General features: G+C 59.9%; 56 protein-coding genes and 1 pseudogene (2 of these 57 only partly in view). 34 read left to right on the top strand and 23 right to left on the bottom strand.

Annotated elements, in window-relative coordinates; translation table 11 throughout:
* Positions 1–704, top strand: partial view of an adenylosuccinate lyase gene (gene purB, locus FHX15_RS11190; RefSeq protein WP_184396844.1) — the 3' portion only. 604 nt of this gene lie to the left of the window's left edge; the window shows 704 of its 1308 coding nt (coding positions 605–1308); its start codon lies off the left edge, out of view; the stop codon is at positions 702–704.
* A gap of 45 nt (positions 705–749) precedes the next feature.
* Here purB and FHX15_RS11185 read toward each other — a convergent pair whose 3' ends face one another.
* Together FHX15_RS11185 and FHX15_RS11180 are read right to left on the bottom strand one after the other, a co-directional pair.
* Complete coding sequence (locus tag FHX15_RS11185; RefSeq protein ID WP_184396842.1) at positions 750–1220, bottom strand: low affinity iron permease family protein; 471 nt, start codon at positions 1218–1220, stop codon at positions 750–752.
* 116 nt (positions 1221–1336) lie between these two features.
* A complete protein-coding gene (locus FHX15_RS11180) occupies positions 1337–2131 on the bottom strand; it encodes a DUF2189 domain-containing protein (protein ID WP_184396840.1) in 795 nt (264 codons plus the stop codon).
* A 161-nt stretch (positions 2132–2292) separates the two neighbouring features.
* On the opposite strand from FHX15_RS11180, the gene FHX15_RS11175 reads away from it, so the two are divergent.
* The 6 genes from FHX15_RS11175 (at position 2293) to FHX15_RS11150 (ending at position 5978) form a co-directional block, all read left to right on the top strand.
* Positions 2293–2847, top strand: coding sequence for an alpha/beta hydrolase (locus tag FHX15_RS11175; RefSeq protein WP_184396838.1), 555 nt, complete (start codon positions 2293–2295; stop codon positions 2845–2847).
* Positions 2848–3237: 390 nt separating this feature from the next.
* On the top strand, positions 3238–4002 hold the full coding sequence (gene purC, locus FHX15_RS11170) for a phosphoribosylaminoimidazolesuccinocarboxamide synthase (RefSeq protein WP_132651615.1): 765 nt from the start codon (positions 3238–3240) through the stop codon (positions 4000–4002).
* A 15-nt stretch (positions 4003–4017) separates the two neighbouring features.
* The gene (gene purS, locus FHX15_RS11165) at positions 4018–4260 is read left to right on the top strand and encodes a phosphoribosylformylglycinamidine synthase subunit PurS (protein ID WP_184396836.1); all 243 of its coding nucleotides are present in this window, start codon (positions 4018–4020) and stop codon (positions 4258–4260) included.
* A 45-nt stretch (positions 4261–4305) separates the two neighbouring features.
* The gene (locus FHX15_RS11160) at positions 4306–4860 is read left to right on the top strand and encodes an RNA 2'-phosphotransferase (RefSeq protein WP_184396834.1); all 555 of its coding nucleotides are present in this window, start codon (positions 4306–4308) and stop codon (positions 4858–4860) included.
* Complete coding sequence (purQ, locus tag FHX15_RS11155; protein ID WP_184396832.1) at positions 4857–5528, top strand: phosphoribosylformylglycinamidine synthase subunit PurQ; 672 nt, start codon at positions 4857–4859, stop codon at positions 5526–5528. The genes FHX15_RS11160 and purQ overlap by 4 nt, the downstream gene beginning before the upstream one ends.
* A 45-nt stretch (positions 5529–5573) precedes the next feature.
* Positions 5574–5978 carry a hypothetical protein gene (locus FHX15_RS11150; protein WP_184396829.1) on the top strand — a complete coding sequence of 135 codons (405 nt, stop codon included), beginning with the start codon at positions 5574–5576 and terminating at the stop codon, positions 5976–5978.
* Positions 5979–5987: 9 nt separating this feature from the next.
* On the opposite strand, the gene FHX15_RS11145 is transcribed toward FHX15_RS11150, so the two are convergent.
* Positions 5988–6242, bottom strand: a complete 255-nt coding sequence (locus FHX15_RS11145; RefSeq protein ID WP_184396827.1) for a DUF1127 domain-containing protein — start codon at positions 6240–6242, stop codon at positions 5988–5990.
* A gap of 80 nt (positions 6243–6322) precedes the next feature.
* Here FHX15_RS11145 and FHX15_RS11140 point away from each other — a divergent pair, with 80 nt between their 5' ends.
* Positions 6323–7741, top strand: coding sequence for a PLP-dependent aminotransferase family protein (locus FHX15_RS11140; protein ID WP_184396825.1), 1419 nt, complete (start codon positions 6323–6325; stop codon positions 7739–7741).
* A 125-nt stretch (positions 7742–7866) separates the two neighbouring features.
* Positions 7867–8448 (top strand): acyloxyacyl hydrolase, encoded by a 582-nt coding sequence (locus FHX15_RS11135; RefSeq protein ID WP_184396823.1) that lies wholly within the window; start codon positions 7867–7869, stop codon positions 8446–8448.
* A gap of 161 nt (positions 8449–8609) precedes the next feature.
* Here FHX15_RS11135 and FHX15_RS11130 read toward each other — a convergent pair whose 3' ends face one another.
* A complete protein-coding gene (locus FHX15_RS11130; protein ID WP_184396821.1) occupies positions 8610–9689 on the bottom strand; it encodes an alanine racemase in 1080 nt (359 codons plus the stop codon).
* 185 nt (positions 9690–9874) lie between these two features.
* Here FHX15_RS11130 and FHX15_RS11125 point away from each other — a divergent pair, with 185 nt between their 5' ends.
* From FHX15_RS11125 to FHX15_RS11090, 8 genes are all read left to right on the top strand, one after another.
* Positions 9875–10714 carry a transporter substrate-binding domain-containing protein gene (locus tag FHX15_RS11125; protein ID WP_183734945.1) on the top strand — a complete coding sequence of 280 codons (840 nt, stop codon included), beginning with the start codon at positions 9875–9877 and terminating at the stop codon, positions 10712–10714.
* A gap of 53 nt (positions 10715–10767) precedes the next feature.
* Positions 10768–11430: an amino acid ABC transporter permease gene (locus FHX15_RS11120; protein WP_184396819.1), complete on the top strand. Its 663-nt coding sequence runs from the start codon at positions 10768–10770 to the stop codon at positions 11428–11430.
* Positions 11431–11434: 4 nt separating this feature from the next.
* Positions 11435–12094 carry an amino acid ABC transporter permease gene (locus tag FHX15_RS11115; RefSeq protein WP_184396817.1) on the top strand — a complete coding sequence of 220 codons (660 nt, stop codon included), beginning with the start codon at positions 11435–11437 and terminating at the stop codon, positions 12092–12094.
* Positions 12095–12105: 11 nt separating this feature from the next.
* Positions 12106–12876: an amino acid ABC transporter ATP-binding protein gene (locus FHX15_RS11110; RefSeq protein WP_281413812.1), complete on the top strand. Its 771-nt coding sequence runs from the start codon at positions 12106–12108 to the stop codon at positions 12874–12876.
* Positions 12877–12892: 16 nt separating this feature from the next.
* The gene (locus FHX15_RS11105; RefSeq protein ID WP_184396815.1) at positions 12893–13282 is read left to right on the top strand and encodes a RidA family protein; all 390 of its coding nucleotides are present in this window, start codon (positions 12893–12895) and stop codon (positions 13280–13282) included.
* Positions 13283–13295: 13 nt separating this feature from the next.
* On the top strand, positions 13296–14129 hold the full coding sequence (locus FHX15_RS11100; protein WP_184396813.1) for an IclR family transcriptional regulator: 834 nt from the start codon (positions 13296–13298) through the stop codon (positions 14127–14129).
* 150 nt (positions 14130–14279) lie between these two features.
* The gene (purL, locus tag FHX15_RS11095) at positions 14280–16514 is read left to right on the top strand and encodes a phosphoribosylformylglycinamidine synthase subunit PurL (RefSeq protein WP_184396811.1); all 2235 of its coding nucleotides are present in this window, start codon (positions 14280–14282) and stop codon (positions 16512–16514) included.
* A gap of 19 nt (positions 16515–16533) precedes the next feature.
* The gene (locus FHX15_RS11090) at positions 16534–16767 is read left to right on the top strand and encodes a BolA/IbaG family iron-sulfur metabolism protein (protein WP_007826248.1); all 234 of its coding nucleotides are present in this window, start codon (positions 16534–16536) and stop codon (positions 16765–16767) included.
* A gap of 144 nt (positions 16768–16911) precedes the next feature.
* On the opposite strand, the gene FHX15_RS11085 is transcribed toward FHX15_RS11090, so the two are convergent.
* Positions 16912–18057 carry a hypothetical protein gene (locus FHX15_RS11085; RefSeq protein WP_184396809.1) on the bottom strand — a complete coding sequence of 382 codons (1146 nt, stop codon included), beginning with the start codon at positions 18055–18057 and terminating at the stop codon, positions 16912–16914.
* Positions 18058–18400: 343 nt separating this feature from the next.
* Here FHX15_RS11085 and grxD point away from each other — a divergent pair, with 343 nt between their 5' ends.
* The 4 genes from grxD (at position 18401) to hisC (ending at position 22602) form a co-directional block, all read left to right on the top strand.
* Positions 18401–18736 carry a Grx4 family monothiol glutaredoxin gene (gene grxD, locus FHX15_RS11080; RefSeq protein ID WP_184396807.1) on the top strand — a complete coding sequence of 112 codons (336 nt, stop codon included), beginning with the start codon at positions 18401–18403 and terminating at the stop codon, positions 18734–18736.
* 137 nt (positions 18737–18873) lie between these two features.
* On the top strand, positions 18874–20121 hold the full coding sequence (locus tag FHX15_RS11075; protein ID WP_184397179.1) for a multidrug effflux MFS transporter: 1248 nt from the start codon (positions 18874–18876) through the stop codon (positions 20119–20121).
* A gap of 108 nt (positions 20122–20229) precedes the next feature.
* Positions 20230–21510, top strand: coding sequence for a multidrug effflux MFS transporter (locus FHX15_RS11070; protein ID WP_184396805.1), 1281 nt, complete (start codon positions 20230–20232; stop codon positions 21508–21510).
* A 33-nt stretch (positions 21511–21543) separates the two neighbouring features.
* Positions 21544–22602, top strand: coding sequence for a histidinol-phosphate transaminase (gene hisC, locus FHX15_RS11065; protein WP_184396803.1), 1059 nt, complete (start codon positions 21544–21546; stop codon positions 22600–22602).
* Between the two features lie 4 nt (positions 22603–22606).
* Here hisC and FHX15_RS11060 read toward each other — a convergent pair whose 3' ends face one another.
* The 10 genes from FHX15_RS11060 to FHX15_RS11015 all read right to left on the bottom strand — a co-directional run bounded on the left by FHX15_RS11060 (position 22607) and on the right by FHX15_RS11015 (position 33174).
* Positions 22607–23431 carry an inositol monophosphatase family protein gene (locus FHX15_RS11060; RefSeq protein WP_184396801.1) on the bottom strand — a complete coding sequence of 275 codons (825 nt, stop codon included), beginning with the start codon at positions 23429–23431 and terminating at the stop codon, positions 22607–22609.
* A gap of 20 nt (positions 23432–23451) precedes the next feature.
* Positions 23452–24279, bottom strand: coding sequence for an inositol monophosphatase family protein (locus FHX15_RS11055; RefSeq protein WP_184396799.1), 828 nt, complete (start codon positions 24277–24279; stop codon positions 23452–23454).
* Between the two features lie 44 nt (positions 24280–24323).
* On the bottom strand, positions 24324–25190 hold the full coding sequence (gene ttcA, locus FHX15_RS11050; protein ID WP_184396779.1) for a tRNA 2-thiocytidine(32) synthetase TtcA: 867 nt from the start codon (positions 25188–25190) through the stop codon (positions 24324–24326).
* Between the two features lie 59 nt (positions 25191–25249).
* Positions 25250–26179 (bottom strand): glutaminase, encoded by a 930-nt coding sequence (locus tag FHX15_RS11045; RefSeq protein ID WP_184397177.1) that lies wholly within the window; start codon positions 26177–26179, stop codon positions 25250–25252.
* Between the two features lie 167 nt (positions 26180–26346).
* Positions 26347–26964 carry a 30S ribosomal protein S4 gene (gene rpsD / locus FHX15_RS11040; protein WP_184396776.1) on the bottom strand — a complete coding sequence of 206 codons (618 nt, stop codon included), beginning with the start codon at positions 26962–26964 and terminating at the stop codon, positions 26347–26349.
* 226 nt (positions 26965–27190) lie between these two features.
* Positions 27191–28705, bottom strand: coding sequence for an ATP-binding protein (locus FHX15_RS11035; protein WP_184396773.1), 1515 nt, complete (start codon positions 28703–28705; stop codon positions 27191–27193).
* 130 nt (positions 28706–28835) lie between these two features.
* A complete protein-coding gene (murI, locus tag FHX15_RS11030; RefSeq protein ID WP_184396770.1) occupies positions 28836–29636 on the bottom strand; it encodes a glutamate racemase in 801 nt (266 codons plus the stop codon).
* The gene (locus FHX15_RS11025; RefSeq protein WP_184396767.1) at positions 29617–30447 is read right to left on the bottom strand and encodes an RNA methyltransferase; all 831 of its coding nucleotides are present in this window, start codon (positions 30445–30447) and stop codon (positions 29617–29619) included. Before FHX15_RS11025 ends, murI begins: the two co-directional genes overlap by 20 nt.
* A gap of 7 nt (positions 30448–30454) precedes the next feature.
* Positions 30455–32491: an FUSC family protein gene (locus tag FHX15_RS11020; protein WP_184396764.1), complete on the bottom strand. Its 2037-nt coding sequence runs from the start codon at positions 32489–32491 to the stop codon at positions 30455–30457.
* Between the two features lie 140 nt (positions 32492–32631).
* A complete protein-coding gene (locus FHX15_RS11015) occupies positions 32632–33174 on the bottom strand; it encodes a hypothetical protein (protein WP_184396761.1) in 543 nt (180 codons plus the stop codon).
* 192 nt (positions 33175–33366) lie between these two features.
* On the opposite strand from FHX15_RS11015, the gene FHX15_RS11010 reads away from it, so the two are divergent.
* Both FHX15_RS11010 and FHX15_RS11005 read left to right on the top strand, forming a co-directional pair.
* The gene (locus tag FHX15_RS11010) at positions 33367–34578 is read left to right on the top strand and encodes an NADP-dependent isocitrate dehydrogenase (RefSeq protein ID WP_184396758.1); all 1212 of its coding nucleotides are present in this window, start codon (positions 33367–33369) and stop codon (positions 34576–34578) included.
* A 443-nt stretch (positions 34579–35021) separates the two neighbouring features.
* Positions 35022–35651 (top strand): glutathione S-transferase family protein, encoded by a 630-nt coding sequence (locus FHX15_RS11005; protein ID WP_184396755.1) that lies wholly within the window; start codon positions 35022–35024, stop codon positions 35649–35651.
* A 9-nt stretch (positions 35652–35660) separates the two neighbouring features.
* Here FHX15_RS11005 and FHX15_RS11000 read toward each other — a convergent pair whose 3' ends face one another.
* The 4 genes from FHX15_RS11000 to recA form a co-directional block, all read right to left on the bottom strand.
* Positions 35661–36512, bottom strand: coding sequence for a GyrI-like domain-containing protein (locus tag FHX15_RS11000; protein WP_184396752.1), 852 nt, complete (start codon positions 36510–36512; stop codon positions 35661–35663).
* Between the two features lie 394 nt (positions 36513–36906).
* Complete coding sequence (locus FHX15_RS10995; protein WP_184396748.1) at positions 36907–37350, bottom strand: hypothetical protein; 444 nt, start codon at positions 37348–37350, stop codon at positions 36907–36909.
* A gap of 152 nt (positions 37351–37502) precedes the next feature.
* Complete coding sequence (gene alaS / locus FHX15_RS10990; protein ID WP_184396743.1) at positions 37503–40157, bottom strand: alanine--tRNA ligase; 2655 nt, start codon at positions 40155–40157, stop codon at positions 37503–37505.
* A gap of 151 nt (positions 40158–40308) precedes the next feature.
* Entirely contained in the window at positions 40309–41397 is a 1089-nt protein-coding gene (gene recA / locus FHX15_RS10985; protein ID WP_184396740.1) for a recombinase RecA, read from the bottom strand.
* Between the two features lie 229 nt (positions 41398–41626).
* On the opposite strand from recA, the gene FHX15_RS10980 reads away from it, so the two are divergent.
* Both FHX15_RS10980 and FHX15_RS10975 read left to right on the top strand, forming a co-directional pair.
* Positions 41627–42571, top strand: coding sequence for a carbohydrate kinase family protein (locus FHX15_RS10980; RefSeq protein ID WP_184396739.1), 945 nt, complete (start codon positions 41627–41629; stop codon positions 42569–42571).
* Positions 42572–42601: 30 nt separating this feature from the next.
* Complete coding sequence (locus FHX15_RS10975; protein ID WP_184396735.1) at positions 42602–43528, top strand: pseudouridine-5'-phosphate glycosidase; 927 nt, start codon at positions 42602–42604, stop codon at positions 43526–43528.
* Between the two features lie 106 nt (positions 43529–43634).
* On the opposite strand, the gene cckA is transcribed toward FHX15_RS10975, so the two are convergent.
* A complete protein-coding gene (gene cckA / locus FHX15_RS10970; RefSeq protein WP_184396732.1) occupies positions 43635–46238 on the bottom strand; it encodes a cell cycle histidine kinase CckA in 2604 nt (867 codons plus the stop codon).
* Positions 46239–46572: 334 nt separating this feature from the next.
* Here cckA and FHX15_RS10965 point away from each other — a divergent pair, with 334 nt between their 5' ends.
* Positions 46573–47727, top strand: a complete 1155-nt coding sequence (locus FHX15_RS10965; RefSeq protein ID WP_184396729.1) for a flagellar biosynthetic protein FliO — start codon at positions 46573–46575, stop codon at positions 47725–47727.
* 98 nt (positions 47728–47825) lie between these two features.
* Here the strand turns inward: FHX15_RS10965 and dksA are convergent, their stop codons facing one another.
* A complete protein-coding gene (dksA, locus tag FHX15_RS10960) occupies positions 47826–48245 on the bottom strand; it encodes an RNA polymerase-binding protein DksA (protein WP_184396726.1) in 420 nt (139 codons plus the stop codon).
* 277 nt (positions 48246–48522) lie between these two features.
* On the opposite strand from dksA, the gene FHX15_RS10955 reads away from it, so the two are divergent.
* From FHX15_RS10955 to FHX15_RS10940, 4 genes are all read left to right on the top strand, one after another.
* The gene (locus FHX15_RS10955) at positions 48523–49017 is read left to right on the top strand and encodes a SixA phosphatase family protein (RefSeq protein WP_184396723.1); all 495 of its coding nucleotides are present in this window, start codon (positions 48523–48525) and stop codon (positions 49015–49017) included.
* Positions 49018–49115: 98 nt separating this feature from the next.
* The gene (locus FHX15_RS10950; RefSeq protein WP_184396720.1) at positions 49116–50591 is read left to right on the top strand and encodes a YcjX family protein; all 1476 of its coding nucleotides are present in this window, start codon (positions 49116–49118) and stop codon (positions 50589–50591) included.
* The gene (locus tag FHX15_RS10945) at positions 50588–51667 is read left to right on the top strand and encodes a YcjF family protein (protein WP_184396717.1); all 1080 of its coding nucleotides are present in this window, start codon (positions 50588–50590) and stop codon (positions 51665–51667) included. The genes FHX15_RS10950 and FHX15_RS10945 overlap by 4 nt, the downstream gene beginning before the upstream one ends.
* 212 nt (positions 51668–51879) lie before the next feature.
* Positions 51880–52431, top strand: a complete 552-nt coding sequence (locus FHX15_RS10940; protein ID WP_184396714.1) for a hypothetical protein — start codon at positions 51880–51882, stop codon at positions 52429–52431.
* A gap of 192 nt (positions 52432–52623) precedes the next feature.
* Here the strand turns inward: FHX15_RS10940 and FHX15_RS10935 are convergent, their stop codons facing one another.
* On the bottom strand, positions 52624–52803 hold the full coding sequence (locus FHX15_RS10935) for a hypothetical protein (protein ID WP_184396711.1): 180 nt from the start codon (positions 52801–52803) through the stop codon (positions 52624–52626).
* 162 nt (positions 52804–52965) lie between these two features.
* On the opposite strand from FHX15_RS10935, the gene FHX15_RS10930 reads away from it, so the two are divergent.
* The 4 genes and pseudogenes from FHX15_RS10930 to FHX15_RS10915 all read left to right on the top strand — a co-directional run bounded on the left by FHX15_RS10930 (position 52966) and on the right by FHX15_RS10915 (position 55812).
* Positions 52966–54135 carry a zinc-dependent alcohol dehydrogenase gene (locus tag FHX15_RS10930; RefSeq protein ID WP_184396708.1) on the top strand — a complete coding sequence of 390 codons (1170 nt, stop codon included), beginning with the start codon at positions 52966–52968 and terminating at the stop codon, positions 54133–54135.
* 10 nt (positions 54136–54145) lie between these two features.
* Positions 54146–54946, top strand: a complete 801-nt coding sequence (locus FHX15_RS10925; protein ID WP_184396705.1) for an SDR family oxidoreductase — start codon at positions 54146–54148, stop codon at positions 54944–54946.
* 50 nt (positions 54947–54996) lie between these two features.
* Positions 54997–55215 (top strand): annotated as a pseudogene (locus tag FHX15_RS10920) (hypothetical protein); the annotation flags it as partial.
* Between the two features lie 21 nt (positions 55216–55236).
* A complete protein-coding gene (locus FHX15_RS10915; protein WP_184396699.1) occupies positions 55237–55812 on the top strand; it encodes a cysteine hydrolase family protein in 576 nt (191 codons plus the stop codon).
* Positions 55813–55926: 114 nt separating this feature from the next.
* Here the strand turns inward: FHX15_RS10915 and FHX15_RS10910 are convergent, their stop codons facing one another.
* On the bottom strand, positions 55927–55937 hold the 3' end of the coding sequence (locus FHX15_RS10910) for a hypothetical protein (protein ID WP_184396696.1). 334 nt of this gene lie beyond the right edge of the window; only the last 11 of its 345 coding nucleotides appear in the window; its start codon lies off the right edge, out of view; its stop codon occupies positions 55927–55929.

Here is a 55937-nt window from a genome sequence, read left to right as displayed (position 1 = left end):
GCGCAGCCCTAGGCCTCGTTCCCGAGCCCGTTTCCACGCAGGTCATCCCGCGCGACCGCCATGCGATGTTCTTCGCCACCCTCGGTGTCATCGGCTCATCGATCGAAAATGTGGCGATCGAGATCCGCCACATGCAGCGCACGGAAGTGCTCGAGGCGGAAGAGTTCTTCTCGCCGGGCCAGAAAGGCTCTTCGGCCATGCCGCACAAGCGCAACCCGGTTCTGACCGAAAACCTGACCGGCCTTGCCCGTCTCGTACGCATGTCGGTCACCCCTGCCATGGAAAACGTGGCGCTCTGGCATGAGCGCGACATCAGCCATTCGAGCGTCGAGCGCGCTATTGGCCCGGATACGACGATTACCCTGGATTTCGCGCTGAACCGTCTGGCCGGCGTTGTCGAAAAGCTCGTGGTCTATCCCGAGAACATGATGAAGAACCTCGACAAGTTCCGCGGTCTCGTCCACTCGCAACGCGTTCTGCTGGCGCTGACGCAGGCCGGCGTGTCGCGCGAGGATGCCTATCGCCTCGTGCAGCGCAACGCCATGAAGGTCTGGGAACAGGGCAAGGACTTTCTCGAAGAGCTGCTGGCCGACGCCGAAGTGCGGGCCGCGCTCTCAGAGGCGGATCTACGAGAGAAGTTCGATCTCGGCTATCATACGAAGCACGTCGACACGATCTTCCGACGCGTTTTCGGCCTGGCTTGATCGGCATAAAATATGTCATCAGACGGCGCCCACGAGGCGCCGTATTCATTTCCGCTTGCGCGGCGCGTCAGCGGCCGATGTCTTGCGTTTTCTTGATCCGCTTTTTTCAGGCGATGGATCGGCCAGCTCATCCGATATCCTACAGGCCTCTCTTTCGCCCCGGCCTTCCGCTGCTTTGGCCACCAGCCGGTCGAGATGCTTGAGATCTTCTTCATCCAGATTTTCAATGCCGATGAACCGGTTTTCGGCCTGACTCGTCAGAATGATTTCATTGAGCTTTGCCTGGATGGCGCGCGTGTCACGCGTCTGCGCATTCTGCAGCACGAAGACCATCAGGAAGGTGACGATCGTCGTGCCAGTGTTGATCACCAGCTGCCAGGTTTCCGAGTAGTCGAAGAATGGGCCGAGAGCAGCCCAGATAATGACCGCGATAAGCGCCAGGATGAAAGTCACCGGCTTGCCCGCCCACTCCGATGTCTTGGTTGCGAAACGGGCAAACAAATGGCGTAACGTCACCTTGAAATCCTCCTTCGAAGTCAGCGCAAGACAAACTCCAAGGAAGGTTCCGAGGTTCCAGAGTACAGTGAAATTCCGGGGTATCGTGTGAGCTTGCGAGACCCCGGATGCTGCCGTCACGCGGCAATCAGCTTACGGTAAAGATGCCACGTCGAATGGCCCAGTATCGGGATGACGAGCGCTAGGCCGATAAAGAGCGGGATTGTGCCGATGACGAGCAACGCGGCAACGATCAGGCCCCAAAACAGCACCGGCACCGGATTGGCAAAGGTGGCCCGGATCGAGGTGACCATCGCGGCCACCGCTCCGCAATCCCTGTCGAGCAAGATCGGGAAAGTCACGACGGTGATCGCCAGAACGACGAGAGCAAAGCCCAGACCGACCAGATTGCCCCAGAGGATGAGCTGCAGGCCTTCAGGCGTACCGAACACTTGCTGGAGGAAGAGCGACATGGAGCGCGGAAAGACCTCGCCGAGAAGGCTCGTATAAATCGTTTGCGCCGTTACCAGCCAGACGACGAAGATCCCAAACAGCAGGAGGCCAAAGGCGATGATCGACGGCAAAGCCGGCGAATGGCGTACATCGAGTGCATGTGTCCAGGAGGAATCGAGTCCGGCCTCGCGCCGGCGGCTGATTTCGTAGAGGCCGATTGCGGCTATCGGCCCGATCAGCACGAAGCCCGACATCAGCGGGAAGATCATCGGTGCGAGATTGGCGCCCGAACTCAGCATCGTCAGGAAGATACCGGCGATCGGATACATGAGACACAGGAAAACGTAATGTGAAGGCTTCTCCCGGAAATCCTCGAAACCGAGCCTGAGCGCGTCGAAGACGTCGGCTATGCTGATCCTGTTGACCACGGGCCGTGCGAAGCTTTCGCCAGCGCCCGTCATGACATGAAATGTCGTCATGGCTTTCTCCTCCTCAGCCAAGATGAGCCGGAGGCGAGTGTGTCGGCAACGAGGAGCCGACACGAGAACGCAACCGGCATGAAGTCACTCTAGCAAATTTTTTGAGCTAAGTCGCTCTTTCCCTTGACATCGCGGTTAAGCTTTCTCACATCGGCGGCACGATGAAAGCTTCAGACGCAGATATCCTCATTATCCCGGGCTATACCAATTCCGGTCCCGACCATTGGCAGAGCCGCTGGGAAGCAAAACTCAGCACTGCGCGCCGTGTCGAGCAGGCGGAATGGTCCAAGCCGGTGCGCGAGGACTGGACCGCCCGCATCGCTGAAGCGGTGAATGCCTCGACACGCCCCGTAGTGCTCATCGCCCATTCCCTCGGGGTGCCCTCGGTGATCCATGCGATCCCGCTGTTTCAAAAGCGCGTTGCCGGTGCCTTCTTCGTGGCGCCGCCAGATGTCGCCAATCCGGCTATCCGTCCGAAGCATCTGATGACGTTCGGTCCCTACCCGCGCGATCCTCTGCCCTTCCCGTCGATCACGGTCGCCAGCCGCAACGATCCCTTCGGGACCTATGAACATGCCGACGACATCGCCAGCAGCTGGGGTTCCTTCCTGGTGGATGCCGGCGAGTCCGGTCACATCAACTCGGAATCCGGCCACGGCCCCTGGCCAGAGGGCACGATGGTTTTTGCCCAGTTTCTCAGCCGCCTGCCCCGCTGAAAAGGAATACAGAAGCCGGTGATGTCGGTCCGGGCCAAGTGCTCGCGCGGCCAATGCGTGCCATGCAGATCCCCGCCGTTACCGCGGTGCCGCCCGGGCGCTGCAGACTAACCTGCGTTATTCATCGGCCGCACTTCTTCAAGGCACGACCTCCAGATAAAGACCTGTATAACCCATCCGAGATTTTGCCTTCATTTCACCGTAAACAAAAAGGCGGTAGTCTCATCTTGCGAAGACATTCGATTCTCTTTGCGGTATTCCCGCTGTGGCCGGAAACCGGGGAAGGAGTGACAGGCGGATTGTGAAACTCTCTCTTTTCCTTTAAGGGGACGCCACGAGATCGATCCACGCGCGCTATCCCAAGAGCGCCAACAGCAGAGAATAATTACAATGAACCGTCGCCGCCGTATCTACGAGGGCAAGGCAAAGATACTGTATGAGGGGCCCGAACCGGGCACGCTGATCCAGTTCTTCAAGGACGATGCCACTGCTTTCAACAAGAAGAAACACGAAGTCATTGATGGCAAGGGCGTTCTCAACAACCGTATTTCTGAATACATCTTCAGCCATCTGAACAAGATCGGCATTCCCACCCATTTCATCCGTCGGCTCAACATGCGTGAGCAGCTGATCAGAGAAGTGGAGATGATCCCGCTCGAGATCGTGGTGCGAAACGTCGCCGCCGGCTCGCTCGCCAAGCGCCTCGGCATCGAGGAAGGCGTGGTTCTGCCGCGTTCGATCATCGAGTTCTACTACAAGTCCGATACGCTCGAAGACCCGATGGTCTCCGAAGAGCACATCACGGCCTTTGGCTGGGCCAATCCGGCCGAACTTGACGACATCATGGCACTCGCCATCCGCGTCAACGACTTCATGACCGGCCTTTTCCTCGGCGTTGGTATCCAGCTCGTCGATTTCAAGATCGAGTGCGGCCGCCTCTTCGAAGGTGATATGATGCGGATCATTCTGGCTGACGAAATCTCGCCGGATAGCTGCCGCCTCTGGGACATCGAGACTCACAAGAAGATGGACAAGGACCTCTTCCGCCGCGATATGGGCGGGCTGCTGGAAGCCTATTCCGAAGTTGCGCGCCGTCTCGGCATCATCAATGAAAACGAGCCTGTGCGTGGCACCGGCCCGGTTCTCGTCAAGTAAAGCAGGGAAGAACAAGTGATCAAGGCTCGCGTCACCGTCACGCTGAAAAACGGCGTTCTCGATCCTCAGGGCAAGGCCATCGAAGGCGCGCTCGGCGCCCTCGGCTTTGAGGGCGTCGGCCATGTCCGCCAGGGCAAAGTCTTTGACCTGGAACTCGAAGGCACCGACAAGGCCAAAGCCGAGACGGACCTCAAGGCCATGTGCGAAAAGCTGCTCGCAAACACGGTCATCGAGAACTACGCGATCGCGATCGACTAACGATTATCGGCCTGTCCCTTAGACGGGCCTTGAGGACAAAGCGTCATGGTCGAAGCAAAGCTGGAGACGGAAGTCTCGAAATTCATGAGCTATGTTTTGCGCCATGCGCCTGAAGCCGCGGGTCTGACGCTTGATGCTGAGGGCTGGGTATCCTTCGATGATTTCGAAAACGCGGTGACATCGAAATTCGACGTCACTCGCGCTGATGTTATCGGCATTATCGAGAACAGTCCGAAGAAGCGCTTTGCGCTTGTCGACAGCAGAATTCGGGCCAATCAGGGCCACAGTGTCGAAATCGATCTGGCCTTGAAGGCGGTCGAGCCGCCGGCGACCCTCTTCCACGGCACGTCGCTGACCAGCTGGCCCGCGATCGAGCGCGAAGGCCTGAAGAAGATGGAACGACATCACGTCCATCTTTCCGCCGATGTGGAGACGGCGAAGATCGTCGCACGCCGCCGCAAGGGTGATTATGTAGTCCTGCGTGTAGACGCAGCCCGCATGTTTTCAGAAGGCCATTCTTTCTTTGTCTCGTCCAATGGAGTATGGCTCGCCGAAAGCGTTCCAGTTCAATATCTTTCGCCAAACGCGGGGACCTTATGAAATCAGCCGTCGTTCAACTTCCGGGCCTCAACCGCGATCGCGACATGATCGCCGCTCTCACCAAGATTTCCGGTCACCGGCCAGTGACGATCTGGCAGACGGAGACGGAAATCCCTGACGTCGACCTGATCGTCATCCCCGGCGGCTTCTCCTACGGCGACTATCTGCGTTGCGGCGCGATTGCCGCCCGCATGCCGGTCATGCAGGCGATCATCGAAAAGGCGAACAAGGGCGTGAAGGTTCTGGGTGTCTGCAACGGCTTCCAGATCCTCGTCGAGGCTGGCCTGCTGCCGGGCGCATTGATGCGCAACGCTTCGCTGAAATTCGTCTGCCGCGAGATCAAGCTTGAAGTCGTCAATGCCGAGACGGATTTCTCCCGCGCCTATGAAAAGGGCCAGATCATCCGCTGCCCGGTCGCCCATCACGACGGCAACTATTTTGCCGATGCCGAGACGCTGGCTGCGATCGAAGGTAACGGGCAGGTCGTCTTCCGCTATGCCGAAGGGACCAACCCGAACGGCTCGGTCAACGACATTGCCGGCGTCATGAACGCCGCGGGCAATGTTCTCGGTATGATGCCTCATCCGGAAAACTTGATCGAAGCTGCTCACGGCGGTTCGGACGGCCGTGGCCTCTTTGCTTCGGCGCTCGACGTCGTCGCTGCCTGATTAACCATCAGGCCGCTCGTTCGCCGGACCACTGGAGCAATATAGATGCGCCCTCACCTTTTCGCCGCCATTGCGAATGCCGCTGCATTTGCAGGACTTGCCGCAATGGTTGCCGCCTGCCAGTCCCCGACACCTGCGAGGGGGCCGGATCGCAGCGCGCTGTCGACGATGGAACGCGTGGCGCTTGGCGCCAACAGCTGCTGGTTCAAGTCCGGCGATCCGTCATTCGCCGCCTACAGGCTCGCGCCCGAACTCAACTCGTTCTCCGGCCGTCCGCGTATCCTCGTCGTGCACAAGGGAAGCCCGGAAAGCCGGCCGCTGCTCGTCGTGCAGGCCGAAGGCAATCCTGCCAAGATGCAGGCTTTCGGTCCGATGATGTCCGAGCCGGTTTCGGGCCGCATCGCTGCGGACGTCACCCGCTGGTCGGGCGGCAGCAAGTCCTGCAGCTAAGCTTCAGCTTCAATCCCAAAAGAACGACTTGCCGACTTCACGTGCCGCATCGGATTGCGACAGGCCGATATCCTTGAGCTGGTCCGCCGTCAGTTCGCGCAGCGACCGACGGCCTTCCCGCTTCTGCTGCCACAAAAGAATGGCTGCCCACAACCGCCCGAGCCACGTCGCGGCCGGCGCCTGTCCGGGCATGATAATCTCATGCGGGCCTTCGATGGAGACAATCGATACAATCTGACCGTTGCTGTGAGATACAGCGGACATTCCTGACTCCTGTAGTTTCCGCTAACGGAATTGTCTCATAGCCTTGACAGATGTAGGGTGACAATCTAACCATTGTCACCATGACAAATTGGCTCCCCGATCTCTCGCAGGGCTCAGGCCCAGTCTATATGCGGCTTGCGGACAATATCGAATCCGCCATTGCTTCCGGCGCCTTGCCGGCGGGCAGCAAGCTGCCTCCGCAGCGAAATCTCGCCTATGATATCGGGGTAACAATCGGGACAATCGGCCGCGCCTATGCGCTTGTGCATGAGCGTGGTCTTGTCGCCGGCGAAGTCGGCCGCGGCACCTATGTGCTCGACCGTGCCAATACGCCGCCCGGCGAACAGACGGATCCCATTACCCTTTCGTTGAGCGGCACGCGTGTTGCCGAGGTCCCGGCAAACAAGCTCCGTTTCGATACGACGGCAGCCCCAGACCTCGGCCAGGGCAAGGTCATCGCCGGCATCATGGCCGAAATCGGCGAGCAGCATCTGGCCGAGATCTCCTCCTATTCCCGCAGCTTTCCGCCTAACTGGTTCGACGCCGGCCGTCTGTGGCTCGCGCGCAATGGTTGGTCGCCGGAGGTCGAAAACGTCGTGCCGACACTCGGAGCGCATGCAGCGGCGATCGCTGTCATCGCCGCTGTGTCGGCGCCTGGTGACAAGATCGTCTTTGAAAATCTTACCTATACGCAGGTGAGCCGCAGCGTGCGTCTGCTCGGCCGGCGCACATTGATCGTCGAATCTGATGAATACGGCATCATCCCCGAGGATCTCGAGCGGCTCTGCCAGCAGCAGCATCCGAAGCTCATCTTTACGATGCCGACGGTCCACAATCCGACACTTGCCATCATCCCCTATCAGCGGCGCGTCGCCATTGCCGAGATCGCCAGACGGCATGGTATCTGGATCATCGAGGATGATCTCTATGGCGGCATGGCCAATGACGATACGCCGCTGCTTGCCTCGATCGCGCCCGACCGCACCTTCCTCGTCAACGGCCTGTCGAAATCGGTTGCAGCCGGCGTGCGCGGCGGCTGGGTCGCCTGCCCGCCTCACTTTGCCCAGCGCATCAAGGTAACCCACAGAATGGTGACCGGCGGCCTGCCCTTCATCCTAGCTGAAACCTGCGCACGGCTCGTCTTGAGCGGCAAGGCACATGAGATTCGCAATGCAAGTGTCGTGGAACTGTCTGCCCGCGCTGGCCTTGCCCGCGAGCAGCTACGGGGTTTTGAATTCGAATCTCACCCGCACGCACCTTTTCTGTGGCTGAAACTGCCGGAACCCTGGTTATCAGGCACCTTCAAGAATGCCGCCTTCCGAGATGGTGTGCTTGTGGACGACGAGGATGAGTTCAAGGCAGCGCGTGGCGAGAAAGTCTATCATCGCGTGCGCATCGGTTTCTCCTCGCCAAAGGATAGAAAGGAGCTCGTCGCAGGCTTTATGGTATTGAAACGCCTATTGGAAAACGGCGGCTCCGCTTACGACGGCGAGATCTGAACTGTTGCAGATTGGTGTCAGCACTGTGGAAAAGGCCATAATCGAAACACATGCGCTTTACCGCGAACGTTCGCATGTTACCTCTGTCCCATCCCGCTGTTTAAGCGGGAATCAAAGGACAGCAGATGAAATCCGAATTCCGTTCACTCCTGCTGCGCCTGTCGGGTATCGCGTCGGTCGCAGTCATTGCAAGCAGCCTGGGAATGTCGTCAGCGGCGCAAGCCGGAGATAAGGTTTTCGACGAATTGCGCTTCGGCGCATCCGCTTCCATTCAGGGCGGTCATTCGCATGAAGACGGCGTTTTCCCTGAAATAACGGTCCTTTTCGACCCCTTTGGCTTTGAGCAGGCAACCGGCTGGAAGCAGCAGCTCTTGCATCCGCGCGTTCATTTGGGCACCTCGATTGGGACGGCTGGCGAAGCGACGCAGTTCTTCGCCGGTTTCACCTGGACTGTCGACCTCAGCGACAAGATTTTCGCGGAAGCCGGTTTCGGCGGCGTCATCCATACGGGTGATATCGATGGTAATGACGATGAGCCTGATCTCGGCTGTCGTGTGCTGTTCCACGAATATCTTGGTGCCGGCTACCGCTTCAACAGCAAATGGAATGTCATGGCGCAGCTCGCCCATTCTTCGAACGCCAACCTCTGCGACGGTCCGAACGACGGCATGACCCGCGCTGGACTGATGGTCGGTTATAAATTCTAGTCGGATTTTGCCGAGCCGGTCCTCACGTCACGGGATCGGTTTTTGCAAAACAGCATAGAAGCGGCATTAAACGCATCTTCCCAAGAGTTTTCGCATCGGAACCTGTGCAGTCCAACCCAATTCGCTCATCGGCTTCGCCAATGGAAAACGGAGCCGGCATGTCAGATGATCTTTCCGCGCGCCACGACCGGCCAAGACTCGACTGAGGCCAAGCCGTTTCCTGTGACGAAAACCGAGTCGACCATGTTGGTGACGACGCACGCGTGGTTCGGCACGATCTGCAGTTTATCTCCCACCGACAGTCCGATTGATCCGCTGCTGATCAGGCGGCCATGTTCCTCGGATAGCTGGTCCACGACAATATCGTCGCGCCCCCGCACATGACCGTAACCTGTGAGTCCCAAGAGATCCGATGTCAGGATTTTTGAACCTGCATCAACGATCGCTCGGTTCGCGGCAGGTACGGAGACGACAGTTGTTAAGACGACGAGTGCGCAATCCGCCCAACCGCACGCGCCGCGCGATACGAGAGAGCGGTCGTTGTAGACGTAGGTTCCGGGGCGATATTCAGTCGTAACCGGTGCGCCTGCTGCGTGCATCATCGAAGGTGTCCCGCCTGACGTGATGACCGGCACTGTGATGCCGAGCGCTTCGATGCGAGCCTTGGCCGCCATCATGAAAGTCTCGACAGCAGCCTCCCCGCCCGCAGGAGGATAGGTCATGAGGCCGCCGAAGACGATACCAGGCATTGAGTGGATAAGGGCCGAGAGAGCCTCTGCCGCTTCGGGAGTGAGCACGCCGCAGCGGTTCGCGCCGGTGTCGCATTCCACCAGGACTGTCAGCGGCTGAACTTCGTTTCGAAAGGCCTCCGAGAGACCGTTCACGACAGCCTCACTATCGGCAACGACCGACAATTTCACCTTCTTTGCGAGCGCCTTCAGACGTTCAAGCTTCTCAACGCCGACGATGTTGTAGGTAATCAGCACATCGGTGATTGCACTGCTGGCGGCGACCATCGCTTCGGCCTCCGACACCTTTTGACAGGTGATACCGACCGCGCCGGCCGCAATCTGCAAGTTGGCGATTGCCGGCAGCTTGTGCGTCTTGATGTGCGGGCGAACACGCAAGCCGTGAGCATCCGCGTAACGTTGAAAACGGCCGATATTGGCGGTGGCGATATCGAGATCGATCAGAACGGCAGGAGTTTGAATGGCTGCGATATCCGCAGGCGAAAAAGTCATGGCAAACCTCGTATGGAACGAACCTGCGGTGCGGACAAATGTGCCGCTCTGTCGCGCCGCATCAAATATCAACCATCGCTATTGACAATTCATCAACCAGGGGACTTGATATGTCAATCCGATAACATGGACACATGTCCACTATATTGGATTAGCTAGAAACACTCGTTCTTAGGGGAACAATCATGACCATATCCTTCCGCGCCGGCCTGATTGCGCTGGCTGCAACTGCAGTTCTTTCAAGCCCGGTCTTCGCCGCCGGAAGTAAGCTCGATGAGGTTCTTGCTCGCGGTCATCTCGTTATGGGCACCGGCAGCACCAATGCGCCTTGGCACTTCAAGAGCGCCGACGACAAACTTCAGGGTTTCGATGTGGATATGGGCCACATCATCGCCAAGGCTCTCTTTGGCGATCCTGACAAGATCGAATACGTCAACCAGTCGTCCGACGCTCGTATTCCCAACATCACGACCGACAAGGTCGACATCACCTGCCAGTTCATGACGGTCACCGGTGAGCGCGCCCAGCAGATCGCCTTCACGATCCCCTACTATCGGGAAGGCGTCGGCCTTATGCTGAAGGCCGATGGCAAATACGCAGACTACGCAGCGCTTAAAGCTGCCGGCTCATCGGTGACGATTTCAGTCCTGCAGAACGTCTACGCGGAGTCGATGGTTCACGCCGCGCTCCCGGAAGCTACCGTCGACCAGTACGACTCCGTCGATCTCATCTATCAGGCACTGGAATCCGGTCGCGCGGACGCGGTCGCAACCGACCAGTCGTCGCTCGCCTGGTATATGGCGCAGAACCCGGGGAAATATCGGGACGCGGGCTACGGCTGGAACCCGCAGACTTACGCTTGCGGCGTAAAGCGCGGCGACCAGGATTGGTTGAATTTCGTCAACACCGCTCTCCATGAGGCCATGACCGGCGTTGAATTCGATGCTTATGCCAAGTCGTACAAAACGTGGTTCGGCAAGGAGCTGACGCCTCCGCAAATCGGCTTCCCGGTCGAATACAAGTAACTGGCCCAAGGGAGCGGGTCCGTCCCGCTCCCTCCCTGAAAGGGCGGTCTGCCATGGGTTATACGCTGAATTTTGCTGCTGTCTGGCGCAACTTCGATTTTCTTCTTAGCGGCTTGATGTTGAGCCTCGGTTTGGCGGTCATTTCGATCTTGATCGGGGCTGTCATCGGTCTGTTCGTTGCATTCGCGCTGCTCTCCAAGAGCCGTGCCGCGGTCGCGCCGGCCAGGATCTACGTTACCGTTATCCGAAATCTTCCTATTCTCGTGCTCGTCCTGTTCGCGTTCTTCGCGCTGCCTCAGATGGGCTTCCGGCTGGACAAGATCAAAAGCTTCGTTTTGGTTCTCTCACTCTATTCGGGAGCATACCTGGCGGAAGTTTTCCGCGCCGGACTTCTCTCGATTCCGAAGGGATTGACCGAGGCCGGAATGGCGATTGGCTTGACGTCGATGCAGATACGCACATCGATCATAGCGCCGCTGATGTTCCGCAACGTTCTGCCCTCGCTGTCCTCGACAATCATCTCTCTCTTCAAGGACACATCGCTTGCCGCAACGATTGCCGTGCCTGAGCTGACGTTTGCAGCCCGCAAGATCAACGTCGAGAGCTTCCGTATCGTCGAGACCTGGGTGGTAACATCGGCTCTCTATGTCGTCACCTGTTTCATCATTGCCGCTCTGATGCGTTTTGTCGAACGGCGTTTGGCGTTGCCGAGGTAAACCGATGTCTCAGACTTTTCTCGATCAACTTTGGATCGCCCGTCATGTCATCTTGAATGGCATGGCGATGACCGTCTCGATCTCCCTTCTGGCCATTCTCGCAGGCTCCGTGCTCGGCCTCTTCGTAGGTCTGGCGCTGGTCTATGGAAACAATGTGCTGCGCTTGATCGTGCGGGCTTATACGGATGTGATCCGAGGCACGCCCGTTTTGGTACTCGTCCTCGCGAGCTATTACGTCTCCAGTGCCGTGGGCCTGGAATTGGGGGCATTCGCGGCGGGTGTTCTGGCGCTGGCGGTATTCTGTTCGTCCCACGTCGGTGAGATCGTGCGCGGTGCTCTTCAAGCCATCCCGAAGGGGCAAACCGAAGCCGCAAAAGCGATCGGTCTGACGTTTACGCAGACGTTCACCTCCGTCCTTTGGCCTCAGGCGCTGCGCCAGTGCCTGCCCGCCTGGGTCAATACGGCGGCGGAAATGGTGAAAGCGTCCACGCTGCTGTCGGTGATCGGTGTAGCGGAACTGTTGCTGCGCACGCAGGAGATCATCTCCCGCAACTTCATGAGCCTGCAGTTCTATTTCCTTGCAGGGGCTCTCTATTTCGTCGTCAACTTCGGTATCGAGCGCTTCGGCAGATTTATCGAGCGCAAGACTGCCCTTCCATCCTGAGGAGCCGATCGATGGCCAAAACAATGCTTGAAATCAAGAGCCTGCGCAAAAGCTACGGCCACCACGAAGTGCTCAAAGGCGTCGACTGCTCCGTACAGGAAGGCGAGGTTATTTCGATTATCGGCTCATCCGGTTCGGGCAAGACTACCATGCTGCGCTGCGTGAACATGCTGGAGGAATTCCAGGGCGGCACGATCAGCCTGGACGGTGAAGAGATCGGGTACCACGTCGAGGGAGCGACCCGTCGGCGCAAGAGCGAGAAAGAGATCGCCCGCCAGCGCGCGCTCACCGGCATGGCCTTCCAGCAGTTCAACCTGTTCCCGCACATGACAGCGGCCCAAAATGTCATGCTCGGCCTCGTCAAGGTCAAGAAGATGCCGAAGAGCGAGGCGAGGTCAATCGCGGAGCGTTGGCTCGACCGCGTCGGGTTGTCGGCACGGGCCGATCATTACCCGGGCCAGCTCTCCGGCGGTCAGCAGCAGCGCGTGGCGATCGCCCGTGCGATCGCGATGTCGCCGCGTCTTATGCTGTTTGATGAAGTGACCTCGGCTCTCGATCCCGAACTGGTGGGCGAAGTGCTGCAGGTCATCAAGGGGCTTGCGGCAGATGGAATGACCATGCTGCTGGTCACCCACGAGATGCGCTTTGCCTACGAAGTATCCTCGCGGGTCATCTTCATGAACCAGGGGGTGATCTGCGAGGAAGGCAATCCAAGAGAAATGTTCGTGAACCCCCGGACCGAGCGCCTGACTGAATTCCTGAAGACCTCCAGCTTCAACTAGAAAGGAAAGTGAAAGAATGACTATCAAGCGTTATGGGGCTGGCGAGACGGGCGCAGGCGGACAACCATTGCCCTTCGCCCGAGCCACCGAAGCTGGCGGCTGGCTATATGTTTCCGGCCAAGTGCCCATGGAGAACGGCGAGATCGTTCCTGGTGGAATCGTTGCCCAGAGCCGAAAAGCTATCGAAAACCTGATTGCCATTCTCAATGAGGCGGGCTACAGCCTCGAAAACGTCGTGCGTGTGGGCGTGTGGCTTGACGATCCGCGTGATTTCTGGAGCTTTAACGGCGTGTACGCTGAATATTTCGGAGAGAACCCTCCGGCCCGCGCTTGTGTCCAATCCAGCATGATGGTCGACTGCAAGGTCGAAGTTGATTGCGTGGCCTACCGCGCGGATCGCGCCTAATATCGGAGAAAGCATGGCTGAGACTGGTATCGACACAGTATCACGGCGCACCCGAGGACTGGATCGTGCCTTCGAGATCCTCGAATTCCTTCGGGTGAAGCGACAGCCGATGCGCCCGAACGAGATTGCGGCCGAAATTGGCGCGCCTCGGTCTTCGGTCTACGAGTTGGTCAATCTCCTGCTCAGCCACGGCATGCTTGACTACCATGGAGGAGACGGCCGCGTTAATCTTGGTCGCCGCTTGTACTTCCTTGGAACGGCCTACGCCGAACAGTTCGACCTGATGCGTGAATGCGACCGCATGCTGGTGCGGCTGGCCGAAGAAACCCGCGAGACGGCACAGATGTGTCTGCTCGAGGGACGCAAATACACCGTCGCCATGATGCGCGAGGGGATCCGACCGTTCCGCATCTCCTCCAATGTCGGTGAGCTCGTTTCCATTCCCTGGACGGCGTCCGGACGTTTGCTGGTTTCGCATCTGAGCGATCAGGAGATTATCGATCTGATTCCGCCGGAGGACTTCGTTCTCCCGAACGGCCGGCAAATGAATCCGGCCGAATTCATCGTCCAGGTGCGTCAGGCGGCTCGCGATGGGTTCTTCACCTTCAACAGCGAGGTGGAGAATTTCACGCATTGTTTCGCCGTACCGGTTCATCAGGCCGATGGTGCCTGCATCGCCACCCTGTGTCTCGTAACTCCACGCGAGGACGGCGTACGGAATAGGACGAAGTATCTGGAGAGCTTGCTTGGTGCGGCCAACGAGATTTCGGAGAAGCTCGGATACCAGCGAGTTCAAAGGTCGGTCGACGTCGAGGGGGCAGGCAGGGTCTCAGCCAACGTGCGGTAGCAGAGTCTCTCGATCTGCGACCTCCAAGTCACCTGTAAGGAACCTATGACGCCTGCCCTCTGTTGACGGCAGGCATTTTCCTGTCGCGCGCAGTTCTTACATAGGCTAAAGACACGGCAAACGCGCCTAGGCAGGGATTTTCGAGAGCTCATGACCATTCCCAACACTATCAAGATCACGCCGGAACTCATCGCCTCACACGGCCTCAAGCCGGATGAATACCAGCGCATTCTGGATCTAATCGGCCGTGAACCGTCTTTTACCGAGCTCGGCATCTTCTCGGCCATGTGGAACGAGCATTGCTCCTACAAATCCTCCAAGAAGTGGCTGCGCACCTTGCCGACCAAGGGACCGCGCGTCATCCAGGGGCCGGGTGAAAATGCCGGTGTGGTCGACATCGATGATGGAGACTGCGTCGTTTTCAAAATGGAGAGCCACAACCACCCCTCCTACATCGAGCCCTATCAAGGAGCTGCGACCGGTGTTGGTGGCATCCTGCGCGACGTGTTCACCATGGGGGCGCGTCCGATCGCTGCCATGAACGCGCTGCGCTTCGGCGAACCGGATCATCCGAAAACCCGCCACCTCGTCGCCGGCGTCGTTGCCGGTGTGGGCGGCTACGGCAATTCCTTCGGCGTGCCGACGGTCGGCGGCGAAGTGGAATTCGACGCCCGGTATAACGGCAATATTCTCGTCAACGCCTTTGCAGCCGGCCTTGCCAAATCCAATGCCATCTTCCTGTCGGAAGCAAAGGGTGTCGGCCTGCCCGTCGTTTATCTCGGCGCCAAGACCGGCCGCGACGGTGTCGGAGGCGCGACCATGGCGTCGGCTGAATTTGACGAGTCGATCGAAGAAAAGCGCCCGACGGTTCAGGTTGGCGACCCCTTCACCGAAAAATGCTTGCTGGAAGCCTGCCTGGAACTGATGCAGACCGGCGCCGTCATCGCCATCCAGGATATGGGCGCGGCCGGCCTCACTTGTTCGGCCGTCGAAATGGGCGCCAAGGGCGATCTCGGCATCCTTCTCGAACTCGACAAGGTGCCGGTGCGCGAAGAGCGCATGACCGCTTACGAGATGATGCTGTCGGAGAGCCAGGAGCGCATGCTCATGGTTCTGCAGCCGGAAAAGGAAGAGGAAGCCAAGGCAATCTTCGTCAAGTGGGGCTTAGATTTCGCCATCGTTGGCAAGACCACGGACGACCTGCGCTTCCGCGTTATGCATCAGGGTGAGGAAGTCGCCAATCTGCCGATCAAGGATCTCGGCGACCAGGCTCCGGAATACGACCGCCCCTGGCGCGAATCCGGCAAGCGCGCGCCCCTGCCGGCCAATCTCGTTGCAGCACCGGAAAACTATAACGAAGCACTGCTCAAGCTCGTCGGCTCTCCCAACCAGTCCAGCCGCCGCTGGGTTTACGAACAGTATGACACGCTGATTCAAGGCAACTCCCTGCAGCTGCCGGGCGGCGACGCCGGCGTCGTGCGCGTTGAAGGCCATCCGCTGAAGGCGCTGGCCTTCTCCTCCGACGTCACCCCGCGTTATGTCGAGGCCGATCCCTTCGAAGGTGGCAAGCAGGCGGTTGCCGAATGCTGGCGCAACATCACCGCCACCGGCGCCGAGCCGCTGGCGGCAACCGACAACCTGAATTTCGGCAATCCGGAAAAGCCCGAAATCATGGGCCAGTTCGTCGAAGCTGTGAAAGGCATCGGCGAAGCCTGCCGCGCGCTCGACTTCCCGATCGTTTCCGGCAATGTCTCGCTCTATAACGAGACCAATGGCGTTGCGATCCTGCCGACGCCCACCATTGCCGGCGTCGGCCTGATGCCCGACTGGCGCAAGATGGCCCGCATCGGCAGTGCTGCCGAAGGCGACAGGGTCTTGCTCATCGGCATCGACGGCAGCCATCTCGGCCAGTCCGTCTATCTGCGCGATATCGTCGGCAGCACCGAAGGCCCGGCGCCGGAAGTCGATCTCTTCGCGGAACGCCGTAACGGCGATTTCGTCCGCTCGGTCATCCGCAACGGCCAGGCAACTGCCTGCCACGACATTTCCTCGGGCGGTCTCGTGATCGCGCTTGCCGAAATGGCGATGGCATCGGGCAAGGGCCTCAAGATCAGCCTTAATGAGGGCAAGGGTGCGCCGCATGCCCTGCTCTTCGGCGAGGATCAGGCGCGCTATGTGCTGACGGTTCCTGGCGATGTCGCCGATTTCGTCTGCGCCAATGCGGAAGGCGCCGGTGTACCCTTCCGCCGCCTCGGCACCGTCCAGGGTGATGCGCTCGTCGTCGACGATCTGATTGCGCTGCCGATTCAGCAATTGCGTGATGCCCATGAATCGTGGTTCCCTGATTTCATGGATAACCGCGGCGAACTTGTCGCCGCGGAATGATGCGCAAGGAGTAACGACCATGGCCATGAAACCCGGCGATATCGAAGACATGATCAAGGCCGGTATTCCCGGTGCCAAGGTGACGATCCGCGATCTGGCCGGCGATGGCGACCACTACGCCGCTGAAGTCGTCGCGGAGGCCTTCCGCGGCAAGAGCCGCGTGCAGCAGCACCAGATGGTCTATGAGGCGCTGAAGGGCAATATGGGGGGGATCCTGCATGCGCTCGCGCTGCAGACCTCGGCGCCCGATTGAACTGACATCCCGGCTTCGATCGATCGAAAATTGGAAATGAAAAGGCCCGGCCGGAAGACAGTCTTCCCGCCGGCCTTTATTTTTCGCTGGACGCCGTCGCTCGAAGTGATCGACGCCCCCTCACCGCTTTGTTCGGCCTATTTCTCAGGCCGGCAGCTTGTCTTGCTCGGGATAGGCAAAGACCGACGCCGGCATCGGCCCGGCCGTCAGCAGCGTGAAATCGAAAGAGGATTTCATGTCAGGTCCCAGGACATACTGGCGATGGACACGTAGCTGATCCCCGCGGATTTTCTTGTAATGCTCCGGCGTCAGCATCTGCCGCACCCGGATATGGATCATGCTCGCCTGCGGCGCATCCGGATGGCCGGAAACGCTGACGACCGGCACCTTGTAGAAATTGATCGAGTCCGTCAGGCACTGCACGTCCAGCCAGAAGATATCGGGGCAACGTGCAATTAGGCCGACGCGCGAGCGCAAGAGCGTCGCCGATGACATCAGAGCGCATTGCAGGATGGCGCCACCAAGTGTGGCAAACACCACGCGCTTGCCTTTGAAGATGTCAGGTTCCCGCTCCAGCAGAATGCCCACGACATGGGCCGCGACGCTGGAGCCCATGCTGTGTGAGGAGATGACATATTCATCGGCCTCCTCGTTGAGCGCCTCGCGCACCGAGGTCGCGCATTGCTCGAGCCAGTCGTTGAAAACAAGCCTGTCCATGCGCGCCAACGCCACCGCCATTTCCCAGTCGGCGAAAAGATGCAGCGTATGGAAGCGTTCCGAGAACGGCAGGAAGCCGAAGGTGAAGAAGATGGCCGCCAGCGGCGCACTCCAGCCGAAGTGCCAGGCGGGAAGCCCGAGCCAGTAATGCAGCAGCAGGATCTGCAGCGTGATGACGATTGCGAGCGCCGTCAGCAGGAAGGGAAAGATGAAGAATAGGCCGAAACGCCAGGCGTGCCGGAAATAGCCGGCCATGCCGCCTTCCCGCACCACCTGCCAGAAGCTTCGAAAGCCTGCCGCGATCCGGCGTGCCGTATTGCCTTTGCGCAGCCGCCGCACCAGTTCGTTATGGTCGAAGACATGCACGCGCGTCTGCGTCTGCCAGCCATTGGCGCCTGTGCCGACGTCGAAAGAAGTGTAGTACCCCTCGCCCGCAGCACTTGTTTTGATGTCATAGCCCCAGACGGATGCGCTTTGCCGGGCGGTACGTTCATACCGCGCCCGGTGCGCTGCGCCATCAAGCGGCTCGAAGCCAGGGAAATGCACCACAACCCGCTTGTCGATCAGTTTCATAGTCTTTTTCTTCTTTCCCGGCGGATCGGGACGCCGTTATCAGGATGACGGAGTCGCCTGAATGCCGGCGGAAATCCGATAAAGTATGGAGCCGCCTTGCTAAGCGAACTTGTTGGGAATTCAATAGTGGGAGTGCGTTTCGCTAGGATTCGGGGAATTTTGTGGCTAATCCGCCTCAACTTGCAAATCAGTCGGTAACGCACGGGCAACAACCCGAGTCGAAGAACGTCGGGATTGGTGTTTTTTCGGTTTCGCCGGGTGGAATTCCCGCCCCTACATGCTATCTAAAGGAAACGATTGAAACGGCGGGCCTTTACCCCGCCTGTTGAAAGGATTAGGTCCCATGAGCGGTATCAACGAATTCATCGACAACGAAGTCAAGAACAACGACGTCGTCCTTTTCATGAAGGGCACGCCGCAGTTTCCGCAGTGCGGTTTCTCCGGGCAGGTCGTCCAGATTCTCGATTACCTCGGTGTCGACTACAAGGGCATCAATGTGCTCGCCGATTCGGAAATACGCCAGGGCATCAAGGATTATTCCAACTGGCCGACGATTCCACAGCTCTATGTGAAGGGCGAGTTCATCGGCGGCTGCGACATCGTCCGGGAAATGTTCCAGGCCGGGGAACTCCAGCAGCATCTCCAGGAAAACGGCGTCACGGTTAAGGGCGCCGCCTGATCGGTCATCGGGCGTCCGTCCGGTTTCCAAATCCGTATTTTGAGTTCGAGGCGCTGCGCCAAGCAGCGCCTTGACCTGTTTATGGGAATTTCATTGTGGCAGAATCATCACAAGCCATGTCCGCGGGCCGCTTGCCCATGGGCAAGCTGGAATTCATCGCGCTTGCGGCTCTCCTGATGGCCGTCAACTCGCTGGCGATCGACATCATGCTGCCCGCGCTGCAGCAGATCGGTGCCAGCCTCGGTGTTGAGAACGAAAATCACCGCCAGTACGTCGTTTCCGCCTATCTCTTCGGTTTCGGCATCGCCCAGCTTTTCTATGGACCGCTTTCCGATCGTTTCGGCCGCCGCATCCCTCTGCTGATCGGCCTCGCCATCTACATTGTTTCCGCTTTCGGCATTGCCGTCGTTCCGAGCTTCGCCGGGCTTCTGGCGCTGCGCTTCATTCAGGGTCTCGGTTCGGCCGCTACCCGCGTCATTACCATCTCCGTCGTCCGCGACGTTTATGGCGGGCGGCAGATGGCCGAGGTCATGTCGCTCATCATGATGGTCTTCATGATCGTGCCGGTCATTGCACCCGGAAGCGGTCAGATCATCATGCTGATCAGCACCTGGCACATGATCTTCGTCTTCATCGGCGCCATGGGGACAGCTGTCGGTGCGTGGATGTATCTGCGTCTGCCGGAAACGCTCGATCCGGCCAATGTCCGCCCATTCACGGTGCGGTCGGTCGCGCAGGGCTTTGCGATCTTCTTTTCCAACCGCATCGCCCTCTGTTACACCATTGCCAGCACGATCCTCTTCGGTGCGTTGTTCGGCTTCATCAACTCCGCCCAGCAGATCTATGTCGGCATATACGGGCTCGGCGTTTATATGCCTGTCGCCTTTGCCGCTGTGGCGCTGTTCATGGCCTTCTCGTCCTTCATCAATTCCCAGCTGGTCGGCCGCTTCGGCATGCGTCGCCTGTCGCACGCTTCGATCCTCGGCTTCTGTTGCCTGAGTTTCGTCTGGTTGATAGTGCAGATATCCGGGCCGCAGCCCATGCCCTTCGTGATCTTCATTATCTTCTTCGCGCTGGTCATGTTCCAGTTCGGCTGGATCGGCTCCAACTTCAACTCGCTTGCCATGGAGCCGCTCGGTCATCTTGCCGGCACGGCCTCCTCGGTGATCGGCTTCATGAGCACGATCGGCGGCGCATCGATCGGCGCCATAATCGGACAAGCCTTCGACGGCACGGCGACGCCGATGATCGCGGGTTACTTCATTGTCTCGTTGATCGGCATCGTCTTTGTGCTGGTTGCCGAGAAGGGCCGGCTCTTCAGGGCGCAACACGCGCCGTTGTCGAAGGACGCATCAATCTCCAGCTTCACCGATATCGGACACTGACGCGTCACATCATCCGGCGGCGGGGCATCACGGTAGGGGCTCCGCCGCCCTTCCACATCGAATTCGGCCGCGTCTGCGGCCGCTCTTCCGTCATTCAGGGGGATTCGAATGACTCCGACACACAAACCGCACACGGAAAACCTCGGCTCGGCCCGCATCGGCATGGGCTTCGTGGAGTTCGTGATAACCATCGCCATCATGACCGCCAGCATCGCCATGGCGATCGACAGCATGTTGCCGGCGCTGCCCAATATCGGTCATTCGCTTGGTGTGACCAGCAACAATGACGCGCAGCTGGTTATCGGCGTCTTCTTTCTTGGCTTCGGCGTTTCGCAGATCGTCTTTGGCAGCCTGTCTGATGCCTTCGGTCGACGCAACATCCTGCTCGGTGGCCTGGTTTGCTACATCGTCGGCATGTTTGCAGCAGCCGCCACCGGAAGCTTCGAGATGCTGCTGATCATGCGCTTCGTCCAGGGTATCGGCGGTGCAGCCGTACGCATCACCACCATGGCAATCGTCCGCGATTGCTTCGGCGGCCGCGAGATGGCGCGCGTCATGTCCTATGTCATGATCGTCTTCATGATCGTGCCGATCGTCGCCCCTTCGGTCGGCCAGCTCATCATTACCTATGCCAATTGGCACTGGATATTCATTCTGCTCGGTATCGTCGCGACGATCCTCTTCGTTTGGGCGCTGCTGCGCCTGAAGGAATCGCTGCCGCCTGAAGAGCGCATTCCACTATCCTTCGGCGCTGTTGCCGATGGTTTCAAGACGGTCCTCACCAACCGCATTACCTGCGGCTACATGATCGGCCTCACCATGTTCACCGGCGTCATCAGCGCCTATGTGATCTCGGTACAGCAGGTTTTCGGCGAGGTCTACGGGCTCGGCGACTGGCTGCCGATCGCCTTTGCGGCGACGGCCGGTGGCATCGCCGTCGCCAACTTCGCCAATGGCATGCTGGTGCGAACCTTCGGCATGCGCCGCATCTCGCATGCGGCCATGCTGCTCTTCACCATCATCTCTGCGATCGGCTTTGTAGCGGCGCTCGGCGGCACCCCGTCCTTCGCCTTCTCCTATGCGCTCTTCTCGATCCTGCTGATCATGTTTGCTGTCATCGCCACCAACTTCACGGCGATCAGCCTGGAGCCGATGGGCAATCTTGCCGGCACCGCAACCGCCATCACCGGTTTCGTATCAACGACGTTCGGCGCCCTTCTCGGCGGCGGTGTCGGCCAGCTCTTCAACGGCACGGTCCAGCCGCTTTTCGGCGGCTTCGCGCTCTTCGGTGCCGTTACCGTTGTCATGGTGCTCTGGGCGGAAAAGGGCAAGCTCTTCACCCATCCCGGCGACAGCCCGCAGATCGACCCAGGCGCGGTTCACATGTAATGGTGCCTGAGAGACAATAGCTGGAAGGTCGCGATGAGCCGTTTCTGGAGTCCCGTTGTACAATCCTTGACACCCTACGTGGCGGGCGAACAGCCTGTCATCACCGGCTTGGTCAAGCTGAACACCAATGAGAATCCCTATGGCCCATCGCCGCGCGCACTAGCGGCGATCGCTGAAGCCGTCAACGACACGCTGCGTCTTTATCCTGACCCGACGGGCTTGAAGCTGCGCCAGGCGATCGCCACAAGCCATGATCTCGATCCCGGCGAAGTCTTCGTCGGAAACGGTTCGGACGAAGTTCTGGCGCATACCTTCCAGGCACTGCTGAAGCACGCGCTGCCCCTGCTCTTCCCTGATATCACCTACAGCTTCTACCCGACCTATTGCGGCCTCTACGGCATCGATTTCCGCGAGGTCCCGCTGGACCAGAAGATGCAGGTCGGGATCGAGGACTACCGGCAGCCCTGCGGCGCGATCATCCTGCCCAACCCGAATGCGCCGACCGGCTCTGCGCTGCCGATAGCGGCAATCGAGGCGCTGATATCTGAACATCCGGATCAGGTTGTCGTCATCGATGAAGCTTATGTGGATTTCGGCGGCGAAAGCACCATTCCGCTGGTGCCGAAGTATCCGAACCTGCTGGTCATCCAGACCTTCTCGAAATCGCGCGGCCTTGCTGGCCTGCGTGTCGGTTTCGCCGTCGGCCAGCGGCCGTTGATCGATGCGCTGGAAAGGGTCAAGGACAGCTTCAATTCCTACCCGCTGGACAGGCTGGCTCAGGCCGGCGCCGTTGCTGCCTGGGAGGATCGGGACTGGTTGCGGAAGCATTGCGACCTGATCGTCGCAAGCCGCGAGGGCTTGACGGCCGCTCTCAGGGAACTCGGCTTCGAGGTCCTGCCCTCCTCTGCCAATTTCGTCTTCGCACGGCACGGAGAACGCGGCGCTGCGGAGCTTGCCGCGGAACTGCGCAAACGCGCGGTCCTCGTGCGGCATTTCCGCGGGGAGCGCACCGGGAATTTCCTGCGCATCACCATTGGCACCGATGCCGAATGCGATAAGCTTCTGGACGCGCTGAAGCAGATTCTCGCCTGACGGCTCAGACTGTGACGACCTCACGGCGCAGGATGTCCCAGCTTTCCTTGTCGGGCGTAATCAGCAGTCCGCCGGTAACATGATGCGGCAGATAGGCCGAGCCATCGAAGCGCGCGGCATAGCCGCCGGCTTCCTGGCTGATCAGCGTTCCGGCCAGATGGTCCCATGGCATCAGCTTGTTATACATCAGGTAATGCACATGGCCGCCGGCAAAGGTGCGGTATTCATGGGCCGCGCAGCGGTAGTTGATGAGGAAGCGTACCTTGGCGAGATTGCCGAGGATCTCGGCGCGCTTCTCCTGCGGAAGGTAGCCGGTGGAGGCCATGCCGACCATCTGGTCGAGCGCAACGGGCTCGGCCACCTTCAGCCGCTGCGCGTCGCCGTCCGGCCGGCGCAGCCAGGCGCCGCCGCCTTTTTCTGCCATAACCCAGTCGTCGCCCATTGGATCATAGATGATGCCGGCAACCGTCTCCCCCTTGGAAACGACCGACGCCATGACGCCGAATGCCGGGATGCCGGACGCGAAATTGAAGGTACCATCGACGGGATCGACGATGATGGCAAGATCGGCAGCTGCGAGCTCATCGAGCAGTGCAGCATCGGCAGCGACCGACTCCTCACCGATGAAAAGCGCTTCCGGCCAGAGGCGCTGGGCCTCCGCCTTCATTATTCTCTCGGCCTGTTCGTCCGCTTCGGTAACGAGATCGGTTGCCTCCGTCTTGGCGCGCACATCATCGCTGCCCAGCCGGCGAAAGCGTGGCAGAATCTCAGCTTTCGCTGCCTGCCGCAGGAGATCGGCAAGCTTCGTCACATCTACGGCAGTCGTCATGGCGGCTTCCCCTCGGTTTATCAGTATCCGACAATCTCGTTGCGGATCATTCTCCAGCTTTCCTTGTCGGGAGCCGAGATGATGCCGCCGGAAATCTCGCCCGGCCTGTAAGGCGTTTCGTCGAATTTCGCGGTATGGCCGCCGGCTTCCTGATGCGTCAGCACGCCGGCAAGATGATCCCACGGCATCAGCTTGGGGTGGCCGATGAAATGCAGCTTGCCGGATGAGACCATCCAATATTCATAGGCTGAGCAATTGAATGCGAAGGTCATTTTGATCTTGGCCATATTGGCGGCGACGCGCGACCGGTCCGGCTCTTCCATATGGCTGCAGGCCATGGCACCGATCATGCGGTTGAGTTCGATCGGTTCTGCGACCTTCAGGCGGACAGGCTCGCCATTGCGCTTCTGCTGGAAGGCGCCTGCACCCTTGAGAGACACGACTGTATCGCCGAGCGCCGGATCATGAATGATACCGGCCACCGTCTCACCCTTCACTGTCACTGCGAGGATCGTGCCGAAGACCGGCATGCCAGCGGCGAAATTGAACGTGCCGTCGACTGGATCGATGACAAAGGCAAGGTCCGCATCGGCAAGAGCCGGTACCACGGAACGATCGGCCTCATAGGCCTCTTCGCCCACGATGAGCGCGGTCGGAAAGCGCTCGCGGATCGCTGCCGTAAGGTAAGCCTCTGAGCGCAGGTCGGCCTGCGTGACGAGATCGATGGAAGATGTCTTTTCGGAAACATTGGCCGCGGTCGCATTGCGGAAACGCGGCATGATCTCTTCTTCGGCGACATGCCTGACGCAATCACCGAGGAACTCTATGTCTTTGTCTGAGAAAATCATTTTGGACTCGTTGCATGGAACTGCTGAGGCTCATAGCAAGTCAATTATGATGTTTGGGTGACGGTCAGCTCAGAAAAGTCGAAAAGTTTCGGATCGAGCAGATGCGACGGGTTCACATGGGCGAGAGCACGCAGCATCGTGTCCTTGCGGCCGGGCATGCGGCGCTCGATATCGGCGAGCATATCCTTCATAGCATTGCGCTGCAGGCCGTCCTGCGAGCCGCAGAGATCGCATGGAATGATCGGAAATTGCATGGCGGCAGCAAATTTCGCCATGTCGTCCTCGGCGCAATAGGCGAGTGGCCGCAGCACCATCAGATTGCCTTCGTCATTCAGAAGCTTTGCGGGCATGGCGGCGAGCCTGCCGCCGTGGAAGAAGTTCATGAAGAAGGTTTCGAGGATGTCCTCGCGGTGATGGCCGAGCACCAGCGCGTCACAGCTCTCTTCTTTGGCAATACGATAGAGGTTGCCGCGGCGCAGGCGCGAGCAGAGCGAACAATAGGTCGCGCCCTCGGGCACCTTCTCCTTCACGATAGAATAGGTGTCGCGATATTCGATGCGGTGCTTGGCGCCGATCTTCGTCAGGTACTCCGGCAGCACGTGTTTCGGAAAATTCGGCTGGCCCTGATCGAGATTGCAGGCGATCAGCTCCACGGGCAGCAGCCCGCGCCATTGCAGGTCCAGAAGCAGCGCCAGCAGCCCATAAGAATCCTTGCCGCCGGAAATGCCGATCAGCCAGCGTTTCTGGCCCTTGAGCATGTCGAAATCGTCGAAGGCCTGACGCACCTGCCGCAACAGGCGCTTGCGCAGCTTGTTGAAGGAGACCGAATGCGGCGCATCGGCAAACAGCGCATGGCCAATGCCGGTATCAGCCGTTTCGAGGTCATCGGCAATATTGGCTGCGATATTCATCTTCTTACCCGTCTGATGTGCCTGCCCTGCTTAGCAGAAAGCCGCAGCCCGACACAGCCTCAATCGCCGAAAACGGACCAGCCGGTGCGCGCTGCCAACATCTCCAGCGCGACAGCGCCCAGCTGCGAATTGCCGACCTTATTAAGCCCCGGCGACCATACCGCGATTGACGCAATGCCCGGCGCCACTGCAAAGATGCCGCCGCCGACGCCGCTCTTGCCGGGCAGGCCGACATGATAGGCGAAATCGCCCGACCCGTCGTAATGGCCGCAGGTGAGCATCAGCGCATTGATGCGCCGCGCCCGCTTCGGCGACACGACCGAATGGCCGGTCAGCGGATTGCTGCCGCGTGCCGCCAGAAACAGACCGGCGCGGGCCAGTTGTTCGCAGGTCATGGAGAGCGCGCATTGATGGAAATAGACCCCGAGCACATGATCAACGGGATGATCGAGATTGCGGTAGGAGCGCATGAAATTGGCAAGCGCGAAATTGCGATAGCCCGTCGCCGTTTCCGAACGCGCCACCTTGTCGTCGATGGTGATGGATTCATCGTCCGCGAGGTAACGTACGAAACGCAGCAATTCGCCGATCGCCTCGCGTGGCGCATGGCCGGCCATGACGACATCGCTGACCGCAATCGCGCCGGCATTGATGAAGGGATTGCGCGGGATTCCGTGCTCATGCTCGAGCTGGACGATGGAATTGAAAGCCGAGCCCGAAGGCTCGCGGCCGACGCGCTTCCACAGCCCCTCGCCCACCTTGCCGAGCGCCAGCGTCAGCATGAAGACCTTGGAAATGCTCTGGATGGAGAAAGCGACATCGGCATTGCCGACGCTGTAGACTTTGCCGTCGACAGTGACGATCGACATGCCGAACTGATTCGGGTCGATCTTGGCAAGCTCCGGAATATAATCCGCGACCTTGCCCTCGCCGATACGGGGCGTCAGCTCCTTATAGATGCTGTCGAGGACTGCCTGCAAATCCATGATGGCTTCTCTCCAGGTACGAAAAAGCCGCCCCGAGAGGCGGCTTTTCCAGAATGCGAAAACGCCTCGCGCTCTGCTGCGCCGCACATCGAAGATGTGCAAAGGACGCAGCAGCATCTTAGAGACACATAAGCCTTTCCGACAATCGAATCGATTGTCGGGGTTATGCGTTAACGCGAATAGAATTCGACGACCAGATGCGGTTCCATGACAACCGGATACGGAACGTCGGCAAGCGTCGGAACGCGTGCGAAAGTGGCGACCATCTTGTGGTGGTCGACTTCGACGTAGTCAGGGACGTCGCGCTCTGCGAGCGAAACCGATTCCAGAACCGTAACGAGCTGCTTGGACTTTTCACGAACTTCGATGACGTCGCCGACCTTGCAACGGTAAGAACCGATGTTGACGCGCACACCGTTGACCGTAACGTGGCCATGGTTGACGAACTGACGGGCAGCAAAGACCGTCGGAACGAACTTGGCGCGGTAAACGATCGCATCGAGGCGGGACTCCAGAAGACCGATCAGGTTTTCCGAGGTGTCGCCCTTGCGGCGGTCGGCTTCAGCGAAGATCGCGCGGAACTGCTTCTCGCGCAGGTCACCGTAGTAACCCTTCAGCTTCTGCTTGGCGCGCAGCTGCACACCGAAATCCGAAAGCTTGCCCTTGCGGCGCTGGCCATGCTGGCCCGGGCCGTATTCGCGGCGGTTCACCGGGGACTTCGGACGGCCCCAGATGTTTTCGCCCATACGGCGGTCGATCTTGTACTTGGACGATTCGCGCTTGCTCATCGTATTTCCTTTCAAAGTGTTGTGACGGTTTGTTGCCAAACCGCGCGAAGGAAACACGCCCTCCTTTGATCCCGTTTCCGGGAGCCGACAGGATCTTTCCATTACGCGAACGGATCTGATCCACGGGACATGTCAAATGAAACACCGGACATTGCTGCCCGGTGCTGGCGCGGTCTTTAGTCGGGCGTCATGAAAATGTCAACAGCGACAAGGCGCTGAAAGCCTTTTATTCTGCCGCTTCCTGGCCGTCGCTGTCATCGGGGGCATTGGCATCGCCAGGTGCGGTCTGGCAGCCGAAATCGGGGAAAGCCACGATGCGTTTGCCAGAGAAATCGGTATGCACGACAATGCTACCCTGCTCCTCGAAATAGCCGAGAAGCCGGCGAGCACGTCGGGCCGAATGCGTGCCGTAGGCGCGTGCGATCCGCGCATCCGACGGGCATGGTTCGCCGCAGACTGCGGCCTTGGCAAGCATCAGAAACACGCCTTGCAGATCGTCGGTGACGGAGGCAGAGAGTGACAGCGCCGTCGACCAGTTTTCCGAAGCAGCCGTCTCCGCGTCCACGCCGGACCGGGAAATCGCGACACGCCGCCGGAATTCCGGCAACGACATAGGCGGTCCGGGAACGCGTCGCATCCGCAGCCGAACGAGGAATTCCTGATAGAGAACAGCGTCCGTTCGGAAGCCGGAACCTGGATCGTCGAGGATTTCGGCGAGCACGGCGGCAAGCCGCTCTTCGCGGTCTTCCGCTGACAGCTCTGGCTGTGCCACACGCGGCTCGGCAGCCTGAATGGGACTGGCTGCCGGCGTCGAGCGTGAAAGCTCGGCAAGGATATCGGTTGTTGGGCGCGGCGCCGGCGGCGCGCGGCGTACGAGCGGCCGCTGGAATTCTTGCGGGTCCGGGGTGAAGATCAGGTCTTCTACATCCTGTGGCGAATCCGGCAGCGGCATCAGCTTCGGACTGGACGAGCGCGCCGAGGTTTCGACCGCACCAATCTGGATCGGGAGCGGGCGGCGCGACAGCGCCGGGCCGAGTGCAACGAAATTACCGCGCTTCAGGTCGCGGAACATTTCGGCCTGGCGCCGATCCATGCCGAGCAGGTCGGCCGCACGCGCCATGTCAATATCGAGGAAGGTCCGGCCCATCAGGAAGTTGGAGGCTTCGGCCGCAACGTTCTTGGCAAGCTTTGCGAGGCGCTGCGTGGCGATGACGCCGGCAAGCCCCCGCTTTCGGCCGCGGCACATCAGATTGGTCATGGCGCCGAGCGAGGCCTTGCGCGCATCTTCCGACACGTCACCGCCAACGGAGGGCGCAAACATCTGCGCTTCGTCCACCACGACCAGAACCGGATACCAATATTCGCGATCGGCATCGAACATGCCGTTGAGGAAGGCGGCGGCCGCACGCATCTGCTGCTCGATATCGAGCCCTTCCAGCGTCAGGACGCAGGAGACGCGGTGTTGGCGGATACGGTTGGCAATGCCGACAAGCTCGGCCTCTGTGCGCTCGCCATCGACCACAACATGGCCGAAGCGCTCGGAGAGCGTGACGAAATCGCCTTCGGGATCGATGATGACCTGCTGCACCCATTGAGCAGACTGTTCCAGCAGGCGGCGCAGAAGATGCGATTTGCCGGAGCCGGAATTGCCCTGCACAAGCAGTCGCGTCGCCAGCAACTCCTCGATATCGAGTGTCGCCGGACCTCCGGACGCCAATCCCATATCGATCCCAACCTGCAATGCGAAACCTCTCCAGAGACTCAAATCAGCGACGCGCCATCCTTCCAGAAATGGCTGGCTTTCGTCTATCAAAGAATGCAGCTGATATCAGGGGCTGATTGAGGCAACCCACAGGGATTGTGTCGGCCTGTCAGGCACTCAGCCCGAAACCCTGCATCAGCCGCCGCGTAGCGAAATCGGGATTGCCCGAGGTGAAGACCGCAAAGTCGAAATTATCAGGGTGAACGGCATCCGCCACCTGCGGCACCAGTGCGCGGGCGCGCCGTGCAATGGCTTCTGCCGGGTCCAGCCAGTCCACCGGCCAGGGCGCCAGTCTGCGAAACATGTTGGCCATGAAAGGATAATGGGTGCAGGCAAGCACAACGATGTCGGTCCTGCACCCGTCCTTCTCGACGAAACACTGGTCGATTTCGGTCAGGACGGCATCGTCGGATACAGCGTCTCCGCGGATATAGGCCTCGGCCATGCGCGCGAGGTTCTCAGAACCGACGAGCCGCACATGGCATTGCTGCGCGAAAGACTGGATGAGGTCGCGCGTATAGGCGCGCTTGACGGTGCCGGGGGTCGCCAGCACCGAGACGAGGCCGGAACGCGTCCGCTCGGCGGCCGGCTTGATGGCCGGCACCGTGCCGACGAAGGTCATCTGCGGAAAGGCGACACGCAGATCCGCGCCGACGAGCGTGAAGGCTGTATTGCAGGCGATGATGCAAACTTCGGGATCGTATTCTTGGAGCAGTTTGGCAAAGAGACCGATGATCCGCTCCTTCAGCGTATGCTCTTCCCAGCTGCCATAGGGAAAACCGGCATCGTCGGCAACATAGATGAAGCCGCGTTCGGGCATCAGCACACGCGCTTCGCGCAGCACGGTCAATCCGCCTATGCCTGAATCGAAAACGAGGACGGGTTTCAGCTCATTCGTCGGCGCTGTCATCTGTCGGGGCACCTTTGCCGGATCTGGTAAAGCCGCCTTTGCGCGGGCTGTTGCGCGAAAAGCGGTCGAGGGAGGAGATGACGCCGCGCAGCACGCTTATTTCCTGTTCCGTGAATGCCCGGCGGGAGAGAACAGCACGAAGGTTGTCGACCATTTTCGGCTTTTTCGAGGGCGGATGGAAATAGTTGCGGGAATCGAGCGCCTCTTCGAGCTGCTCGAATAGGCCAAAGAGCTGCTCCTTTGTGGATGGCCGCTGCTCGAGCGCCTGGAACGGCACCGCCTCCAGATCCTCCATGCCCGATTTCATCCATTCATAGGACATCAAGAGCACAGCCTGGGCGATATTGAGAGAGGCAAAGGCCGGGTTGACCGGGAAGGTGACGATCTCGTCGGCAAGCGCCACTTCCTCGTTCGTCAGGCCCCAGCGCTCGCGACCGAAGAGGATGCCGGTCGCCTCCCCTGACCGGAATTTCGTACGCAGCGTTTGCGCGGCAAAGACCGGCGAGCGCACCGGCTTGTAATTGTCGCGACTGCGCGCCGTTGTTGCGTAGACGAAGTTGAGATCAGCAATCGCCTCTTCCAGCGTATCGAAAACCTTGGTGCCTTCGATGACATGATCGGCCTTGGAGGCTGCGGCTTGCGCCTTCTCATTCGGCCATCCGTCGCGCGGATTGACGAGGCGAAGATCGGCAAGGCCGAAATTCGCCATGGCACGCGCCACCATTCCGATATTCTCACCCATCTGCGGCTCGACCAGAATGATGACTGGCCCTTCGGCCAAAAGTTGACGCTCGCTGTTCGTGCCCGCCATGTGCTTCCTATTCCTGATTTACGGGCGCAATAGCTTTGCCCGCCGCAAACGGCAAGTCCTGTGTCTCCTCGGGGTAGAGCCGGTCCAGCGTCGAGCCGATCATTTCCACCGCCAGCCGCGCCCCTTCGCGCCACAGCGGCAGGTGACGGCTGACGTGCCGCATCTGCTTGCGAGTGACGAGGAAACATTCCGATCCGCGCGGCGCAAATCTGTCCAGAAGGCCGATATCTGCGGTGATCCGCCCCTTGAGATCCTCCTCGACGGAATCGGCGGTATTATTGCGGGCCAGAACGCGCGACCAATAGGTAACTGAGAGGAAAATCGCCAGAGTCTGGCGAATTTGTCCCGGCCTGGTGACAATGGACCAGGTCGAGCCGAGCGGGCGCGCCGAAAGCGTGATGTCGCGATAGCAGGCATCGACTTTCTGCGAGATGACGATGAGCTCCGGCTGGCTCCTCTTCTCCGATGCGGCCAGGAGCAGCTCCTTTAGGGCGTCGAACCATTTGGCGACCGCCGTATCGAGTGTTTCGCGCGTGCGTGCCGGCAGGACAAGGAAGGCGACCAGCGTTCCGGCTACCGCCCCGATCAGCGTCTCCTCAAGTCGTAACTTCAGGAGGTCGAAAGTCAGCACACCCATCATGCCATAGACCAGGCAGAGCACGATCGAAATGAAGAAGGTCATCGTCGCATAGGAAATCTGCAGGAAGTAGAAGGCAAGGAAAACGCAGGCGATTGAAGCCGCTAGTGCAACCACCATATGGCCTGTCAGCAATGTCGCCAGCACGAGACCGAAGGCAATGCCGAACAATGTGCCGACCGAGCGCTGCAGCGCCTTGATGGCGGTATCGCCACGCGAATTGGTATTGGTGAAAACGAGGAAGGACGCGAGCACCGCCCAAAACCAGCGTTCGCGAGAGAGCGCCAGGCCGAGCGTCATGGCAATCGCCGAGGCCAGTGTAATTTGCAGCGCTGAGCGCATAAGCGGATTCTTCAGCGAAAAATCGATAGGTGCGGATGTGCTCGTTTCATCGACCGAAGCGATCTCGGCAAAATCCGTCCTGCGTCCGGCATCGATCGTTTCCATCAGCTGCCGGCGCGCCGCACCAAGCCAGAGCACCGCACGCGCTGTCTCGCCCTGCGGCTGGCCTTCGATCTCAGCGACTGCTTTTTCCTCAGCCGACAACGAGGCTGTGTCATCCTCGATCACGGCATGGACCAGCGCAATGGATGGTGGGCTCTGAAAGCTCAGCACGAAGGCGCTTTCCGTTGCCAGATGCGCGTCGAACAGCCGGATCGCCAGTTCTGCGGCGGGCGCCGAAGCACCATCGAAGACGCCGCCCGGCGGGCGCGGGATGAAGCTCTCGGCCATCAGCACCACTTCTTTCAGCCGGTCTTCCAGCTGGCGCAGTTCCTGCCGGTCGGCGTCCTCGACCTTTCCTTTAGCAGCGACGGCGGCGAGCTTAAAGAGAATCTGGTTGATGCGGCCTCGCACGCTCTCGAGCGAGCGCAGCAGATCGCGCCGCCAGTTGTCGGGCAAGAGCATTGCCCTCACCCAGTGGCTGACAAGTGCCGAGACGACGGGGCCGATCAGCACCAGAGGCAGTTCTGCGATCTTCGGCTGAAAATAGGAGCCCATGAAATAAGAGGTGAAGGCGAACATGCCGATGGCAAAGCCGCGCGGGCCATAGACGCGGCCGGCCGAGGCAAGGAAGATCACCACGAGGAAAATGAAATCCGAGAGAACGCGTTGCGACTCAAGCGCAGCCGCAACGCCGACGACGAGCAGGCTCGCAAGACAGCCGAGCAGGCGGGTAATGAGCTGGCGTGTCGAGCCCTTGTCACGCACGGCGACGCCGCCTTCGATCGACAGCACGATGCCGAGACCGTAAGAGGCGGTCGGCAACGACACGATGAGCTTGTCGATCAAAAGCAGGATTGTGAAAGAGAGGATGATCGACAGTGTAACGCGCGAGCCCATGCGCAGGCGCGAAAGTGCTGGGTCGTTGGCGAGCAGCCAGTCTCGAAGCTCAAACCCGAAAATCACCCTTGCCAGTCCCTTTGCGCGCCAGACGCGGAGCAGTGCCGAGAGCGAGATACCGCCACCCTAGCAGAAATCAAATCACACCGGGTGTCACCAAAGAGGTGATCACCCTGTGTCACGTCGTCAGTCAAGGGCGTAGGAAGTCATTCGCCGTTGGCGATCTGAACCATGGTCTCCTTCAGCGAGATCGGCCCCTGCCCCTCTTCGCCCTGAATCATGATGTCGTCGATCACGGGTTTGCCGTTCTCCTCGATCACCTCGAAACGGACGGTCGTGAACTCGTCTTTGTTGGGTGCGCCTTCCATGCAGGTCGCCGCCTTGAATTTCACCGTCACCTCGGTCGCGCCGTTTGCCGGCTGGCCGTTGTCGATGGAAAGATCCTGCAGCGGACAAGCATCCTGACCATTGACGATCACGTCATAGTCGAACGGCGAAATGCCGTCTTCGTCCGCCGCCGGATTCTTGGCGGCTGCCTTGTATTTTTCGCCGAAGTCCTTGCTATAGAGCCGGTCGAGCGTGTTCTCTCCGAAAATATCGATCCAGTCGCTGACGTCGCTCGCCCAGTTCTTCTTCGTATCGTCAATGATCTCCTTGACCGGCGCAGTCGCATCGGCCGCAAGCGCAAGGCCAGGCGCGACAGACATGGCGGCAGCAAGGCCGGCGAACAGAGCGGCGATCTTCTTCATGGCAAAATGTCCAGGACTCGGGGGCTTATGCGGGCGAGACTAGACATTTTCCGGCACTTGGCAATGGCGGCAAAAACGTCAGCGTCCGACCCGTTCCGCTTTGCGTTCCAGGCTCACAATGCTATAGCGCTCCGGACCCACATCACCCACCCGGGATATCAGTCCCTTTCTTAAAGCTTACGAGGCAGATACATGAAGAAGATCAAGGTCGCCAATCCCGTCGCCGATCTCGACGGCGATGAAATGACTCGCATCATTTGGCAGCTCATCAAGGATAAGCTGATCCATCCGTATCTCGACCTCGATATCGACTATTACGACCTCTCGGTCGAAAACCGCGACGCCACCAACGACCAGGTCACGGTCGATGCCGCCAACGCCATCAAGAAGTACGGTGTCGGCATCAAGTGCGCGACGATCACGCCGGACGAAGCCCGCGTGAAGGAATTCAACCTCAAGGAAATGTGGAAGAGCCCGAACGGCACGATCCGTAACATCCTCGGCGGCGTCATCTTCCGCGAGCCGATCATCTGCCGCAACGTTCCCCGCCTCGTTCCCGGCTGGACGCAGCCGATCGTTGTTGGTCGTCACGCCTTCGGTGACCAATATCGCGCAACCGATTTCAAGTTCCCCGGCAAGGGCAAGCTGACGATCAAGTTCGTCGGCGAGGATGGCACGGTCATCGAAAAGGAAGTCTTCAACGCGCCGGGCGCCGGCGTTGCCATGGCCATGTACAACCTCGACGAGTCGATCCGCGAATTCGCCCGCGCTTCGATGATGTACGGCCTGATGCGCAAGTGGCCTGTCTACCTGTCGACCAAGAACACCATCCTTAAGGCCTATGACGGCCGCTTCAAGGACATCTTCCAGGAAGTCTACGAAGCCGAATTCAAGGCACAGTTTGACGAAATCGGCATCACCTACGAGCACCGCCTGATCGATGACATGGTCGCGTCCGCTCTCAAGTGGTCCGGCGGCTACGTCTGGGCCTGCAAGAACTATGACGGCGACGTCCAATCCGATACGGTTGCCCAGGGCTTCGGCTCGCTCGGTTTGATGACCTCGGTTCTCCTGACTCCCGATGGTAAGACGGTCGAAGCCGAAGCCGCTCACGGCACGGTGACCCGCCACTACCGCCAGCATCAGAAGGGCCAGGAAACCTCGACGAACTCGATCGCTTCGATTTTCGCCTGGACCCGCGGCCTCGCACACCGCGCCAAGCTCGACAACAATGCCGAACTGGCCAAGTTCGCCTCGACGCTCGAAAAGGTCTGCGTCGACACGGTCGAGGCTGGTTTCATGACCAAGGACCTGGCGCTGCTGATCGGCCCGGATCAGCCGTGGCTCTCGACCACCGCTTTCCTCGACAAGATCGATCAGAACTTGCAGGCCGCAATGGCCTGAGCCCTATCAGGATAGAGATCGAAAGACCCGGCCATTGTGCCGGGTTTTTTGTTGCCGGTCAGCGCTTCCAGATTCTAAATTAGCAATAGCTTTAGCAAGTAAGCCTCGCGTAAGTTGCAGGACCTATTCAGAAACTCGCCTAGGCATGGAGGTTCTGATGGCCAAGAAGAGTTTCGTCCCCGAATTCCTGCAACTTGTAAGGCTGCTTGCCCGTCGTGAGGGCCAGGATATGATCGTCTTCTATCTCGATCTCGCGTTACTCGAGACCCAGACCCAGCACTATAATCAGCGTTTTCGCTCGCCTCATGGTCAGACGGGTGCTGGCGAATTGCCCCCTTCGACTGAAATCATTCCTCGCGCGGCCGTAAAGGCGCCGCCCGCCCCAAAGGTTGAAATCTCGCGCGCCAATGCTACGAAAAGAGCATGGGATAAAGGAGAGCAGGATGACCGAGGAAATCACCTTCTACACCAATCCGATGTCGCGCGGCCGGATAGCGCGATGGATGCTGGAAGAAACCGGCGTACCATATCATACCGAAATCCTGACCTTCGGCGGGACGATGAAGGAGCCGGACTATCTGTCCGTCAACCCGATGGGCAAGGTGCCGGCGATCCGTCACAGGAAGACGATCGTGACGGAATGCGCAGCGATCTGTGCGTATCTTGCGGACGCGTTTCCGCAAGCAGGCCTCGCGCCGCAGCCCGATGAACGCGCCGATTATTACCGCTGGATGTTCTTCGCCGCCGGGCCACTGGAAGCTGCCGTCACGCTGAAGGCGCTCGGTTTCGAAATCCCGCAGGAACGGCTGCGCATGGCCGGCTGCGGCTCCTTCGGCGATGTGATGGGCACATTGGAGAAGGCGGTTTCGGCCGCCTCCCCCTATATTGCCGGCAAGCGCTTCACGGCAGCCGACGTTTACGTTGGCTCGCATATCGGCTGGGGCCTCGCCTTCGGCAGTATCGAAAAACGACAGGCCTTCGTCGACTATTTCGGCCGACTTTCCGAACGCGATGCCTTTAAACGCGCAACCGCGCTGGATGAAGAGGCGGCGAAGGCCATGCAAGCCGCCTGAAGGTTTCGCTCAGGCAAGGGGCATATAGATATCCGTCCTGAGTTCGGTCGGCGCGACTTCGCGCGGATTGTTGAGATATTCCTCGAACATCACGCGATCCCGGATCTGCCGGCCGGAGGCAGGCAGCCACTGGGCATAGAGCCACTGATAGGCTTTATACATATCGGCATAAGGTCCCTTGTGATGCAGCACGGCATAATCGCCCCCTTCCAGCACGCGCCGTTCCAGCGGCGCATTGGCGGTCGTCTCCTCACCTGCCGCGATACAGGCGACGGAACGCAGGCTCTCGGGCTGCACGAGATCGGGATCGTCGAGATAGACTCCGATCATCCGCATCTCGGCCTTTGCCAGTCCACGGGCAAAGAGCGTGCCGAACAGCGTCTCGAAGGCCTTACCGATCTCCATATAGGAGCCGGTATGGGGAACGCCGACGAGTTCGAGCGGCGGGATGGTTTTCAGGGTGACATCAAACATGGCTTGAGCCTTTTCGGAGATTGAGGGTTCGAAGACTGTGTGGCTTCCCTCTTTCCGGTAGCGTGCCGGCGGCATTCCATAGGCCGTTTTGAAGATGCGGTTGAAGGAATGGAGATTGGGATAGCCTGATCGCTTCGCAATCTCGCTGACCGCAAGATCCGTGCGGACGATATCGCCCGCCGCGCGATGCAGCCGTAGCCGCTTGACGGTTGCCGCGAGCGTCTCGCCGTAAATCGCCCGATAGATCCGGTGCCAGTGATAGCTCGACAGGCAGGCGATTTCAGCCAGCCGCTCCATATCCAGATCCTCATCGAGATGATCGTAGATATAGGCCGAGACTCGTCTCAGACGGTTCTCGTAAAGCGCCCATGCCGTTTCACCCACCATGTCAAACCCTTTGCAAATCGATCGGCTGCAGCAAAGCATAGCCCGATTTGACAAATCCTGCGGACTTCTCATGACACGCAGGAGGTCTGTGCCTCGTCGCGCTCCGAACGAGTCCACGCATAACAAAAGCGACGCTCGCCCAAAAAGAAAAGGCGGGAATACATCCCAGCCCCTAACCTAAATGTGGAATCATTACGACCACATTCAGCAATACCCTCTCTACCGTCGGTTATCGGGGTATTGCTCGTGCCGGAGATTTCTTCAGAAAAAGCCGCATTGTCCAAACTTCGGCTCGCCGCTGATGTGGAAGATCAGTGGTAGGTCGACAGGGAACCAACAGACACCGTATTACGTGACAAGCGCTTCCACGGGATAGAGATGTAGCTGCCGACGACTACAGCCCACTGCCAACCCACAATCGGGACGGGGGTCTCTCGATAAGTGCCGGGTTGCCCACTCGCACTGAGCGGGTTCTTCGAAGCAGTCCCTTCTTCGCCGTAGTATATCGCTGACAGAATAGCACGCCCAATTCGGCTTGAGCCTCGCCAGCTTCCACGCAAATAGCATCCCATTTGCGTCCCTCAAGTGTGATGAAGCCGTCCCAAGCTATTGCGTACATCGCAACCGCTCCAGTCGACGCGACACTATTCTTGGCAGCTTGAACACCATCTTCGAGCTTGCCCATGGCAAAGCGAGTGAGCTTTCTTTGACCCGCCGTGTCCACAAGGACTGTGAAAGGAATAAGCGGCCCCCCACCATCTTCAACACTCGCGAAGCCGTGGTCGATGGCAAAAAAGAAAAAATCAGCAAAGGCTTGGGATGGACTGAAATTGCTCATGCTTTGCGTTCCGGGCTTTCTGTCTAACGATAGGATTTTAAGTCTTTTTCGCTGACGGACAGCAACGCGAAACCGTAAAACTTTACCGATTCCACATTTAGGTGAGTGGCTGGGGAACACATCCCGCCTTTGCAATCAGTCCATGTGCGAGTTCAGCTTGCGAGTGCCGCCGCAACGGCCTCAAGCGCCTCGTCAGCTTTGGCGCCATCGGGGCCGCCGGCCTGGGCCATGTCGGGACGACCACCGCCGCCCTTGCCGCCAAGGGCTGCAGAGGCAACGCGCACCAGATCGACGGCGCTGAAACGGCTGACGAGATCGGGCGTCACGGCCACGACCGCGCTTGCCTTGCCATCTTCGGATACGCCGATCAGCGTCACGACGCCGGAGCCGATGCTGGCCTTGCCGTCATCGGCAAGCCCCTTGAGGTCCTTCGGGTCGACGCCGGCCACGGCCTTGCCAAGGAACTTGATGCCGGCTACGTCGCGCACGGCATCGGCAGAGCCGCCCTGCCCGCCGCCCATGGCGAGCTTGCGCTTGGCATCAGCCAGTTCCTTTTCGAGCTTGCGGCGTTCATCCATCAACGCCTCGACACGGCCAAGAACTTCCGACGGCTGCACCTTCAGCGAAGCAGCGAGCGTCTTCACCCGATCGTCCTGTTCGGCGAGATATTCGCGCGCGGATTCACCGGTGACCGCTTCGATACGGCGAACGCCCGCACCGACAGCGCTTTCGCCCAGGATGCGCACTAGGCCGATCTGGCCGGTAGCCGAAACATGCGTGCCGCCACAGAGCTCGACCGAATAAGGCTTGTCCTTCTTCGCGCCATGAAGGCCCGTGCCCATCGAAACGACACGGACTTCATCGCCGTACTTTTCACCGAAGAGCGCCATTGCGCCTTCCCCGATGGCATCATCGACGCTCATCAGGCGGGTGGTGACCGGCGCATTCTGCAGCACGATCTCATTGGCCATCTCTTCGACGACTTTGAGCTCTTCTGCAGTCATCGGCTTCGGATGCGAAACGTCGAAGCGCAGGCGCTCGGGCGCGACCAGCGAACCCTTCTGCGCAACGTGAGTACCGAGCACTTCGCGCAGCGCCTCATGCAGCAGATGGGTGGCCGAGTGGTTGGCGCGCAGGCGCGAGCGGCGGGCATGATCCACCGTCAACGCGACAGCTTCGCCGGCCTTGATCACGCCTTCGATCACAGCGCCCAGATGCACGAACAGGCCCTCGCCCTTCTTCTGCGTATCCGAGATCTCGATCTTGCCGTGGTCGGAAGAGATCACGCCGGTATCGCCCATCTGGCCGCCGGACTCGCCATAGAACGGCGTCTGGTTGACGACGATCTGGACCTTGTCGCCGGCCTTGGCTTCGGTTGCGACGGCGCCTTCCTTGACGATCGCCTGCACCACGCCTTCGGCAGTCTCGGTGTCGTAGCCGAGGAACTCAGTCGCGCCGTGCTTTTCCTTGAGCTCGAACCAGACGGTTTCGGTGGCCTTCTCGCCGGAGCCGGCCCAGTGCGAGCGGGCCTCGGCCTTCTGGCGTTCCATCGCATCGGTGAAGCCGGAGATGTCGACGCCGATTTCGCGGGCGCGCAGCGCGTCCTGCGTCAGGTCGAGCGGGAAACCATAGGTGTCGTAGAGCTTGAAGGCGGTCTCGCCGTCCAGCATGTCGCCCTTGGAAAGGTCGGCCGTTGCGTCAGACAGAAGCGACAGGCCGCGCTCCAGCGTCTTGCGGAAACGGTTTTCCTCAAGCTTCAGCGTCTCGGAGATCAGCGCTTCTGCGCGCACCAGTTCCGGATAGGCGCGGCCCATCTCCTGTACCAGCGTCGGCAACAACCTGTACATCAGCGGCTCTTTGGCGCCGAGAAGCTGGGCGTGGCGCATGGCGCGGCGCATGATACGGCGCAGCACGTAGCCGCGGCCCTCATTTGAGGGCAGCACGCCGTCGGCGATCAGGAAGGCGGACGAACGCAGATGGTCGGCAATGACGCGGTGGCTGGCACTGCCCTCGGCCTTGACGCCAACAGCATCTTCAATCGTGCCGGTCAGCGTGCGGAACAGGTCGGTGTCGAAGACGCTCTGGACGCCCTGCAGGATGCAGGCCATGCGTTCCAGGCCCATGCCGGTATCGATCGACGGACGCGGCAGCGGGTTGCGCACGCCGGGCTCGGTCTGTTCGAACTGCATGAAGACCAGATTCCAGAATTCCAGGAACCGGTCGCCATCCTCTTCCGGCGAACCGGGAGGGCCGCCCCAGACATTCTCGCCCTGGTCGATGAAGATTTCAGAGCACGGACCGCAGGGGCCGGTATCGCCCATCTGCCAGAAATTGTCCGAGGTAGGGATGCGGATGATCTTGTCGTCGGAGAAACCGGCGATCTTCTTCCAAAGCGTCGCCGCTTCCTCGTCTTCGGAATAGACCGTGACCAGCAGGCGGTTCTTGGGCAAGTCGAAACCTTCGGTGACGAGCTTCCAGGCAAGCTCGATCGCATTCTCCTTGAAATAGTCGCCGAACGAGAAGTTGCCGAGCATTTCGAAGAAGGTCAGGTGACGTGCGGTATAGCCGACATTGTCGAGGTCATTATGCTTGCCACCGGCGCGCACGCACTTCTGCGAGGTTGTCGCCGTCGAATAGGGGCGCTTTTCCAGGCCGGTGAAAACGTTCTTGAACTGCACCATGCCGGCATTGGTGAACATCAGTGTCGGGTCATTGCGCGGCACGAGCGGGCTCGATGGAACGATCTCGTGGCCGTTCTTCTTGAAGTAGTCGAGGAAGGTCGACCGGATATCGTTTACACCGCTCATTTCATGCCCTTCGATGCTGCCAACAGGCAGGTAAAATTAAATCCATCGGCTTTTATCGTCCGACCTTGCCACTGTCCAGCAACAAACAAAACCGGCCGCATTCTCGTGAGGGAATGCGGCCGGTTCGAATTCGTTATGTGCTCAGGCTGGATTACATGTCGCCATCGCCAGCATCATCGCCAGCATCGGGGCCGCCATTCTGCAGGAAGCGGTCGGCGATCAGGCCGGCATTCTGGCGCAGCGCCGTTTCAATCTCGCGGGCGAGATCCGGATTGTCGCGCAGGAAAATCTTGGCATTTTCACGGCCCTGGCCGAGACGCTGGCTGTTATAGGAGAACCAGGCACCGGATTTCTCGACGATGCCGGCTTTGACGCCGAGGTCGATGAGTTCGCCGGTCTTGGAGACGCCCTCGCCATACATGATGTCGAATTCGACCTGCTTGAAGGGAGGCGCCATCTTGTTCTTGACGACCTTGACGCGCGTCTGGTTGCCGATCACTTCTTCGCGCTCCTTCACCTGGCCGATACGGCGGATATCGAGGCGGACGGAGGCGTAGAATTTCAGAGCGTTACCGCCCGTCGTTGTCTCGGGCGAACCGAACATGACGCCGATCTTCATGCGGATCTGGTTGATGAAGATCACCATCGTATTCGACTTGGAGATCGACGCCGTCAGCTTGCGCAGCGCCTGGCTCATCAGGCGGGCCTGCATGCCAGGCAGATTGTCTCCCATTTCGCCCTCGATTTCGGCGCGCGGCGTCAATGCTGCGACCGAGTCGACGACGAGAACGTCGATCGCGCCGGAGCGCACCAGCGTATCGGTGATTTCGAGCGCCTGTTCGCCGGTATCGGGCTGGGAGATCAGCAGGTTCTGCAGATCGACGCCAAGCTTGCGGGCATAGACCGGATCGAGCGCATGTTCGGCGTCGACGAAGGCGCAGATGCCGCCCTTCTTCTGAGACTCCGCAATGGTCTGCAGAGCGAGCGTCGTCTTACCGGAGCTTTCCGGACCGTAGATCTCGATGATACGACCCTTCGGCAGACCGCCGATGCCGAGGGCGATATCGAGGCTGAGCGAACCTGTGGAAACCGTTTCGATCTCGACGATGTTCTCGTTCGAGCCGAGTTTCATGATCGAGCCCTTGCCGAACGACCGCTCGATCTGTGAGAGTGCCGCTTCGAGCGCCTTGCTTTTGTCCACCGATTTGTCCTCTACGAGCCGCAATGAATTCTGAGACATTCGATCCACCTTTAGGTTATTGACGCTGCTCTAGCAATGTCGCCGCTGATGCGAAGTTTGTACCTGATTTGTTCTTATTTCGCAATGGGGTTGCAAATAATTGAAAGAAAAAGGTAAAAAGGCCTGTGTTCTATTTTTGTTTTATCGATGCAAAGCAACGGCTTAATGTTCTGCAGGCACTGAATCCTGCCGCTTCGCGCCGCATTCGATTCGCTTTCGAGGTGCAGAAATGAACGGCAAGATTCTTGTCCTCGGCGGCGCCCATATCGATCGCCGCGGCCGCATTTCCGGCGAGACGGCCCCTGGCGCCAGCAATCCTGGAACCTGGTTCGAGGAACCAGGTGGCGGCGGCTTCAACGCGGCCCGCAATCTCGCCCGCCTCGGCTTCGACGTGACGATGATTTCCCCGCGCGGCGGCGATCCGATCGGCGAGATGGTGAGCGAGGCGGCCGATTTTGCAGGGATCAACGACCGTCCTTTCGTCTTCCTCGACCGCAAGACGCCAAGCTATACCGCGATCATTGAGAAGGATGGCAATCTGGTAATCGCACTGGCCGACATGGAGCTCTACCGCTTCTTCGTGCCGCGCCGCCTGTCGATCCGCTGGGTGCGCGAGGCCTTCGCCGCCACCGATTTCATCCTCTTCGATGCCAACCTGCCGGAGGAAACGGCAGCCGCGATCGTCGCAAGAGCCAAGGCGCTCGGCAAGCGGGTCGCGGCAATTGCCATTTCACCGGCCAAGGTCGTGCGCCTCCTGCCCTGCCTCGGAGGCATCGACTATCTCTTCATGAATGAGGCCGAGGCTGCAGCCCTTGTCGGCCACCGGCCGGAGGATGCGTCCGCGTGGCCTTCCCTACTCGGTGACGTTGGCGTTGGCGGAGCGGTCGTCACCCGCGGCCAGCGCGAGCTTGTCGCCTTCAAGGACGGTCGCGCACTTCTCCTGCAGCCGCCGATCTCCGACGATGTGGCCGATGTCACTGGTGCGGGAGATTCGCTTGCGGCGGGCACACTGTCTGCTTTGATGCAGGGCCATCCGCTCGAAGAAGCGGTCCGCCATGGTGCTGCGGCAGCAGCCCTCACCGTCCAGTCGCGGCATGCGGTGAACGAAAATCTCGCACCGAACCTTCTTCGTGACACGCTTTCGCTTGTCCCGGCGGCGAGAATTCTGCAATGAAGCGGCAACATCGATAAACGGATACGGATCATGACCAAACCCATCTCGCCCCTTCTGCCGATCTCCTATTCCAAGGAAGTGGCCGCCGCCAAGCAGCGCGGCGCACCGATCGTGGCGCTCGAATCGACCATCATCACCCACGGCATGCCCTACCCCGGCAATATCGAGATGGCGCGCAGCGTCGAAGCGATCATCCGCGACCAGGGTGCCGTTCCCGCCACCATCGCGGTCATCCACGGCACGCTGCATATCGGCCTGGAGGCTTCCGAACTGGAACAGCTCGCCAGGGCCAAGGACGTGATGAAGGTCTCGCGCGCCGATATCGCCTTTGCGATCGCTGAGCGCCGCACCGGTGCGACGACCGTTGCCGCCACGATGATTGCAGCGGAGCTGGCCGGCATCAAGGTCTTCGCGACCGGCGGCATCGGCGGCGTACATCGCGGCGCCGAAGAAACATTCGATATCTCCGCTGACCTCGAAGAGCTCGCCCGCACCGGCGTCATCGTCGTCTGCGCCGGCGCTAAGGCCATCCTCGATATTCCGAAGACGCTGGAAGTGCTGGAAACCCGCGGCGTGCCCGTTGTCACGTATGAGAGCGACGAATTCCCGGCCTTCTGGTCGCGCTCATCCGGCATCCGCAGCCCCCTGACGCTCAACAGCCCTGCCGCGATCGCCAATTTCCAGACGACCCGCGAACAGCTTGGCATTGAGGGCGGCATGCTGATCGCCAATCCGGTTCCGGAGGCTGATGAAATCGCTCGCGAGGAGATGGAAATCTATATCGAGCGCGCGCTCGACAGCGCCGAGCGTGACGAAATCACCGGCAAGGCGGTAACGCCTTACCTGCTGAGCACGATCTTCGATCTGACGGATGGCCAAAGCCTGAAGACGAATATCGCGCTGGTGGAGAACAACGCGCGACTGGCGGCGGAGATTGCCGTGGCGCTTGGCGAGTAAATGATGATGGGCGGACTGGTCCCGCCCTTTAAACGGCTGTCTCGCGGACTACTATCTTGCGATAGGTTGTCCCGCGCGGCACCCCCTCACCGACTACCTAAAGCACTCAGCTATCCAGCGTCTCTTTCACCACCACGGCCAGCTGCTTCAGCGAGAACGGCTTCGGCAGGAAGCCGAACTTGGCTTCCGGCGGCAGGTTGCGGGCAAATGCATCCTCGGCGTAACCCGACACGAAGATGAACTTCAGGTCGGGATATTTCTTGCGCAATTCGCGCAGCAGCGACGGTCCGTCCATCTCGGGCATGACGACGTCGGAGACGACGATGTCCACCTTGCCTTCCAGCTCCTCCATGATCTCGAGAGCTTCGACGCCTGACCCCGCCTCATGGACCGTATAGCCGCGCGTTTCCAGCATGCGCTTGCCGCCGCGCCGTACGGCCTCTTCGTCCTCCACAAGCAGGATGACGGCCGAGCCGGTCAGGTCTTCCGGCTGCTGCGGCTGGACCAGTTCCACGACGTTTGCACCGCCCGCCGCAACGGCTTGATCGGCGGCTTCGGCTTCAGCGGCAACTGCCGGCTCGACGATATGGCGCGGCAGGAAGATGCGGAATGTCGTGCCCTTGCCGACTTCTGATTCCGGCTGGATATAGCCGCCCGACTGCTTGACGATGCCATAGACCATGGCGAGGCCGAGGCCTGTGCCCTTGCCCACTTCCTTCGTCGTGAAGAAAGGCTCGAAGATCTTGTCCATGATTTCTGGCGCAATGCCCGTGCCGGTATCGGTCACCTCCACCAGCACCATGTCCTCATGCGGCATATAGGAATAATTGAAGGCGGCGACTTCTGCGGCCGGAAGGTTGCGGGTGCGCAGCGTCAGCGTGCCGCCCTGCGGCATGGCATCGCGCGCATTGACACAGAGATTGATCAGCACCTGCTCGAACTGAGAAAGGTCGGTTTTGACCGGCCAGAGATCGCGGCCATATTCGACGTCGAGCTTGACATTGGTGCCTGAAAGCAGCCGGTCGACCAGCATGCGCAGGTCGCCGACGACATCGGTGAGGTTCAAGACCGTCGGCCGCATCGTCTGCTTGCGCGAAAAGGCAAGCAGCTGGCGCACCAGCACCGCCGCGCGGTTGGCGTTGCGCTTGATCTCCATCAGGTCCGCAAAGCTCGCATCCGCGGGCCGCGCCTGCAGGAGCAGGTGATCGGAGGAAAGCAGGATTGCCGTCAGCACGTTGTTGAAATCATGAGCGATGCCGCCGGCCAACGTGCCGACTGCATTCATCTTCTGCGTCTGCGCCATCTGCGCTTCCAGCGCCTTCTGCTCGGTCACTTCGACGGCATAGACAATGGCCGCCTCCTCCGGCGCCTCGTCGCTCTGGTCGATCACGGCATTCACGTAGAAGCGGAAGAAGCGCGCGTCGTCGGTCGGCGTGCGGGAATCGATCGGCGCGATATCGCCTTGCCGGTCCTTGGCGGCGGCAAGCGCTGCGGCAATCTGCGGCCGGTCGCTCTCCTGCACGATCGTTTCCAAGAGCGCGTCGCGCTCCAGGTCGTCACGCGAGACGATATTGGAAAAGAGTTTCAGGAAAGGCGCATTGGTGCGCAGGATCTTTCCCTTGCCGTCCACGGAAGCGATCGCCATCGGCGTATTGTTGAAGAAGCGGGTGAAGCGCATGGCAGCTGCCGAGGCGGACTGCTCGTTCTCCTGACCTGCTTCGCGAGTCAGCACAATCGTGCGGCTTTCGCCGGGCGCGCCGTCGCGCATGGAGGTGACGCGATGGATGATTTGCACAGGCAGGCTCTGGCCGTTCGATTTGCGCAGGTCGAGATCCAGCGTCACGGTCTTCTTCAAACCGGGCTCGGCCTGCACCGACTGGATCAGCGCCAGCCCCTCGCCCGCGACGAGATCGCCGATATTCATCGAGCCCGGTATGAATTTGGTGAGGTCGAGACCCAGCCATTCGGCAAGCGTGGCGTTTAGATAGAAAATCTCGCCCTTGCGTCCGGCAGAGAAGAAGCCTGCCGGCGCGTGATCGAGGTAGTCGATCGCGTTCTGCAATTCCTTGAAGAAGCGCTCCTGATCTTCGCGCTCGGCAGTAATGTCGGTGATCTGCCAGATCTGCAGCGGCTTGCCGTCGCCCTCTTCCGGCTTCAGCAGCCGCGCCTTCAGGCGATACCAGTGGGCGCCGGCACTACTGCCCGGTCCGACGGCGCGCAGCAGGCGGAATTCCTCGCGCCCTTCCCGGCCCTCGCGCAGCCCGTTCACCAGCCTGTAAAGCGCCTCGTTCGATTCGCGGTGACGCGACAACAGCGTTTCCAGCGTCTGCACCTCGGTCGCTTTGCGGGCGCCTGTCAGCGCGCCGTAAGCCGCATTGGCATAAACGATGCGGCCCCTGTCATCTGTAATCAGCGAGCCGTCGGGATGGCTGTTGAGGAAGGCGCGCGCCAGGCTGTCGGACTGACGCTGCGGCATGACCTCGATGAAGCCGATCACCGAAGAAACAAGGAAAAAGATGCCGACCATGGCGAGCACGCCGAGACCGCCGAGCACCAGCTCGTTGCCGAGCGAATCCTTGAAGAAGACGAAGGCTGCCGCCGCCGCAATCAGCACGATTGCCAGCAGAATGATGCGTATCGCCGTGCCCGAACGCCCCCCACGATCCACAAGCGGCGCGTTATAGTCGTCGACCTGACGCGATTTCGTCATCTATTCCTCACATACGCCCGACCTGCCGCGCTTGTAACACCGTCGCGAAGCGGGAATCAGGCATTCTTTTTCTTCTTATCAACTTGCTGCGCCCTCAAAAACAGCAGGCTTCCGTCAGACTGCTTGAATTCACAGGCAAACGCGCCACTTTGGCGCTAAAGCCTCACCTTGTCTGACTGCAGCACTTGGGCCAGGGGGGCTTCTAACCCCGTTCCGTCAAATAGGTTGCACAACACGAAATCGCCTTCGCCGGTGACTGGACAGACCGGCCGGCTCTTGCCTAAGGAGCGGAAAAGTCGTCTGTTATACCATATGCGAAATGGAGTGAGTGCCTATGTTCGATGATGTTGTAGGGGCTTACGGTAGCCGCTTCTTGCTTGCCGCCGGTGGTGTCGGCATTGCGCTCATCCTGCTCATTCTTGTCTTGTGGTTTCTGCGCAGCCGTGCGCCCTCGCCCTTCGTCCGCGGCGGCCGTAACCGGCAGCCGCGCCTGCAGGTGCTCGATGCTGCTGCAGTCGATGCACGCCGACGCCTGGTGCTCGTGCGGCGCGATAATGTCGAACATCTCGTGATGATTGGCGGTCCCACCGACATCGTCATCGAGAGCCGCATCCTGCCGGAAACTGAGGCAGAGACGGTCGCAGAGTTCCGCCCGCAGCCTGTCGAGGAGCGTCCGATCGTCCAGGAGCGCCCAATTGTCAACGAGCGTCCAGCCGCCGTCCCGCTCCGCGAACCGCCGGCGGCCCCACAGCCGCGGCCACAGCCCGTTGCACCGCCTATGGTCGCGACCACCGAGCGCGATTTCGAACCCTATAACCAGGCGCCTGCCCCTGTTATCGCGCCGCCGGCCGAGCCGGTCCGTCAGCGTCCTGAGCCGACGGTCGCTGCTCCCGCCGTCACGCCGCCCATGGCAGCCCAGCATACCTCCGCGCAGCAAACGTCGAGCCAACATGCGGCCCAGCAGGCGCCGACGCCGCAGGTCTTCACTGCGCCACTCACAGCCGAGCGCGACGACACGCAGCGTTTGGCTCAGGTTCAGCAGCGCCAGCCCGAACGTCCTGCTCCACTGACCGATGCGGCGAATGCCGCCGATATTCTCGATGCAGCCCGCCAGCGCGTGCTGCCGCAGCAGCGCATCGAGCCGGAGATTTCAGCGCCGCCGGCCCAGAGCATTCCGAATGTTTCGCGCGGGGCGCCGGTAGATACGAACGACGGCGACCTGGAATCGGCCGCTATCCGTAGGGATTTCCAGCGTATTCTCGATGAGGAAATATCGGCCAATCCTGCTGCCGAGCGCGTGGTTTCGGCACCGAACGCATCCTCGGTCCGCCCTGCGCCGCAGCCCGGTTCCTCGCAGCCTGGCCCTCCCCAGCCTGGCTCAATGCCGCGTCGCGACCCTGAAATGGCTCCGATATCAGGTGCGGACGCAGCACTTCAGAAGGAAGTCGCTCGTATATTCGGCGAAATGAGCGTTAACAGGGACAAGTAAAGCCCGGGATATCCGGCCATCCAACGCGGCAAGCACCAAAACAAAAAGGCACCGCGATTCGTCTCGCGGTGCCTTTTTCATGTCCGGTCTGAAAGCAATTATTCGTCCCGATAAACCTTTTCGCGACGCTCGTGGCGTTCCTGCGCCTCGATCGACAGCGTGGCGATCGGGCGGGCGTCGAGACGCTTGAGGCCGATCGGCTCGCCGGTTTCTTCGCAGTAGCCGTAGGTGCCATCTTCAATGCGCTGCAGCGCTGCATCGATCTTGGAGATCAGCTTTCTCTGACGGTCGCGCGCACGAAGTTCGATTGCCCGGTCGGTTTCGGAGGATGCACGGTCTGCAAGATCCGGGTGGTTTGCGCTCTCTTCAGCCAGATGGTCGAGTGTTTCGCGCGCTTCTCTAAGGATATCGTTTTTCCAGGCGATCAGCTTGGCTCTGAAATAAGCACGCTGGTTCGTGTTCATGAACTCCTCGTCTTCCGAGGGAACATAATTGCTAAGATCGATCTTCTCACTCAACGCGATTCTCCTGAAGAACATCTCATCTGGCGGGGTGTATATCCCAAGCGCTATTGGCGATTCAAGCCAAATAAGACAGGTAAACAGATTTTTAAATCTGTCATAAATTTAGGCTAAGAGTCTATTTTGTCATCGTTATTCCGAATGGCGATTCGCGCTTCACATTCGTCGTGCCCTGTCGCGGTCGCCCTTTTCCGCTCGTGAAACCCTTTCGACAGTTGACGTTGCCGGACCGCAACCGCTACTGAAAAGGCTCCGTTCGAAGCTGGATTTGCCCATGGCCGCCCTCCTGCCTCCACCCCATCGGATCTACCTCCTCCGTCATGCTCAAGCTGCCCAGGCAGAGCCTGGACAGCGTGATTTCGATCGTCCGCTGAGCGAGAAGGGTTTTGGCGATGCCGAGATCGTTGCCGACCGCGCTGCCGATAAGGGCTATCGCCCCGATATCCTGATCAGCTCGACCGCACTCCGCTGCCGCGACACCGCAGAGGCCGTGCATCGAGCCATGGGCGAAACCCTCGATATGCGCTTTGTCGATACGCTCTACAACGCCTCGGTCGATACCTATCTCGAAATTATCGATGCACAGGATGCGGCAAGCGTCATGCTCGTCGGCCATAACCCGACCATGGAGCAGGCCCTGCAGGCGTTGATCGGCCAAAAGGCGATGGCAGCCTCCTTGCCGTCAGGCTTCCCCACCGCCGGTCTTGCTGTCATCGACTACGTCGCGACGACTGCGGCCTGGCGTCTCGTCGATTTAATAATAGACTAGGAGAACTCCAAGCTCTTTTGCGCCGCGTCTTTTTCAAGCCGGCGCCCTTTCCTATATTGCGGGCCTATATTGCGATCAGTGCCATCAGGGATCCCGATTTGCCGCCACGCCTGACATCCTTAGCCGACGATGCGCTGATCGCGCTGGATAATCTTGCAGACCGTGCCAGCGGCCTCGTCAACCCGACCATCCGACTCGGTGTTACCGGCCTTTCCCGCTCCGGCAAGACCGTGTTCATTTCTTCGCTGGTCCATAATCTCCTGCATGGCGGTCGCCTGCCGCTCTTCGAGGCGGTACAATCCGGCCGCGTTTCGGCGGTGCGCCTCGAGCCGCAGCCCGATGATGCCGTGCCGCGCTTCCAATATGAGGATCACATCCATGCGCTGGTAAAGGAGCGCATCTGGCCGGATTCGACGCGCGCTATCTCCGAACTGCGCATCACAATGGACTATCAGAGCGCCAGTTCCTGGACACGCATGTTCTCGCCCGGCCGCCTGTCGATCGATATCGTCGATTATCCGGGCGAGTGGCTGCTCGACCTGCCGCTGCTCGGCAAGGATTTCCGCACCTTCAGCGAGGAGACGATTGCGCTTGCAGCGGCCGGCATCCGCGCCGAACTGTCGAGCGCCTGGCTGGCGCTGACCAGGGCAACCGACATCAATGCGTCCGCCGATGAAATGGTCGCTCGCGGCCTCGCAACAAGCTTTGCCGACTATCTGAAGGCCTGCAAGGCCGATGAGCGATCGCTTTCCACTCTGCCCCCCGGTCGTTTTCTGTTGCCCGGCGATCTCGATGGGTCGCCTGCGCTAACCTTCGCACCGCTTGCCCTGCCCGCTGAAGGCCGGCCCGAACGCGGCTCGCTCTGGGCGATGATGGAACGCCGATACGAGGCCTATAAGTCTGTCGTCGTCAAACCCTTCTTCCGCGAACATTTCGCTCGTCTCGACCGGCAGATTGTGCTGGTCGACGCATTGCAGGCGATGAACCGCGGCCCCGAAGCAGTGCAGGATCTGGAGCGCGCCCTCACTGACGTGCTCGCCTGCTTTCGCCCCGGCACCAATTCAATCCTCTCTTCATTGCTTGGCCGGCGCATCGACCGCGTGCTGGTCGCCGCCACCAAGGCTGACCATCTGCATCATGAAAGCCATGATCGGCTGGACCGGCTGACGCGCCGCCTCGTCGATCGCGCCATAGACCGCATCGGCATGGCCGGCGCCGGCATCGATGTCATGGCGCTCGCTTCCGTGCGCGCAACGCGCGAAGCCACCGTGCGCGGCGATGGCCAAGACCTGCCGGTCATCGTCGGCACGCCCATGGCCGGTGAAAAGATCGCTGGCGAGACTTTCGACGGCGAGCGAAAGACGGCGATCTTCCCCGGCGATTTGCCGGAAAATCCCGAAACCCTGTTTGAACGCATCGAAGCCGGCGACAGCTCTGTTGAGCTGCCCGACATCAATGTCGTACGCTTCCGACCGCCGCAGCTCGAACAAACCAGCGGCGGCGTAAAACTGTCCGTGCCTCATATCCGCCTCGACCGCGCCATGCAGTTCCTGTTCGGAGACCGTCTCGCATGAGCAAGCCGCCGATCGATCCGCCCAACGTGCCACGCCGGGCACCAGCCGCCTTCACCTATGAGGACGACGACGCGGCACCCGAAATCCCGCAGACGGAACGTCGCAAGCCGGCAAGTTTCTCCGGCGAAGTGGTGCTGACGCCAGACGAGGAAGATCCTTTCCTCAATCCGGAGCAGGATCTGAGCTCGCTGCCGGTTGCGACACCCCGCAAGCGCCATACGTCCTTTGCCAGCATAGCCGCCGGCGCCTTCGGCATTCTGCTGTCGCTCGCCCTCGGTCTCTGGACCGACCAATTGATCCGCGACCTCTTCAGCCGCGCCGACTGGCTGGGTTATGCCGCGCTTGCCGTGCTTGCGGTCGGCATCCTTGCCGTCATCGCCATCGTCATCAGGGAGACGGCAGGCATGATGCGGCTTGCCGCGGTGCAGACCATCAAGGCGGAGGCCGATGCCGCTATCCTCGAAACCCGTCCGGCCAGGGCTCGCGCCGTCGTTTCCCGGCTCACCGGCCTGCTCGGCAACAAGCCGGAAACCGCCAAGGGCCGCGCGACGCTGAAGGCAACCGAAGGTGACGTCATCGACCCTCCGCATCTGATTGCGCTTGCCGAGCGCGAGCTGCTTGGCCCGCTGGATCGCCGCGCCCGAGCGCTGATCGTCAATTCTTCCAAGCGTGTTTCGATCGTGACGGCCGTCAGCCCCCGCGCCATCGTCGATCTCCTCTATGTGCTCTTCGAGGCCGCGCGCCTGATCCGCGCCATGGCCGAACTTTATGGCGGCCGGCCGGGTACGCTCGGCATGCTGAGATTGATGCGCGATGTACTCGCCCATCTTGCCGTGACCGGCTCGATTGCCGTCGGCGACAGCCTTGTGCAGCAGGTGTTGGGCCACGGACTCGCCTCGAAGCTTTCAGCCCGACTCGGCGAAGGTGTCGTTAACGGGTTGATGACGGCCCGCATCGGCATTGCCGCCATGGATCTCTGCCGTCCGCTGACATTCCGCGCGCTCAAACGGCCGGGAATCGGCGATTTCATCGGTGACCTGACGCCTTCGATGACGGGGCGCAATGGCAACCCCTAAGCCAGACTCCTGATTTTGACATATTCATGCCTTGTTGCTTGCGGCATGGAAAATATCAGCGGATTCAACGTTCTAAAGACGCATCCTGAGAATATTTGCCTTACGAAAGCCCTGTATTTCCCGCGCATTTTGGCGCCTCGGAAAGAAAGCATTAACCATTCTCCGGCAAAACTTCCTGGCAGTTCCCGAGTGGTGTTTGCCAAGGAAAATCCATGTACTCGCGCAAGTTCCTTTTTGTATGCGGCCTGGCCGCCGCGGCATTGTCTCCGGTCGCAGACGTCACGTCAAACGCCACGGCCGCAACCCGCGACAAGGCCTTCTTCGAATCCGTCGCCGGCACCTGGAAGGGTCCGGGCGAGATCGTCGCCGGCAAGTACAAAGGCACGAAGTTTACCTGCAATCTCGTCGGCTCGCCGGCCGATGATTCGGCCGCTGGTATCAAGCTTGATGGCACCTGCCGTGTCGGCGTGTTCAAGCAGCCGATGACCGCCGTGATTTCCCAGTCCGGCTCTACCTACAAGGGCAAGTTCCTGGACGGCGCCGAAGGCAAGGGCCTCGACATCGTCTCCGGCGCCGTCAGTCAGGATACCGTCGTCGTCGGCATCAACCGAGCCAAACTGAATGGCGCGATGATCGCCCGAGTTCGCGACGACAAGACGATGAATGTCACTGTTTCGGTCAAGGTCGAAAGCCAGATGATCCCGGTCATCGGCCTGACGCTGACCCGTCAGGTCGACGAAATGGCGGTCGGCTCGATCGAGTAGAGCCATTCTGTCAGAATGGATATTCCTGAAGCGGCGGTTTTCCGCCGCTTTTGTTTTGAGCATGGAAAGCCATGACCACCCGACTAGGTTGCCGATGCCTAGCCCGGAGAAATCTTGGCGTCTGAATTCAATATTGAAATGAAAGCATGAAAAAAGCCCGCGGTTTGCGGGCTTTTTCCGATTGGTCAGGCTTTAGTGAGAGTTCTTGTGGCTCTGCTGACCGGCCTTCACATGTTGCTCATGCGTGCCGCCGCGGGTCCCCGAACCGGACTGGTTATCCCGCGAGGAAGCCTGCTTCTGTGAGCCGGTATTTTTATGGCTCTGCTGACCTGCCTTGACGTGCTGTTCGTGTGAACCGCCTTGGTTTGCCATGATCAATTCTCCTTTGAGATTGTTTGCGAGAGCAGCTTGTCTGCCGTCTCGGAAAAGAAACTGCGCGAAGCGCGGCATCGTTCCGCATTTTAATATTTCGTGAATTCCACAGGATCATTTCTGCATCTGCGCAGTTCTACGACGACAACAAGGAGAACTGCGATGAAGGCCCTCACTTGGCACGGCAAACACGACATTCGCTGCGAGAGCGTCCCCGATCCCAAAATCCAGGATGGCCGCGATGCGATCGTCAAGGTCACCGCCTGCGCGATCTGCGGCTCCGACCTTCACCTTTTCGACGGCGTCATGCCGGAGATGCGCAGCGGTGACGTCATGGGCCATGAAACCATGGGTGAGGTTGTCGAGGTCGGCAAGGACAACAAAAAGCTCAAGGTCGGGGATCGTGTCGTTGTTCCCTTCACGATCTCCTGTGGTGAGTGCTTCTTCTGCAAGCGTGGTTTCTTCTCCGGATGCGAGCGCAGCAATCCAGACGCCTCGAAGGTGCGCAAACTGTGGGGAAACTCCCCTGCCGGCCTTTTCGGCTATTCGCATCTGCTCGGCGGCTACAGCGGAGGACAAGCGGAATATCTGCGCGTGCCTTACGCCGATGTCGGCCCGATCAAGGTTCCGGATGGGCTGACGGACGAACAGGTTCTTTTCCTCTCCGACATTTTCCCGACCGGCTATATGGCAGCCGATTTCTGCAACATTCAACCCGGCGATACGATTGCCGTCTGGGGTTGCGGCCCTGTCGGCCAGATGGCCATCAAGTCGGCCTTCATTCTGGGCGCCGAACGCGTCATCGCTGTTGATACCGTGCCGGAGCGGCTGGCCTTGGCAGAAGCTTCAGGCGCCATCGTCCTCGATTTCATGGACGAGGATATCTACGACAAGATCATGGATCTGACGAATGGTCGCGGCGCCGATGCCTGTATCGATGCCGTCGGCACCGAGGCTGAGGCTGCTGCAAGCTGGGATTCAAGGCTCGATCGGATCAAGGTCGCCACCTTCATGGGCACGGACCGGCCACATGTCCTCCGTCAGGCGATACACTGCTGCCGAAATTTCGGCACCGTCTCCATCGTCGGCGTCTATGGCGGCTTTCTCGACAAGATTCCGATGGGTTCGGCGATCAACCGTGGCCTGACGTTCAAGATGGCCCAGACGCCCGTGCAGCGCTACCTGCCGCTACTGATGGAACGCATTGAAAAGGGCGAAATTGACCCGTCCTTCATCATCACCCACCGAGCCTCCCTGGAGGATGGTCCCGGCCTTTACAAGACTTTCCGCGACAAGCAGGACGGCTGCATCAAGGTCGTCCTCAAGCCATAGGAGAAACGAAATGGCTGATACTGCTTCGACCAAAGGGCTTGCCGTCGTCACAGGGGCGTCCACCGGAATAGGCTACGAACTTGCCAAATGCGCGGCACAGGATGGCTACGACCTGATCATTGCCGCCGATGAAGCGCGCATTGTCCAGGCAGCCGCAAACCTCAGGGAATTCGGCGTGAGCGTCGAAGCGGTCGATACCGATTTGTCGATCCTTGAGGGCGTGGACAAGCTTATGGAACGCGTCGAAGCCGATGGCCGGTCGGTCGATCTGCTGATGGCAAACGCAGGTCGTGGCCTGGGCAAGGGATTTTTGGATCAAGATTTTTCCCGCGCGCGGAAGGTCGTCGATACCAACATTACCGGCACGATCTATCTGGTCCAGCAGATAGGCAATCATATGCGGGCACGTGGGCAAGGACGCATCCTTCTCACCGGCTCCATTGCCGGCTTCATGCCGGGCTCCTACCAGGCCGTCTACAATGGAACAAAAGCCTTCATCAACAGCTTCTCCTTTGCCCTGCGCGAAGAGTTGAAGGACAGCGGCGTCACGGTGAGCTGCCTGATGCCTGGTCCAACCGAAACCGAATTCTTCAAACGGGCGGACCTGATGGATACGTCGGTTGGCCAGGCGAAGAAGGACGACCCGGCCGATGTGGGCCGGATCGGCTATGATGCCATGCTGGACGGCGAAGGCGATGTCGTCAGCGGCTGGAAGAACAAGCTGCAAGCCGCCGTCGCCAACGTCACTCCGGCCAGTATGCTGGCCCACCAGCACGCGAAAATGGCGGAGCCGGGTTCGGGTGCAAAGTGAGGCGTTCCGCGGCGGTGCCAAGCAAAGGAGATCATGACATGAACGCCACGAATACGGATACCGAAACCAGGAGCCTGAAGCTCGCCAAAGAATATCTGCGCCTCGGCGGGCACCGCCGCTCCAAAATCGACGACAACATTACCACCGTGCGCCAGTGGGAGGAGGATCCGCCGGAGGCTGAGCGTTTCTGGCAGGAACAGATACAGCCACTATCCCCCGCCGACCGCAAGCAGGTCGAGGACTTCCTCCCTACCATCAACTCGCCTTGAAAGGTGGAAGTCTCAGAACCGATGTGCGACAGCTGGATCCATCTCTGCATCGACATGCAGAGAATGTTCGCGGAGCAGACGCCGTGGCATGTGCCGTGGATGGCGACGGTGTCACCGCAGATCGTCGAACTTGCAGGCCGATATCCGGAGCGAACGATCTTCACGCGCTTCATGCCGCCGCCGACCGCTGACGCTATGCCGGGCATGTGGAAGAATTACTACAAAAAATGGCCGATGATGACCGGCGAACACTTGCTGCCGGAACTCATGGATATTGTCGCCGATCTGAAATCTTTCGTCCCGCCGGCCCGCATCTTCAACAAGAGAACCTATTCTCCCTGGTTTGACGGGCAGTTGCACGAAATACTTACACGAGAAAAGGTCGAGACTATCGTCATCACCGGCGGTGAAACGGATATATGCGTGCTCGCCGCGGCGTTGGGCGCGGTCGATCTCGGCTATCGCGTTATCCTGTTGAAAGACGCCGTCTGCAGCAGCGCTGACGAAACCCATGACGCGACGCTTGAATTGCTGGGCGGCCGTTTTTCGGTTCAGGTGGAGATTACCGAAACGGACGCGTTCCTCTCCGATCTCTGATCCCCTTCCCTTAACTCCTCGGAATGATGCTGATGTAGCCGCTCATCCTAAGAATTGCAAAAAGCCCCGGGTGACGGGGCTTTGAGAGAATGGCTGAGTGTTTGCAGTCTGCTCTTATTTGCATT

The sequence above is a fragment of the Rhizobium sp. BK650 genome, from assembly GCF_014195325.1.
Taxonomy (GTDB): Bacteria; Pseudomonadota; Alphaproteobacteria; order Rhizobiales; family Rhizobiaceae; genus Rhizobium.
The sequence above is the reverse complement of the archived record's forward strand: the minus strand, read 5'-3'. Positions and strand labels throughout refer to the sequence as shown.

What these genes read in the sequence shown, in the direction of transcription:
- FHX15_RS10915 (WP_184396699.1), top strand. Translation starts at nt 55,237, where the DNA reads ATGTGCGACAGCTGGATCCATCTCTGCATCGACATGCAGAGAATGTTC.
- FHX15_RS11135 (WP_184396823.1), top strand. Translation starts at nt 7,867, where the DNA reads ATGAAATCCGAATTCCGTTCACTCCTGCTGCGCCTGTCGGGTATCGCG.
- rpsD (WP_184396776.1), bottom strand. Translation starts at nt 26,964, where the DNA reads ATGAGCAAGCGCGAATCGTCCAAGTACAAGATCGACCGCCGTATGGGC.
- FHX15_RS11150 (WP_184396829.1), top strand. Translation starts at nt 5,574, where the DNA reads ATGCGCCCTCACCTTTTCGCCGCCATTGCGAATGCCGCTGCATTTGCA.
- FHX15_RS10980 (WP_184396739.1), top strand. Translation starts at nt 41,627, where the DNA reads ATGAACGGCAAGATTCTTGTCCTCGGCGGCGCCCATATCGATCGCCGC.
- FHX15_RS10965 (WP_184396729.1), top strand. Translation starts at nt 46,573, where the DNA reads ATGTTCGATGATGTTGTAGGGGCTTACGGTAGCCGCTTCTTGCTTGCC.
- FHX15_RS11000 (WP_184396752.1), bottom strand. Translation starts at nt 36,512, where the DNA reads ATGGTGGGTGAAACGGCATGGGCGCTTTACGAGAACCGTCTGAGACGA.
- FHX15_RS11140 (WP_184396825.1), top strand. Translation starts at nt 6,323, where the DNA reads ATGACAAATTGGCTCCCCGATCTCTCGCAGGGCTCAGGCCCAGTCTAT.
- FHX15_RS11085 (WP_184396809.1), bottom strand. Translation starts at nt 18,057, where the DNA reads ATGAAACTGATCGACAAGCGGGTTGTGGTGCATTTCCCTGGCTTCGAG.
- FHX15_RS11010 (WP_184396758.1), top strand. Translation starts at nt 33,367, where the DNA reads ATGAAGAAGATCAAGGTCGCCAATCCCGTCGCCGATCTCGACGGCGAT.
- FHX15_RS10940 (WP_184396714.1), top strand. Translation starts at nt 51,880, where the DNA reads ATGTACTCGCGCAAGTTCCTTTTTGTATGCGGCCTGGCCGCCGCGGCA.
- FHX15_RS10975 (WP_184396735.1), top strand. Translation starts at nt 42,602, where the DNA reads ATGACCAAACCCATCTCGCCCCTTCTGCCGATCTCCTATTCCAAGGAA.
- FHX15_RS11055 (WP_184396799.1), bottom strand. Translation starts at nt 24,279, where the DNA reads ATGATTTTCTCAGACAAAGACATAGAGTTCCTCGGTGATTGCGTCAGG.
- FHX15_RS11145 (WP_184396827.1), bottom strand. Translation starts at nt 6,242, where the DNA reads ATGTCCGCTGTATCTCACAGCAACGGTCAGATTGTATCGATTGTCTCC.
- FHX15_RS11130 (WP_184396821.1), bottom strand. Translation starts at nt 9,689, where the DNA reads ATGACTTTTTCGCCTGCGGATATCGCAGCCATTCAAACTCCTGCCGTT.
- FHX15_RS11160 (WP_184396834.1), top strand. Translation starts at nt 4,306, where the DNA reads ATGGTCGAAGCAAAGCTGGAGACGGAAGTCTCGAAATTCATGAGCTAT.
- alaS (WP_184396743.1), bottom strand. Translation starts at nt 40,157, where the DNA reads ATGAGCGGTGTAAACGATATCCGGTCGACCTTCCTCGACTACTTCAAG.
- purC (WP_132651615.1), top strand. Translation starts at nt 3,238, where the DNA reads ATGAACCGTCGCCGCCGTATCTACGAGGGCAAGGCAAAGATACTGTAT.
- FHX15_RS11015 (WP_184396761.1), bottom strand. Translation starts at nt 33,174, where the DNA reads ATGAAGAAGATCGCCGCTCTGTTCGCCGGCCTTGCTGCCGCCATGTCT.
- FHX15_RS11125 (WP_183734945.1), top strand. Translation starts at nt 9,875, where the DNA reads ATGACCATATCCTTCCGCGCCGGCCTGATTGCGCTGGCTGCAACTGCA.
- FHX15_RS10945 (WP_184396717.1), top strand. Translation starts at nt 50,588, where the DNA reads ATGAGCAAGCCGCCGATCGATCCGCCCAACGTGCCACGCCGGGCACCA.
- FHX15_RS10935 (WP_184396711.1), bottom strand. Translation starts at nt 52,803, where the DNA reads ATGGCAAACCAAGGCGGTTCACACGAACAGCACGTCAAGGCAGGTCAG.
- FHX15_RS11005 (WP_184396755.1), top strand. Translation starts at nt 35,022, where the DNA reads ATGACCGAGGAAATCACCTTCTACACCAATCCGATGTCGCGCGGCCGG.
- FHX15_RS11100 (WP_184396813.1), top strand. Translation starts at nt 13,296, where the DNA reads ATGGCTGAGACTGGTATCGACACAGTATCACGGCGCACCCGAGGACTG.
- FHX15_RS11060 (WP_184396801.1), bottom strand. Translation starts at nt 23,431, where the DNA reads ATGACGACTGCCGTAGATGTGACGAAGCTTGCCGATCTCCTGCGGCAG.
- FHX15_RS11115 (WP_184396817.1), top strand. Translation starts at nt 11,435, where the DNA reads ATGTCTCAGACTTTTCTCGATCAACTTTGGATCGCCCGTCATGTCATC.
- ttcA (WP_184396779.1), bottom strand. Translation starts at nt 25,190, where the DNA reads ATGAATATCGCAGCCAATATTGCCGATGACCTCGAAACGGCTGATACC.
- FHX15_RS11180 (WP_184396840.1), bottom strand. Translation starts at nt 2,131, where the DNA reads ATGACGACATTTCATGTCATGACGGGCGCTGGCGAAAGCTTCGCACGG.
- FHX15_RS10925 (WP_184396705.1), top strand. Translation starts at nt 54,146, where the DNA reads ATGGCTGATACTGCTTCGACCAAAGGGCTTGCCGTCGTCACAGGGGCG.
- hisC (WP_184396803.1), top strand. Translation starts at nt 21,544, where the DNA reads ATGAGCCGTTTCTGGAGTCCCGTTGTACAATCCTTGACACCCTACGTG.
- grxD (WP_184396807.1), top strand. Translation starts at nt 18,401, where the DNA reads ATGAGCGGTATCAACGAATTCATCGACAACGAAGTCAAGAACAACGAC.
- purL (WP_184396811.1), top strand. Translation starts at nt 14,280, where the DNA reads ATGACCATTCCCAACACTATCAAGATCACGCCGGAACTCATCGCCTCA.
- FHX15_RS11120 (WP_184396819.1), top strand. Translation starts at nt 10,768, where the DNA reads ATGGGTTATACGCTGAATTTTGCTGCTGTCTGGCGCAACTTCGATTTT.
- FHX15_RS10955 (WP_184396723.1), top strand. Translation starts at nt 48,523, where the DNA reads ATGGCCGCCCTCCTGCCTCCACCCCATCGGATCTACCTCCTCCGTCAT.
- cckA (WP_184396732.1), bottom strand. Translation starts at nt 46,238, where the DNA reads ATGACGAAATCGCGTCAGGTCGACGACTATAACGCGCCGCTTGTGGAT.
- recA (WP_184396740.1), bottom strand. Translation starts at nt 41,397, where the DNA reads ATGTCTCAGAATTCATTGCGGCTCGTAGAGGACAAATCGGTGGACAAA.
- FHX15_RS11070 (WP_184396805.1), top strand. Translation starts at nt 20,230, where the DNA reads ATGACTCCGACACACAAACCGCACACGGAAAACCTCGGCTCGGCCCGC.
- FHX15_RS10995 (WP_184396748.1), bottom strand. Translation starts at nt 37,350, where the DNA reads ATGAGCAATTTCAGTCCATCCCAAGCCTTTGCTGATTTTTTCTTTTTT.
- FHX15_RS11110 (WP_281413812.1), top strand. Translation starts at nt 12,106, where the DNA reads ATGGCCAAAACAATGCTTGAAATCAAGAGCCTGCGCAAAAGCTACGGC.
- FHX15_RS11025 (WP_184396767.1), bottom strand. Translation starts at nt 30,447, where the DNA reads ATGGCGGGCACGAACAGCGAGCGTCAACTTTTGGCCGAAGGGCCAGTC.
- FHX15_RS11075 (WP_184397179.1), top strand. Translation starts at nt 18,874, where the DNA reads ATGGGCAAGCTGGAATTCATCGCGCTTGCGGCTCTCCTGATGGCCGTC.
- FHX15_RS10930 (WP_184396708.1), top strand. Translation starts at nt 52,966, where the DNA reads ATGAAGGCCCTCACTTGGCACGGCAAACACGACATTCGCTGCGAGAGC.
- purQ (WP_184396832.1), top strand. Translation starts at nt 4,857, where the DNA reads ATGAAATCAGCCGTCGTTCAACTTCCGGGCCTCAACCGCGATCGCGAC.
- FHX15_RS11175 (WP_184396838.1), top strand. Translation starts at nt 2,293, where the DNA reads ATGAAAGCTTCAGACGCAGATATCCTCATTATCCCGGGCTATACCAAT.
- FHX15_RS11105 (WP_184396815.1), top strand. Translation starts at nt 12,893, where the DNA reads ATGACTATCAAGCGTTATGGGGCTGGCGAGACGGGCGCAGGCGGACAA.
- murI (WP_184396770.1), bottom strand. Translation starts at nt 29,636, where the DNA reads ATGACAGCGCCGACGAATGAGCTGAAACCCGTCCTCGTTTTCGATTCA.
- FHX15_RS11090 (WP_007826248.1), top strand. Translation starts at nt 16,534, where the DNA reads ATGGCCATGAAACCCGGCGATATCGAAGACATGATCAAGGCCGGTATT.